The sequence below is a fragment of the Luteimonas sp. AC640a genome (assembly GCF_979256585.1).
On sequence record NZ_CEEDOV010000006.1, the window covers coordinates 1 to 56,755 of the forward strand.

Annotated in this window: 50 protein-coding genes (1 of these 50 cut by a window edge); 22 read left to right on the plus strand and 28 right to left on the minus strand. The window is 68.8% G+C overall.

The window, feature by feature from the left end:
- Positions 1-403: 403 nt before the first annotated feature.
- The 4 genes from ACZ9YD_RS03515 to ACZ9YD_RS03530 are packed head-to-tail and all read right to left on the minus strand — an operon-like array spanning position 404 to position 4,673.
- Complete coding sequence (locus tag ACZ9YD_RS03515) at positions 404-943, minus strand: DUF2231 domain-containing protein (RefSeq protein WP_465073770.1); 540 nt, start codon at positions 941-943, stop codon at positions 404-406.
- Between the two features lie 12 nt (positions 944-955).
- A complete protein-coding gene (locus ACZ9YD_RS03520) occupies positions 956-1,327 on the minus strand; it encodes a hypothetical protein (RefSeq protein ID WP_465073771.1) in 372 nt (123 codons plus the stop codon).
- Positions 1,324-3,864: a cytochrome c oxidase subunit I gene (ctaD, locus tag ACZ9YD_RS03525; RefSeq protein WP_465073772.1), complete on the minus strand. Its 2,541-nt coding sequence runs from the start codon at positions 3,862-3,864 to the stop codon at positions 1,324-1,326. Before ctaD ends, ACZ9YD_RS03520 begins: the two co-directional genes overlap by 4 nt.
- On the minus strand, positions 3,861-4,673 hold the full coding sequence (locus ACZ9YD_RS03530; protein WP_465073773.1) for a cytochrome c oxidase subunit II: 813 nt from the start codon (positions 4,671-4,673) through the stop codon (positions 3,861-3,863). Before ACZ9YD_RS03530 ends, ctaD begins: the two co-directional genes overlap by 4 nt.
- Positions 4,674-4,838: 165 nt before the next feature.
- On the opposite strand from ACZ9YD_RS03530, the gene ACZ9YD_RS03535 reads away from it, so the two are divergent.
- The 3 genes from ACZ9YD_RS03535 to ACZ9YD_RS03545 all read left to right on the plus strand — a co-directional run bounded on the left by ACZ9YD_RS03535 (position 4,839) and on the right by ACZ9YD_RS03545 (position 8,458).
- Complete coding sequence (locus tag ACZ9YD_RS03535; RefSeq protein WP_465073774.1) at positions 4,839-6,119, plus strand: putative DNA modification/repair radical SAM protein; 1,281 nt, start codon at positions 4,839-4,841, stop codon at positions 6,117-6,119.
- A 344-nt stretch (positions 6,120-6,463) separates the two neighbouring features.
- Entirely contained in the window at positions 6,464-7,894 is a 1,431-nt protein-coding gene (locus ACZ9YD_RS03540; RefSeq protein WP_465073775.1) for a UdgX family uracil-DNA binding protein, read from the plus strand.
- A 132-nt stretch (positions 7,895-8,026) separates the two neighbouring features.
- Positions 8,027-8,458, plus strand: a complete 432-nt coding sequence (locus ACZ9YD_RS03545) for a PepSY domain-containing protein (RefSeq protein WP_465073776.1) — start codon at positions 8,027-8,029, stop codon at positions 8,456-8,458.
- Positions 8,459-8,531: 73 nt separating this feature from the next.
- On the opposite strand, the gene ACZ9YD_RS03550 is transcribed toward ACZ9YD_RS03545, so the two are convergent.
- From ACZ9YD_RS03550 to ACZ9YD_RS03565, 4 genes are all read right to left on the minus strand, one after another.
- Positions 8,532-9,035, minus strand: coding sequence for a hypothetical protein (locus tag ACZ9YD_RS03550; RefSeq protein ID WP_465073777.1), 504 nt, complete (start codon positions 9,033-9,035; stop codon positions 8,532-8,534).
- An 86-nt stretch (positions 9,036-9,121) separates the two neighbouring features.
- The gene (locus ACZ9YD_RS03555; protein ID WP_465073778.1) at positions 9,122-9,496 is read right to left on the minus strand and encodes an EF-hand domain-containing protein; all 375 of its coding nucleotides are present in this window, start codon (positions 9,494-9,496) and stop codon (positions 9,122-9,124) included.
- An 80-nt stretch (positions 9,497-9,576) separates the two neighbouring features.
- Positions 9,577-10,311, minus strand: a complete 735-nt coding sequence (locus ACZ9YD_RS03560; RefSeq protein WP_465073779.1) for a hypothetical protein — start codon at positions 10,309-10,311, stop codon at positions 9,577-9,579.
- A gap of 547 nt (positions 10,312-10,858) precedes the next feature.
- Positions 10,859-12,877: a M3 family metallopeptidase gene (locus tag ACZ9YD_RS03565; protein ID WP_465073780.1), complete on the minus strand. Its 2,019-nt coding sequence runs from the start codon at positions 12,875-12,877 to the stop codon at positions 10,859-10,861.
- 123 nt (positions 12,878-13,000) lie between these two features.
- Between ACZ9YD_RS03565 and ACZ9YD_RS03570 the strand changes: the two genes are divergently transcribed.
- A complete protein-coding gene (locus ACZ9YD_RS03570; protein WP_465073781.1) occupies positions 13,001-14,632 on the plus strand; it encodes a Na+/H+ antiporter in 1,632 nt (543 codons plus the stop codon).
- A gap of 178 nt (positions 14,633-14,810) precedes the next feature.
- Here the strand turns inward: ACZ9YD_RS03570 and ACZ9YD_RS03575 are convergent, their stop codons facing one another.
- Positions 14,811-15,110 carry a DUF2218 domain-containing protein gene (locus ACZ9YD_RS03575; protein ID WP_465073782.1) on the minus strand — a complete coding sequence of 100 codons (300 nt, stop codon included), beginning with the start codon at positions 15,108-15,110 and terminating at the stop codon, positions 14,811-14,813.
- 139 nt (positions 15,111-15,249) lie between these two features.
- Here ACZ9YD_RS03575 and ACZ9YD_RS03580 point away from each other — a divergent pair, with 139 nt between their 5' ends.
- Positions 15,250-15,924, plus strand: a complete 675-nt coding sequence (locus ACZ9YD_RS03580; RefSeq protein WP_465073783.1) for a phosphoglycolate phosphatase — start codon at positions 15,250-15,252, stop codon at positions 15,922-15,924.
- Between the two features lie 68 nt (positions 15,925-15,992).
- Here ACZ9YD_RS03580 and ACZ9YD_RS03585 read toward each other — a convergent pair whose 3' ends face one another.
- Positions 15,993-16,970: a mitochondrial fission ELM1 family protein gene (locus tag ACZ9YD_RS03585; RefSeq protein ID WP_465073784.1), complete on the minus strand. Its 978-nt coding sequence runs from the start codon at positions 16,968-16,970 to the stop codon at positions 15,993-15,995.
- A 94-nt stretch (positions 16,971-17,064) separates the two neighbouring features.
- Between ACZ9YD_RS03585 and ACZ9YD_RS03590 the strand changes: the two genes are divergently transcribed.
- The 6 genes from ACZ9YD_RS03590 to ACZ9YD_RS03615 all read left to right on the plus strand — a co-directional run bounded on the left by ACZ9YD_RS03590 (position 17,065) and on the right by ACZ9YD_RS03615 (position 21,917).
- Positions 17,065-17,652 (plus strand): malonic semialdehyde reductase, encoded by a 588-nt coding sequence (locus ACZ9YD_RS03590; RefSeq protein WP_465073785.1) that lies wholly within the window; start codon positions 17,065-17,067, stop codon positions 17,650-17,652.
- 67 nt (positions 17,653-17,719) lie between these two features.
- Entirely contained in the window at positions 17,720-18,439 is a 720-nt protein-coding gene (locus ACZ9YD_RS03595; RefSeq protein ID WP_465073786.1) for a YceI family protein, read from the plus strand.
- A 75-nt stretch (positions 18,440-18,514) separates the two neighbouring features.
- On the plus strand, positions 18,515-19,195 hold the full coding sequence (locus ACZ9YD_RS03600; RefSeq protein WP_465073787.1) for a pirin family protein: 681 nt from the start codon (positions 18,515-18,517) through the stop codon (positions 19,193-19,195).
- 59 nt (positions 19,196-19,254) lie between these two features.
- Entirely contained in the window at positions 19,255-19,446 is a 192-nt protein-coding gene (locus ACZ9YD_RS03605; RefSeq protein ID WP_159682038.1) for a zinc-finger domain-containing protein, read from the plus strand.
- Positions 19,447-19,468: 22 nt separating this feature from the next.
- Entirely contained in the window at positions 19,469-20,587 is a 1,119-nt protein-coding gene (locus tag ACZ9YD_RS03610) for a glycosyltransferase family 4 protein (protein WP_465073788.1), read from the plus strand.
- Complete coding sequence (locus ACZ9YD_RS03615; protein WP_465073789.1) at positions 20,565-21,917, plus strand: O-antigen ligase family protein; 1,353 nt, start codon at positions 20,565-20,567, stop codon at positions 21,915-21,917. Before ACZ9YD_RS03610 ends, ACZ9YD_RS03615 begins: the two co-directional genes overlap by 23 nt.
- 147 nt (positions 21,918-22,064) lie before the next feature.
- Here the strand turns inward: ACZ9YD_RS03615 and lpxL are convergent, their stop codons facing one another.
- Entirely contained in the window at positions 22,065-22,973 is a 909-nt protein-coding gene (lpxL, locus tag ACZ9YD_RS03620) for an LpxL/LpxP family Kdo(2)-lipid IV(A) lauroyl/palmitoleoyl acyltransferase (protein WP_465073790.1), read from the minus strand.
- 50 nt (positions 22,974-23,023) lie between these two features.
- Here lpxL and waaA point away from each other — a divergent pair, with 50 nt between their 5' ends.
- Positions 23,024-24,364, plus strand: a complete 1,341-nt coding sequence (gene waaA / locus ACZ9YD_RS03625) for a lipid IV(A) 3-deoxy-D-manno-octulosonic acid transferase (protein ID WP_465073791.1) — start codon at positions 23,024-23,026, stop codon at positions 24,362-24,364.
- A 9-nt stretch (positions 24,365-24,373) separates the two neighbouring features.
- On the opposite strand, the gene ACZ9YD_RS03630 is transcribed toward waaA, so the two are convergent.
- The 3 genes from ACZ9YD_RS03630 to ACZ9YD_RS03640 form a co-directional block, all read right to left on the minus strand.
- Positions 24,374-25,735 (minus strand): TolC family outer membrane protein, encoded by a 1,362-nt coding sequence (locus tag ACZ9YD_RS03630; RefSeq protein ID WP_465073792.1) that lies wholly within the window; start codon positions 25,733-25,735, stop codon positions 24,374-24,376.
- Between the two features lie 17 nt (positions 25,736-25,752).
- Positions 25,753-26,415, minus strand: coding sequence for a protein-L-isoaspartate O-methyltransferase family protein (locus ACZ9YD_RS03635; protein WP_465073793.1), 663 nt, complete (start codon positions 26,413-26,415; stop codon positions 25,753-25,755).
- A 137-nt stretch (positions 26,416-26,552) separates the two neighbouring features.
- On the minus strand, positions 26,553-27,212 hold the full coding sequence (locus ACZ9YD_RS03640) for a TetR/AcrR family transcriptional regulator (protein WP_465073794.1): 660 nt from the start codon (positions 27,210-27,212) through the stop codon (positions 26,553-26,555).
- A 219-nt stretch (positions 27,213-27,431) separates the two neighbouring features.
- Between ACZ9YD_RS03640 and ACZ9YD_RS03645 the strand changes: the two genes are divergently transcribed.
- The 9 genes from ACZ9YD_RS03645 (at position 27,432) to ACZ9YD_RS03685 (ending at position 38,249) form a co-directional block, all read left to right on the plus strand.
- Positions 27,432-28,457, plus strand: a complete 1,026-nt coding sequence (locus tag ACZ9YD_RS03645; RefSeq protein WP_465073795.1) for an efflux RND transporter periplasmic adaptor subunit — start codon at positions 27,432-27,434, stop codon at positions 28,455-28,457.
- 139 nt (positions 28,458-28,596) lie between these two features.
- On the plus strand, positions 28,597-31,767 hold the full coding sequence (locus ACZ9YD_RS03650; RefSeq protein ID WP_465073796.1) for an efflux RND transporter permease subunit: 3,171 nt from the start codon (positions 28,597-28,599) through the stop codon (positions 31,765-31,767).
- An 86-nt stretch (positions 31,768-31,853) separates the two neighbouring features.
- Positions 31,854-32,519 (plus strand): thermostable hemolysin, encoded by a 666-nt coding sequence (locus tag ACZ9YD_RS03655; RefSeq protein ID WP_465073797.1) that lies wholly within the window; start codon positions 31,854-31,856, stop codon positions 32,517-32,519.
- Positions 32,516-34,003 carry an AMP-binding protein gene (locus ACZ9YD_RS03660; RefSeq protein ID WP_465073798.1) on the plus strand — a complete coding sequence of 496 codons (1,488 nt, stop codon included), beginning with the start codon at positions 32,516-32,518 and terminating at the stop codon, positions 34,001-34,003. The genes ACZ9YD_RS03655 and ACZ9YD_RS03660 overlap by 4 nt, the downstream gene beginning before the upstream one ends.
- Positions 34,000-34,680, plus strand: coding sequence for a TenA family transcriptional regulator (locus tag ACZ9YD_RS03665; protein WP_465073799.1), 681 nt, complete (start codon positions 34,000-34,002; stop codon positions 34,678-34,680). Before ACZ9YD_RS03660 ends, ACZ9YD_RS03665 begins: the two co-directional genes overlap by 4 nt.
- Positions 34,680-35,519 carry an SDR family oxidoreductase gene (locus ACZ9YD_RS03670; protein WP_465073800.1) on the plus strand — a complete coding sequence of 280 codons (840 nt, stop codon included), beginning with the start codon at positions 34,680-34,682 and terminating at the stop codon, positions 35,517-35,519. The genes ACZ9YD_RS03665 and ACZ9YD_RS03670 overlap by 1 nt, the downstream gene beginning before the upstream one ends.
- Positions 35,500-36,165, plus strand: a complete 666-nt coding sequence (locus ACZ9YD_RS03675; RefSeq protein ID WP_465073801.1) for a hypothetical protein — start codon at positions 35,500-35,502, stop codon at positions 36,163-36,165. Before ACZ9YD_RS03670 ends, ACZ9YD_RS03675 begins: the two co-directional genes overlap by 20 nt.
- 21 nt (positions 36,166-36,186) lie before the next feature.
- Positions 36,187-36,861 carry a response regulator transcription factor gene (locus ACZ9YD_RS03680; protein ID WP_394002100.1) on the plus strand — a complete coding sequence of 225 codons (675 nt, stop codon included), beginning with the start codon at positions 36,187-36,189 and terminating at the stop codon, positions 36,859-36,861.
- 17 nt (positions 36,862-36,878) lie between these two features.
- Complete coding sequence (locus tag ACZ9YD_RS03685; RefSeq protein WP_465073885.1) at positions 36,879-38,249, plus strand: ATP-binding protein; 1,371 nt, start codon at positions 36,879-36,881, stop codon at positions 38,247-38,249.
- A gap of 12 nt (positions 38,250-38,261) precedes the next feature.
- On the opposite strand, the gene ilvD is transcribed toward ACZ9YD_RS03685, so the two are convergent.
- From ilvD to ACZ9YD_RS03740, 11 genes are all read right to left on the minus strand, one after another.
- The gene (gene ilvD, locus ACZ9YD_RS03690) at positions 38,262-40,100 is read right to left on the minus strand and encodes a dihydroxy-acid dehydratase (RefSeq protein ID WP_465073802.1); all 1,839 of its coding nucleotides are present in this window, start codon (positions 40,098-40,100) and stop codon (positions 38,262-38,264) included.
- A gap of 102 nt (positions 40,101-40,202) precedes the next feature.
- Entirely contained in the window at positions 40,203-41,282 is a 1,080-nt protein-coding gene (gene leuB, locus ACZ9YD_RS03695) for a 3-isopropylmalate dehydrogenase (protein ID WP_465073803.1), read from the minus strand.
- Positions 41,272-41,865, minus strand: coding sequence for a 3-isopropylmalate dehydratase small subunit (gene leuD / locus ACZ9YD_RS03700; RefSeq protein ID WP_465073804.1), 594 nt, complete (start codon positions 41,863-41,865; stop codon positions 41,272-41,274). The genes leuB and leuD overlap by 11 nt, the downstream gene beginning before the upstream one ends.
- The gene (gene leuC, locus ACZ9YD_RS03705) at positions 41,865-43,292 is read right to left on the minus strand and encodes a 3-isopropylmalate dehydratase large subunit (RefSeq protein ID WP_465073805.1); all 1,428 of its coding nucleotides are present in this window, start codon (positions 43,290-43,292) and stop codon (positions 41,865-41,867) included. Before leuC ends, leuD begins: the two co-directional genes overlap by 1 nt.
- Before the next feature lie 99 nt (positions 43,293-43,391).
- Positions 43,392-44,933, minus strand: coding sequence for a 2-isopropylmalate synthase (locus tag ACZ9YD_RS03710; RefSeq protein WP_465073806.1), 1,542 nt, complete (start codon positions 44,931-44,933; stop codon positions 43,392-43,394).
- Positions 44,930-46,096 carry a threonine dehydratase gene (locus tag ACZ9YD_RS03715; RefSeq protein WP_465073807.1) on the minus strand — a complete coding sequence of 389 codons (1,167 nt, stop codon included), beginning with the start codon at positions 46,094-46,096 and terminating at the stop codon, positions 44,930-44,932. Before ACZ9YD_RS03715 ends, ACZ9YD_RS03710 begins: the two co-directional genes overlap by 4 nt.
- 2 nt (positions 46,097-46,098) lie before the next feature.
- Complete coding sequence (locus tag ACZ9YD_RS03720) at positions 46,099-47,028, minus strand: aminotransferase class IV (protein ID WP_465073808.1); 930 nt, start codon at positions 47,026-47,028, stop codon at positions 46,099-46,101.
- Entirely contained in the window at positions 47,019-47,255 is a 237-nt protein-coding gene (locus tag ACZ9YD_RS03725) for an ACT domain-containing protein (protein ID WP_465073809.1), read from the minus strand. Before ACZ9YD_RS03725 ends, ACZ9YD_RS03720 begins: the two co-directional genes overlap by 10 nt.
- Positions 47,239-49,011: an acetolactate synthase 2 catalytic subunit gene (ilvG, locus tag ACZ9YD_RS03730; protein WP_465073810.1), complete on the minus strand. Its 1,773-nt coding sequence runs from the start codon at positions 49,009-49,011 to the stop codon at positions 47,239-47,241. The genes ACZ9YD_RS03725 and ilvG overlap by 17 nt, the downstream gene beginning before the upstream one ends.
- The gene (gene ilvC, locus ACZ9YD_RS03735; RefSeq protein WP_465073811.1) at positions 49,011-50,006 is read right to left on the minus strand and encodes a ketol-acid reductoisomerase; all 996 of its coding nucleotides are present in this window, start codon (positions 50,004-50,006) and stop codon (positions 49,011-49,013) included. Before ilvC ends, ilvG begins: the two co-directional genes overlap by 1 nt.
- A gap of 546 nt (positions 50,007-50,552) precedes the next feature.
- Positions 50,553-51,629: a DNA topoisomerase IB gene (locus tag ACZ9YD_RS03740; protein ID WP_465073812.1), complete on the minus strand. Its 1,077-nt coding sequence runs from the start codon at positions 51,627-51,629 to the stop codon at positions 50,553-50,555.
- 135 nt (positions 51,630-51,764) lie between these two features.
- On the opposite strand from ACZ9YD_RS03740, the gene ACZ9YD_RS03745 reads away from it, so the two are divergent.
- On the plus strand, positions 51,765-52,121 hold the full coding sequence (locus ACZ9YD_RS03745) for a BON domain-containing protein (protein WP_465073813.1): 357 nt from the start codon (positions 51,765-51,767) through the stop codon (positions 52,119-52,121).
- A 78-nt stretch (positions 52,122-52,199) separates the two neighbouring features.
- Here ACZ9YD_RS03745 and thrC read toward each other — a convergent pair whose 3' ends face one another.
- The 3 genes in view from thrC to thrA are tightly spaced (each overlapping or abutting the next) and all read right to left on the minus strand, a layout consistent with a single transcriptional unit that may run on beyond the window.
- Positions 52,200-53,495, minus strand: a complete 1,296-nt coding sequence (thrC, locus tag ACZ9YD_RS03750) for a threonine synthase (RefSeq protein ID WP_465073814.1) — start codon at positions 53,493-53,495, stop codon at positions 52,200-52,202.
- Positions 53,492-54,457, minus strand: coding sequence for a homoserine kinase (locus ACZ9YD_RS03755; RefSeq protein WP_465073815.1), 966 nt, complete (start codon positions 54,455-54,457; stop codon positions 53,492-53,494). The genes thrC and ACZ9YD_RS03755 overlap by 4 nt, the downstream gene beginning before the upstream one ends.
- Positions 54,454-56,755, minus strand: partial view of a bifunctional aspartate kinase/homoserine dehydrogenase I gene (gene thrA / locus ACZ9YD_RS03760; RefSeq protein WP_465073816.1) — the 3' portion only. It continues 218 nt past the right edge of the window; 2,302 of the gene's 2,520 nt are visible here — the last part of the coding sequence; its start codon lies beyond the right edge, outside the window — the gene reads right to left on this strand; its stop codon occupies positions 54,454-54,456. Before thrA ends, ACZ9YD_RS03755 begins: the two co-directional genes overlap by 4 nt.

Here is a 56,755-nt window from a genome sequence, read left to right on the forward strand (position 1 = left end):
TTTTCTTTGGTTCCGTTTCTTTTGGGCCAGCAAAAGAAATGAACCCGCTCGCCGCAAGGCGAGTGGAAGCGTTTGATCTTGCTTCTCGCCGTGAGCGCGAAGCGGAATAGCAACGTCAGACGCTTTCGTCCGCTGACGCGGCCGAGTTCATTTCTTTTGGTTGACGCCAAAAGAAACAGAACCAAAGAAAAACGTCTCCCCGACACGTCCGAAGCCCGCGGCGTCATGTCCACCGGGATGTTCCGACTCGGCATCCTGCCTCGGTCGGAAAACGCCGCCCATCCATTGGCGGCGCCCTCCGGGTAGGCGGCTGCTGGAAGACGTCACGAGTTCGTAGAAGCAAAAGCGGGTGCAACAGCAGAAGCCACTGCAACAGCGGAGAGCGAACCGCGAACAGCAAACACTATTCCGCCGGCGGCTTCTCCACAGCGTCCCGCCCACTCTCCGCCTCCGTCTCCTCATCCCCATACACACCCACGCCATGCCGGAAGCTCAACGTGCCGCCGAGCCAGCCGGCCACGCCGACCAGCACCGCCATCGTCGCCGAGGACAGCAGACCCCACGGCCACACCGCTTCGGTGTGACCGGGCAGACGCAACCACACACCGAGCGCCGCCATCGCCAGCACCATGACGGCGACGATGAAGTGGTTCCAGGCCGAGACGTGCCGGCGCACGACGCGGATCGACATCATGTCGATCGTGCCGACGATGCCGGCCAGTACGCCGAAGCCGAGGCCGCCGACGTTGAGCCAGAACGAGAGCTCGGCCCAGAACGCGGCACCGAGCCAGAGGTAGAGCACGTCGGTGACCACGACCATCGACAGGAACGCGATCGGAAACGTCACCAGCATCGGGTGGATGGGGTGCTTGGCGATCGCCAGCACGCTCTCCACGGTGTGGCTCTGCGTATCGGGAACGGGTTGGCGTAGATCCTTGCGCATCGGAAATCCGGGTCAGGCGCAGGTCGGCAGCAGCGCGACCGGCAGGGCGGTGAAGACGACGCCGATGGCGGCGATCACGGCGACGAGCGCCGACAGTGCGGTGAAGAAACGCAGGCGGGTGGTCTCGCTGCGGCCGTCGGTCTGCGCGCGCGCGGATCGCCAGGCGCGCAGCGCGTTCGTGCCGAGCAGGACGATGACGGCGAGTGCGAGCGCGGTCAGCGCCCACAGCACCCAGGTCATCATCTCCAGTCCGGCGACCGGCTCGCGCCACAACGCACGTGCGCAGGCCAGGCCCTGCAGGCTGTAGACCACGACGAAGTGCAGCGCCCAGACCACCAGCGGCATGGACATGCGGGTCAGGCCGATCGGCAATGCCGCGCTCATGCGACTCTCGGGAACAGGTGCACCAGCGCCCACACGATCAGCCCTTGCGCGATGACGTAGCGCCAGAAGCCGGTCGCGATACGTGCTTCGAGACTGCGCACGCCATCGACATGGCCGTGATGGATGCGCAGCGCGACGAAGCCGGCGATCAGCACCGCCACCGCGATGTGCAGGGTCTGGAAGCCGGCCAGCGTCCAAACGACCGAGCCGTAGGCATGCCGCTGTGGTGCGCCGACAGCCTCGGCGATCGCCGGCAACTGCAGGGCGAGGCAGGCGATGGCGGACAGGATCGCGAACGCGCTCCAGACCACCGCGGCGCGCGTATGGCCTGCGCACAATGCGATCGGCATGCGCCACGCGCCGACGCCTGTCGCGATCAGCGCGCCGAGCGCGGCGAGCATCGGCGTCGATGCGGTCAGTGCTGCGCCGCCGCCGGGCCAGGCCGGCGCGTTGAGCCACAGATAGAAGTAGGCGAACACCAGCGAGGCGAACAGCGAGCCGACGATCATCAGCGTGCCGACCAGCGCCCACCAGCCGGGTGCATTGCGCGCGGTTGCCTGGGTGGGCAGGCGCAGACCCGGTGCGACCTCGATCTCCAGCGGCGTCTCGCGCCCATTGACGGTCCAGGCCCAGCGCAGGAACAGCCCGATCAGCGGCAGCAGCATCAGGATCGACAACCAGTACTGCGAAGTGATGAAACCGCCGAGCAGCACCGCGATCGTCAACGCCGCGATCAGCGGCAACCAAGTGGAATCCGACAGCCGGATCGCCTGTTCGGGCTGCGCGGACTGGATGCCGGTGCCGAGGATCCAGCGGCGCCCGTCGACGGCCTCGCCGAGCATGCCGTCGGTCCGCCGCGTCGCCTCGACCACGCCCGAGTCGCGCCATAGCGGGTCGCGATCGTCGACCACCGGAATCGACGCGAAGTTGTACTTCGGCGCCGGGTGCGGCAGCGCCCATTCCAGCGTGCCGGCCTGCCAGGGATTCTCGGTGCCGCGGCGTCCGAGGCGGAAGCACAGCGCCACGTCGATCAGGATCGCGACGATGCCGACCGCGAGCACGAAGCCCGCCGCCGTTGACAGCAGGTTAAGCCACTGCACGCCGAGCTCCATCGCGTAGCTGTCGACACGCCGTGGCATGCCGACCAGGCCGGTGATGTGCATCGGCAGGAAGGCCAGATGGAAACCGATGAACACCAGCCAGAAACCACTGCGGCTCAGCGATTCGGACGGCATGCGTCCGCTCGCCAGCGGCAGCCAGTAGTACAGGCCGGCGAACATCGGGAACATCATTCCGCCGATCAACACGTAATGCAGATGCGCGACGACGAAGTGGGTGTCGTGCGCCTGCCAGTCGAACGGCACGAACGCGAGCATGACCCCGGTCAGGCCACCGCAGACGAAGGTGATGAAGAAGCCGATGATGTAGAGCATCGGCACGCGCAACCAGGGTTTGCCGGCCCACAGCGTGGCGATCCACGCGAAGATCTGGATACCGGTCGGGATCGCCACCGCCATGCTCGCCGCACTGAAGAACGCCAGTGCCAGCAGCGGTATGCCGACCGCGAACATGTGGTGCACCCACAGGCCGAAACTCAGGAACCCCGTCGCGACCAGTGCCAGCACGACCCAGGTGTAGCCGACGATCGGACGGCGCGCGAAGGTCGGCACGATCGTCGACACCACACCGGCCGCCGGCAGGAAGATGATGTAAACCTCGGGGTGGCCGAACAGCCAGAACAGGTGCTGCCACAGCAGCGGATCGCCACCGCGCGCGACCTCGAAGAACGCGAAATCGAACGCGCGCTGGATCTCCAGCAACAGGCTGGCGAGGATCAGCGGCGGAAAGCCGAACGCGATCATGAAGGCGGTGACCAGCACGGCCCACGCGAACAGCGGCATGCGGGTGAGGTCCATGCCCGGCGCGCGGGTGATCAGGATCGCGACGATCAGCTCGACGGCCGCGGTCACGGCGGCGATCTCGGCGAAGGTCACGCCGATCAGCCAGAAATCCGCGCCCTTGCCCGGCGAATACGTCGAATCGGTCAGCGGCGTGTACATGAACCAGCCGCCGTCGGGCACGCTGCCGAAGATGAAACTCGAATACAGAAAGATGCCGCCGAACAGGTAGCACCACCATCCGAACGCCGACAGGCGCGGGAACGGCAGATCGCGCGTGCCGAGCATCTTCGGGATGAGATACATCGCGAAGCCTTCCATGATCGGCACCGCGAACAGGAACATCATCGTCGTGCCGTGCATGGTCACGAACTGCGCATAGCGTTCGGGGTCGAGCACGTTGAGACCCGGCCACGACAGCTGCAGACGGATGAACATCGACAGCATGCCGCCGATCAGCAGGAAGACCAGGCCGGTGACGATGAAGCGCAGCGCGATCGTCGTGTGGTTGACCGCGGTCAGCTGACCCACGAGGCCGCGGCCATTGGCCCAGACGCGTTCGAGCAGGGCGATGCGCTCGGCGTGACGCAGCTGGTCGCCGGGCGTGGGAATCGTGTGGTCGGGAGTCAGGGTGCTCACAGCACGTCCTCGGATGCGCCGTGACGCGGGGGCGCGCGGCCGGCGGGATGGCCGGGCGCGGGGGCTTCGATGGCGGGGGCGGGCTCGCGTGCGGCCAGCCAGTCTTCGATCGCGGCGGCGTCCATCACGCGCACCGGAAACACCATGCGCGCATGTTCGAGCCCGCAGAACTCCGCGCACTGGCCGCGCATCGGCGTAGCCTGGTCGGCGCGCAGGCGCAAGGTGTTCACGCGGCCGGGAATCGCATCCATCTTGCCGCCCAGGCGCGGGATCCAGAAGCTGTGGATCACATCACTGCTGGTGATGCGGTACTCGACCATCGCGCCCAGCGGCACGGCCAGTTCGTCGACGCTTTCGCCGATCACCTGTCCATCGGCGTCGCGATACCGGAAATGCCATTGCCACTGCCGCGCGGTGACTTCGACCACCGCATCGGGTTCGATGCCGACGCCGGTCACGCGTGCGCTGGTCAGGCTGCCGTAGACCAGCAAGGCGGCGAGCACGACGGTGGGAAAGGCGAGCCCGCCCCAGACCACCAGGCGCTCGGGCCGGCGCAGCGCGCTGTCGCTGTCGCGACGTCGCAGTGCACTCCACAGCAGCACCAGCACCAACGCCCAGACGCCGGTGAACGTGCCCGCCATCAGCCACCAGCCGCGTGCGATCTCGGCAGCGGCCGGGCCGGCAGGATCCAGCGCGGATTGCGGACCCGCACAGGCGGTGACGAGCGCCACAAATGCGGCGCCGGGCAGAACGCCGGCAGTGCGGCGGAGCCGGTTCTTGATGTCGATTGCTGCAGCCCCGTCGTCCACGTACAAAGCCTGCCGGTCGACAGGCCCGCGGCCACGCTACCGATCGGCGCGGCCACGCTCCGTGAATGCGTTATCACGACGCGGTCTTTGCGAACCACTCACGGCATCAGCCACGGGCACGCCGCAGTCTCATGGATTGAGACACTTTGCAGGCACGGTAGGCGCGTGAACCTGACCGACAAGCTCGCGATCCTCGCCGACGCCGCCAAATACGACGCCTCCTGCGCGTCGAGCGGCGCGAACAAACGCGACTCGTCGAAGACGGGTGGCATCGGCAGTACCGAGGGCATGGGCATCTGCCACTCGTATACGCCGGACGGCCGTTGCGTCTCGTTGCTGAAGATCTTGTTGACGAACTTCTGCGTGTTCGACTGCGCGTACTGCGTCAACCGCGTGTCGAGCAACGTGCGCCGCGCGCGCTTCACGCCCGAAGAGGTCGTGACGCTGACGCTGGATTTCTACAAGCGCAATTACATCGAAGGCCTGTTCCTCTCCAGCGGCATCATCCGCAGCGGCGACTACACGATGGAGCAGATGGTCGAGGTCGCGCGCAGCCTGCGCGAGGATCATCGCTTCGCCGGCTACATCCACCTCAAGACGATTCCCGACGCCGCGCCGGAACTGCTCGCTTCGGCCGGCCGCTACGCCGACCGCCTGAGCATCAACATCGAGCTGCCGACCGAGGCCGGCATGACCGCGCTGGCGCCGGAGAAAACCCATGCCGGCATCCACGGCGCGATGGGCGAACTCAAGTGGCGCATCGACGAGGACAAGGATGCGCGCCGGGTCAAGCGCCAAGGCGTGACCGTGCGCCGCGCGAAAGCGCCCCGCTTCGCACCGGCCGGGCAGAGCACGCAGATGATCGTCGGCGCCGACGACGCCAATGACCGCAGCATTCTGGAAACCAGCAATCGCATGTACGGCACGTACCGGATGCGGCGGGTGTACTACTCGGCTTTCAGTCCGATTCCCGATGCCGCCAAAAATCTGCCGCTGCAGTCGCCGCCGCTGCTGCGCGAGCATCGGCTGTACCAGGCGGACTGGCTGCTGCGTTTCTACGGCTTCGATGTCGAGGAAATCACGCCCGACGCGGCCAATGCCGAAGATGTGGATGCCGAGACGCCAGGCATGCTCGATCTTGACGTCGATCCCAAGCTGGCCTGGGCCTTGCGCAATCCGACACGCTTCCCCGTCGACATCAACCGCGCCCCGCGCGAGATGTTGCTGCGTGTTCCAGGCTTGGGCACGCGCAATGTCGAACGCATCATCGCCGCGCGGCCGCATGGCGCCCTGCGCCTCGATGACCTCGCGCGTCTGCGCGTGCCGCTGAAAAAGATCATGCCGTTCGTGATCACGCCCGGCCATCACCCGCGCCAGCGTCTCGACGACCCCGCACGCCTGCGCAACGAACTCGCCCCGCAGCCGCGGCAGGCGAGTCTGTTCTGATCGATCTTGGTCACGCATTTGGACAGCAGATCGCAGCGCGCGTGCTCTGAAGCCTTCCCCCGCGAGCGGGGGATGAAAGCGATCCGTTTGCGCGGCATGCCCGCGCGGATCGATCGAATGCCCGGCGAGCTCCGCCGGGCTGGACGGGTTGGGTGGGGGCAAACGTTACGGTTGTCGCGACGTGTGGGTTCGCTCCCATCCCAACCTTCTCCCGCGCACGGGGGAAGGAGACAAGCGCGCACCTCCGCGCCCGATCCGGGTCTGGTAGGAGCGGCCCTGGTTGCGCTTCTGGAGGATGGTCTGCTGCAGCTTCGCCATTCCACGCTCGATGCATCCTGCGCGGCATGAGCACGCTCGCGCCCCACATCCGCATCTCCGCCCAAGTCGACCCGCCCTGGGACGCCCACGCTTGGCGTGCCGCCGCGCGCGCTGCCCTGTGCGCAGGCCTGCCCCCCGAACGACTCGACTGGAGCGGCGGCGCCCAGGGCTCACTGCTCGGCGGGCTTGATCTCGCGTCGCTGCCCGCGCAACGCACCGCCCCGCGGGTGCCGTCCGAATTCCTGTCGCTCGCCGGTGCAGTGCTCTGCAACCGGGCCGAGGACCGCCACGGTCTGCTCTATCGCATGCTCTGGCGCATCGCCGAAGGCGAGCGCGCGCTGCTGCAGCGCGCGTCCGATCCCGACGTGCATCGCGCCACCACGATGGCGCAGGCGGTGCGTCGCGACAGCCACAAGATGAAGGCCTTCGTGCGCTTCCGGGAAGTGCCCGGCGACAAGGAGCACTACATCGCCTGGTTCGAGCCCGACCATCACATCGTCGACCGCGTCGCACCGTTTTTCGCGCGGCGCTTCGCCGGCATGCGCTGGGCGATCGTGACGCCGTACCGGACGGCGACGTGGGACGGCGAGTCACTGGCGTTCGCCGATGGCGGCGCGCGCGCCGATGCGCCCACCGAAGATGCGCGCGAGGAACTCTGGCGCACGTACTACGCCAACATCTTCAACCCGGCGCGGCTCAACACCACGATGATGCGCGCCGAGATGCCGCAGAAGTACTGGAAGCATCTGCCGGAAGCTGGGCTGTTGCCCGATCTCGTCCGCGACGCCGGCCTGCGCGTGCGCGAGATGGCCGAGCGCGAATATCAAGCGCCGCGCCGCCGCATTCCCGCGGCGCCAGCGCCTGCACCCGTGGTGGCCGGCACACTCGAGGCACTGCGCGACTCCGCGCGCGATTGCCGTCGCTGCCCGCTGTGGCAGCCGGCGACGCAGACCGTCTTCGGCGAGGGGCCGTCCGGCGCACGCACGATGATCGTGGGTGAGCAGCCCGGCGATGAAGAGGATCTGTCCGGGCGCCCGTTCGTCGGCCCTGCGGGGCGTCTGTTCTCGCGCGCGCTGGATGAACTCGGCATCGACCGCAACACGCTGTACCTGACCAATGCGGTCAAGCATTTCCGTTTCGAGCCGCGTGGCAAACGTCGCCTGCACAAACGGCCGGACGTCGCCCATATCGAGGCCTGCAACGGCTGGCTGCGCGCGGAGATCGCACAGGTCAAACCCGAGCGCATCGTCTGCCTGGGCGTGAGCGCGGCACGTGCGGTGTTCGGTCCCGGCATACGGCTGACCGAGGCGCGTGGCATCTGGCGCACGCGCGAGGACGGCGTGCGCGCGTTCGTCACCGTGCATCCCTCATGGGTGCTGCGCCAGGGCGATCCGCAGGCACAGGCAGACGCCTATGCCGGCTTCGTCGACGATCTGCGCCAGTTGCTCGCGGCCTGATCCTGCGTCGATGCGACGAATCGCGTAGGCGCGGGTTTCGCGCCGCTTCCATGAACGGCAACGTTGTCTGTTCACCTGCACTTCGCGGCGGTCGCCGAACACTCCGCGCATCCCAATCGCAGGAGCGTCACGATGCAGCACACCACCGCCATCCGTGGCCTTGTTCTGGCCCTCTCGCTCGCCGCTGGCGCCGCCGTCGCCCAGGACGCCATGACCAGCACCCAGGTGCGCGCCGCACTGACCGAAGGCGGCTACACCGACATCCACGACGTCGAGTTCAAGGATGGCGTGTGGAAGGCCGACGTCACCGACGCCAAGGGCACCAAGATCGACGTGCGCCTCGACCCGGCCTCCGGCCGCGTCTATCCGGAGACCGCGGGCGCGACCAGCCTCGGTGAAGCCGACATCCGCGCCAAGCTGACCGCCGAGGGGTTCACCCGCATCGAAGACGTCAAGTTCGACGACGGTATGTGGGAGGCCGAGGCCGACAACGCCCAGGGCCAGCGCATCGATCTGAAGCTCGACCCGGAAGACGGCCGCATCGTCAGCCAGTCGCGCGACTGATCATCCGCGTCGCGATACCAGAACGCCCGGCTTCGGCCGGGCGTTCTGCTGTGCGGAATTGGGAGATGAGGCGTCAGTCGCGGGCGTGATCCGGAATCGGCACGTCATGCGGCATCTCGTCGCGCACGCAGTTCGCAGCGTCCTTCGGCGCTTCCGCATTCGTGTCTACGCAGCGCGCGGCGATCATCGCCCAGCGTGACACCGCGTCTTCGCGCGCCGACAGCGCATCCGTCGCGACCATCCAGCGGGCGATATCGACCAGCTGCGCACGTTCGTCGAGCGACGACACTGCATCGATCGCCGCGGTGCTGACGATGAAGCTGTGCGCGAAGGCCGCAGTCGTGCGCTCGGTCGAGATGTCCGGCGCGGCGATGCCGCCCGGCGCCTCGAGCAGCGCGTGCAGGCGGATCGCCTCGCGCGCCTTGAGGTCGCCGGCCGAGCCGATGCTCATGCGCAGCAGCACGGTCGCGCTCAGTGCGCCGATGAAAATGCCGATCATCAGGACGAACACGGCGCCGACCAGGAGCGGACCACGCGGGCGTGGCGCATCGGTGTCGTCTTGGGAATTCTGGTGCACGCGAACACTCCGTCGCCAGCCGGTTGCCGGCGGCGGCATAGGCTAGCGCAGCGCGGTCGCGATGCGGCGGTCGGAGGTGCGACCGATCAGCGCAGCCAGCCCGCCAGTTCCTCGCGGCTCAGGCGGCCGTCGCGGTTGCTGTCGATTGCGCTGAATTCCGCATCGAGCGCCGGATGCGCCTTGGCCTCGGCCCGGCTGATGTAGCCGTCGCCGTCGCCGTCGAGCGCGGTGAAGTCGACGCGATACTGGTCACCCAGCGCCGAACGCGGCTCATAGGAGCGGACGATGATCTGCGGGCCGTCGTCGCGATCCATGGTGACCACGCCGGTCTGGCGGCCGGATTGCGAAGACACCTGGGGTTGCGCATCGACCTGCTGCAGCGGCGAGGTCGTGACTTGGGCGAACGCAGGCGATGCGGCGGCGAGCGTGAGCAGGCCGGCGGCGATGGATGTGCGGATCATGGAGCCCCTTGTGATGTGTCCTGAGACCACAGGGTCGCAACGCGCGCCGGCATGACGCGTGAATGCGCCAGACGGCGGACTCAGCGATGGCGCAAGCGCAGCAGGACGGTCTGGATCGTCAGCACCACGCCAATGCCGAGCGCGACCCAGGCGGATGTCACCGCGCCCGTCAGCGGCCATTCGGTCTGCTTGAACCACACCGCGAACAGGCCCCACAGCGCGATCGCCAGATAGGCGATGTTGCCGCGCATGCGCAGGTTGAGCACCAGCAACACGACGGCCGAGATCGCCCACAGTGCGAGACTCCAGCCGAGCATGCGGCTGGTCGACAGCAGTTCGTAGGCGACGATCGTCTGTGCCACGTTGAGGAAGGCCGCCAGCGACAGCCAACCGGCATGGATCGACAGTGCCAGCCACGCCAGCCGGTAGCGCTTCGCATTGCCCGGGCGCGAGAGCTGTACTGCGCACCAGGCGAGGCTCATCAGCGCGCCGAAAATCACCACCACGCACGCCCAGAACAGGCCAGCGGAAAATAGCGGCATCCAGATCGCGGTGAGGAAGAAGCCGAGTGCGGCAACCGGCGCGATGCGGCCGAGCAGCTGGTCCGTTCGACGGGTGCCGGTTGTCTGCCAGATCGCGTAGAGCAGATCTAGCAGGAAGATCAGGCCCCAGACCGAGAACGCGTAACCCGCGGCGACCAGCAGTGTTGGATAGCGGTCGGAGATCGTGCCCTGGTCGGGCCCGAAGACACCGGTCTGCGACAGCCAGGCGATGACCGGCATCGCGATCGAGCACAGCAGGACGAGCAAGCGCATGGCGGCGTTTTTCCGGCGGGAATCGGCGCGGATGCTCGCACCGGGGGCGTGAGGGTGTCGTGGGATCGTGCATGTGAGCCCCTCTCCCTTTGGGGTGAGGAGGCACGCTTGCGAGCCAATGGCTCGCGTGTCTACGAACGCCCTCGCGCTGGCGCAAGGGCCGGGGCGCGGGGGTTGGGGTGCGGTTGCTGTTCGCGAGGGCCAACACGCGTGCGCGGATGCGCACGCGTCATTCGTGAGGTCGTGCGCGAGGATGGAAAAGCGATGTTTCGCCGAAGCTTGCCGCGAGCGTCGTTCCCTCACCCCACCACCTGCGTCGCAGGTGGTCCCTCTTTACCCCGGCGGGCACGTAGTCCCTGAGAACCTGTTCAATGTCCTGCTGCGCTTGCCAGCTGGCGCGTGTGCGGTGCTCGGAATGCTCACGTACCACCCGTACGCTGCGCTTCCTGCGCTCCACCACGCGCCATCTGGCGGCGCTCGCGACGGACCTTGAACAGGTTCCGAGGGAGCGGGACGCCGGTGCATTCCGCCTTCGGCGGAAAGGGCATCACATTCCGCTATGCCGCAGCAACGCCGCGATATCCGGATCGCGCCCGCGGAACGCACGGAAGTTCTCGATCGCGTCGCGGCTGCCGCCACGCGACAGCACTTCGTCGCGGAAGCGCTGGCCGGTTTCCGACAACTGATCGGTCGACTCTTCGAACGCCGCATACGCATCCGCGCTCAGCACCTCGGCCCACTTGTAGCTGTAGTAACCCGCCGCGTAGCCACCCGCGAAGATGTGGCTGAACTGGTTCGGGAATCGGTGCCAGCCGGGAATGCGGGTGACCGCGATCTCGTCGCGTACGCGTTCGAGCAACGCCTGCACGTCGTCGCGGCCGGCGTCGAAATCGGCGTGCAGCAGCATGTCGAACAGCGAGAACTCAATCTGCCGCAGCGTCTGCAGACCACTCTGGAAATTACGCGCTGCGAGCATGCGGTCGAAGAGGTCACGCGGCAGCGGTTCGCCGGTGTCGACGTGCGCGGTCATCGCCTGCACGCGGTCCCACTCCCAGCAGAAGTTCTCCATGAACTGGCTCGGCAGTTCCACCGCGTCCCATTCCACGCCGTTGATGCCGGCGATCGGCAGCGTGTCCACCTGGGTGAGCAACTGGTGCAGGCCGTGGCCCATCTCGTGGAACAGGGTGGTGACTTCGCCGTGGGTGAACGTCGCCGGGCGGCCGCCGGTACCGCGACCGAAGTTGCAGACCAGGTAGACCAGCGGCGTCTGCACGCCATCAGTGGTGGCGCGGCGGTTGCGGCAGTCGTCCATCCACGCGCCGCCGCGTTTGCCTTCGCGGGCGTAGAGGTCGAGATAGAACTGCCCGACCAGCGCGCCGTCGGCGTCCGTCAGACGGTAGAACCGCGCGTCCTCGTGCCAGACCGGGGCCTCGTCGCGTTCAACGCGCAGGCCGTACAGCGACTGGATGACGTCGAACAGCCCCGCCAGCGCGCGATCCTCGGTGAAATAGCGTTTCACCGTCTGCGCCGAGTAGTCGTAGCGCGCCTGACGCAGGCGGTCGCTGGCGAACGACATGTCCCAGGGTTCCAGCGACGGGATGTCGAGCTGCTCGCGGGCGAATGCGGCCAGTTGTTCGCGGTCCTCTTCGGCATGCGGGCGGGCGCGCGTGGCGAGATCGCGCAGGAAGGCCAGCACCGCGTCGGGCGCGGTCGCCATCTTGGTCGCGAGCGACAGTTCCGCATAGTTCGCGTGGCCGAGCAGGCGCGCTTTCTCCTCGCGCAACGCGAGGATGCGGGCGATCAGTGGTCCGTTGTCGAGCGCTTCGGGGCCGGACTCGGATGCGCGCAGGCCATAGGCGCGATAGAAACGCTCGCGCAGCGCGCGATTGGTCGCATACGTCTGGATCGGCAGATAGGACGGCATCTGCAGCGTCAGCTTCCAGCCGTCGCGTCCGTCGCGTTCGGCCGCGGCGCGCGCGGCGGCCAGGGTCTCCTCGGGCAGGCCATCGAGTTCGGCGAGATCCTCCACGTACACCGCGAACGCATCGGTCGCATCGAGAACGTGTTCGGAGAACTCGGACGACAGCTTCGCCAGCGCCTGCTGGATGTCGGAGAAGCGCGCGCGCTCGGCGTCATCGAGCGCAGCGCCGCCGAGCCGGAAATCGCGCAGTGCGTGCGCGAGGACGCGTCGCTGCAGCACATCCAGACCCAGCGCGTCGGCCTGGTCGGACAGTGCCTGGTAGGCCGAGAACAGGGCCTGGTCCTGCCCGAGCGCGCTGAAGAAACGCGTCACCTTCGGCAGCGCGGCGTTGTAGGCCTCGCGCATCACCGGCGTGTTGACCACCGCGTTGAGATGACCGACCTGGTTCCACGCGCGTCCCAGCCGCTCGGTCGCATCCTCCAGGGGCGCGACCACGCTGTCCCAGGCGACCGGCTGCGCGCGACCGGCGAGGGCCAGTGCGGCCTCGGCCTCGGCGACCAGCGCGTCGATCGCGGGCTGTACATGGGCCGGCTCGATCTCGTCGAAGCGCGGCAGGCCGGTCTGATCCAGCAGCGGGTTGTCCATCATGCGGGCCAAGGTGTGGAGAAGGCGGCGATTCTAGGCGCGGGTGGATGTAGGGATCGTGTGGGCGCGTGGCGCGACGGCTTGGGCGTATCGTGGCGGCCTCGCCCCCGCGCCGCGTCCGCAATGCATTCGATCGAAGTCGTCCTGGTGATGCTGCTGGCCGTGGTCGCCAGCGGTTACCTGACCCGCGTGCTGCCGCGCTGGCTGCCGCTGCCGCTCCCGGTGATGCAGATCGCGCTGGGCGCGACGATTGCCGGCGTGTTCGGCCAGGGGGTGACCCTCGATCCGCATCTGTTCTTCGTGCTGTTCCTGCCACCGTTGTTGTTCCTCGACGGGTGGCGTATTCCCAAGGCCGGTCTGTTCCGTGATCGCGGGGTGATCCTGCAGCTGGCGCTTGGCCTGGTGGTGTTCACGGTCATCGGCGCGGGTCTGCTGATCCACTGGATGATCCCGGTGATGCCGCTGCCGGTCGCGTTCGCACTGGCGGCGATCCTGTCGCCGACCGATCCGGTGGCGGTGTCGTCGATCGCTGCGCGCGCACCGATTCCCAAGCGCGTGATGCACATCCTCGAAGGCGAATCGCTGCTCAACGACGCGTCCGGCCTGGTGTGTTTCCGCTTCGCCGTGGCCGCAGCGTTGACCGGCACGTTCTCGCTGATGTCGGCATCGCTGACCTTTCTGTGGCTGGCGCTGGCCGGCGTCGCGGTCGGCGTGTTGCTGACCATCGGCATCAACCGCGGCCACGCGATGGTCTCGCGCGTGTTCGGCGAGGAAGCGGGCACGCCGATCCTGATCAGCCTGCTGACGCCGTTCGGCGCGTATCTGCTGGCCGAACAGATCGGCGCCTCGGGCATCCTCGCCGCGGTCGCCGCCGGCGTGACGATGAGCTACGTCGAACTCAGCGGCCGCGCGCTGGCGACCACGCGGGTACAGCGCGCAGCGGTCTGGGACACGGTGCAGTTCTCGCTCAACGGCATCATCTTCGTGCTGCTGGGCGAGCAGTTGCCGTGGATCGTCGAACGCGCGGTGCGTTCGGTGCGCGAAGCCGGCCACGTCGATCCCTGGTGGCTCGCGGTTTACGTCTTCGCAATCTACGGTGGCCTGTTCGCACTGCGCTTCGCGTGGGTGTGGGTGTCGCTGCGGATCGGGCTGTACCGCAGCGGTCGCCACGACACGCGGCCGCGCGTGCGCCTGGTCGCGGCGATGTCGCTGGCCGGCGTGCGCGGCGCGATCACCCTGGCCGGTGTGCTGACCCTACCGCTGCTGCTCGACGACGGCACGCCGTTCCCGACCCGCGATCTGGCGATCTTCCTCGCCGCCGCGGTGATTATCCTGTCGCTGCTGCTCGGCAGTTTCGCGCTGCCGCGCCTGCTGCGCGGACTGGAAGTGCCGGAAGCGGACGAGGATGACCGCGAACTCGACCGCGCCCGCCACGAGGCCGCCGTGGCGGCGGTGGCCGCGGTTGAACGGGCGCAGCATGCGCTGCCGGCCGCGCAGGCCAACCCCGATCTCTACGCCAGCGCCGCTGTGCGGGTCATGGCCCTGTACGAAGAGCGCCTGCGCCGCGACGGCGCGCTGGGGGTGGACGCCGCCGAACTGCGCCGCGCCGACGAGGCCGAGCGCGCGCTGCGCCTGGCGGGCGTGCACGCGGAACGCGAACGCATCTACGCACTCGCGCGGCACCGTGAAATCTCGGAAGAAGTCGCCCGCAAGCTGGTGCGCGATCTGGATCTGATGGAAGCGCGGTACCGGTAGGGCGGTGTCATCTGGGCGACGCGTCGCGGAACGGGACGTTGCGCTCGAATCGCCCTCCACCGTTGTCCAAGCGGTTTTGAACTGAAGCACGTCTTGTCCAGCTGGGGTCCATTTTGACGGGGGACTTCAACGCGAAAATGGATCCCAGCTGCCGCTGGGATGACGAGCTAGCAGCAGCTCAACCCGGTTGCCAGTCGAACGCCAGCGTCTCGTCGCGCGCGAAGCGCTGCAGGTGGTTCTCGATGACCTGCTGGTAGCGCTCGCTGTCCTCGGCGGTGGGCTGGGTCAGCACGATGCGCAGCGTGTCGTCTTCGACGAAGAAATCGGCGCCGTTGTCCTCGCCCTGGAACGGGATGAAGGCGTGCCCTTCTTCATCGTCGCGGGTGATCTCGAACTTGTGCCGCCAGTGGTTGCACAACGTGCGCAGTAGGCGCGGCGCGTCGTTGGACGCGGTGGTCGCGGTGGTGGTGATCGACATCGTGGACTCCTGCGAGCGGCGCGTCGCCGCGGCCGCGAGCATAGGCGGCCGCGCCGGCGTCGTGAACCCCGGCGCGCCAACGCAGTGTTGCAGGGGCAATGCCGCACACTGTGCGGCCCTCGTTCGAAGCAGGTGTTCCATGGCTGATGCCGCCGCGCCGCATGCGTTTCCCTGGCCGGTCGTGCTGTTCGATCTCGACGGCACCCTCGTCGACAGTGCGTCCGACATTGCCGCGGCGGTCAACCGCCTGCTGGCCGAACTCGGTCATCCGCAGGTCGACGAGGCCACGGTGCGCAGCTGGATCGGCGACGGCGCGCGCCAGCTGATCACCTCGGCGCTGCAGCACGCGGGCGAGACGCAGACGGTGGATGCAGTGATGCCGCGTTTCATGCGCCACTACGCAGATTGTCTGCTGCTCGAGCCGCGTCTGTATCCGGGCGTCGAATCGACCCTGCAAGCGCTGCAGTCCGGCGGCGTGCGCATGGCCGTCTGCACCAACAAGCCATCGCAGTTCGTACCGCCGCTGCTCGAAGCGCTGGGCATCGATGGCTATTTCGACGCGGTGCTCGGCGCCGGCGATCTGCCGGAGCGCAAGCCGCATCCGTTGCCGCTGCTGCATCTGGCCGAAGGTTTCGGCGTCGATATCACGCAGTGCCTGATGGTCGGTGATTCGGCGGCCGATGCCGGCGCGGCGATCGCGGCCGGCGCACCGCTGGTGCTGGTCGGCTACGGGTACCGCCGCGACTTCGATCTGCATGGCTGCGGCGCGCTTGCGGTGATCGATCGGTTCGAGCAGCTGCTCGAGCTGCACTGACGCGGTCTGGTATGCGATGGGTTTCGCTGCGCTCGACCCATCCTACGAAGCGCTGCACGCGCGAGCACTCAACGCATCGCGAACAGCCGCGCCCGCACCTCGGACGCGATCCGCGCGGTCTCGCGCAACGGCGTGACATCGAACGGCGGCAGCGCGCCTTCGAGCGGTCGCGCGCGGCAATCGGCGATCAGGCCATCGACAAAGCGCTGCGGCGCACCATCGAGCGGGCCCGGTGCGAACACGAACACCGGTGCGCGCGTCGCGCAGGCCTCCGACAGCATGTTGACCGAGTCGGACGAGCACACGATGCGGTCGGCCCAACCGAGCAGGCCGGCATACGGATTCGCGCCGTCGCGGTCGTCCGTCCAGACGCAGCCAGCGCGTCCGGCATAGCGCGCACGCAGCGCATCGCGCACGGCCGGCGACGTGCGCCGCGAACCGGTCAGCAGCAGGCTGCCGCCAACGCGCGCGACGCTCGCATCGAGCGTATCGGCGAGCGCATTGAACGCGGCGACATCGAAACGCCCGTGCCGCGAATCGCCGCCGAGCAGCACCGCGATCCGCGGGCCGGGCAGGGCGCCCAGCGCGGGATGGGCATCGCGCGCGGCGGCCAACCATGCGTCGTCGACCGGATGCAGGCTGCCGCGCGCCACCAGCACGTTGTCACCGCGCAACGCGTCGTGCTCGGGCACAACGACGAGATCCCAATGCCGCGCGTCGATGCGGGGATCGAGAATCTGCACCGTACGCGCGCCGCGCTGCCCGGCCAGGCGTGTCGCGAGTGCGGCCTGACGGCCACAGCCGATCGCGATGTCCGGTGCTGCTTCAAGACGTGCCGCGTAATCGCTGCCGAAGGCGTGCAGTGCAAACGGCAGTCGTCGTGGCGACGCCCAGCGCCAGGGCGCGCGCGGATCGAGATGCAGGGCCTCGTGCTGCGGCGACAGCGCGGCAGCCAGCGCTTCCGCTTGGCGCGCGTTGCCGGCGCGCCCATCGCTGAGCGCCCAGATCCGTCCGTAATCCCGCTCTTCGCCTGGTCGACGTTCCACGTATGTGATCATCCGTTCCGGCCGGCGCACGCGTCGCGCCGCCGCAGGACTCTACACTGCGGCCCTGCCTGGCCCCATCCGACGAGGTTGCCTGATGACCGATGTTCTGCCCGATGCCGCGCTCGACCAGCTGTTCCGTACCGCCCGTACCTACAACGGGTTCAGCGGTGACATCAGTGACGACACGCTGCGCCAGCTCTACGATCTGCTGAAGTTCGCGCCGACGTCGGCCAATTCATCGCCCGCGCGCTTCGTGTTCGTGAAGTCGGCCGAGGGCAAGGCGAAGCTCGGCCCGGCATTGAGCGAAGGCAACTTTGATAAGACGATGTCCGCGCCGGTCATCGTGATCGTGGCCCACGACGAAGACTTCCACGAGAAGCTGCCGTTCCTGTTTCCGCATACCGACGCCAAGAGCTGGTTCGATGGCCCGCGTGCGGACCGCGAGGTGCCGGCGTTCCGCAACGGCAGTCTGCAGGGCGCATATCTGATCCTGGCCGCGCGCGCGCTGGGTCTGGATGCCGGCCCGATGTCGGGCTTCGACAATGCCAAGGTCGACGAAGCGTTCTTCGCCGGCACCGCGATCAAGTCGAACTTCCTGGTCAATCTGGGCACCGGCGATCCGTCGACGATCTTCCCGCGGTCGCCGCGCCTGCCCTTCGACGAAGCCGCGCGCATCGTCTGACGTTTTTCCCGCGCGCCGGCGATCCGGCCGCGCGGTTTCTGCCCACCACCTGTTCGAGGACCCGCCCATGCGTACCGCCCACCTGCTGCTCCCGCTTGCCGCCGCCCTTGCCCTCGCCGCCTGCGCCCAGCAGGACCCGGCGCCGGCGGATGCCACACCGCCAGCCGCTTCCGCGCCTGCGCAGCCGTCGACCGAAGCACCGGCCGACGCCGCCGCGCCGACGGCCGAAGCCATCACCGGCGTCTCGGGCACCTACGTGCTCGATCCCAAGCACACCGACGTGATCGCGCAGTGGAGCCACTTCGGCTTCTCCAATCCGGTCGCGCATTTCGGCGAAGTCTCCGGCCAGATCGTCTACAACGCCGAGAACGTCGGCGCGTCGTCGGTCGAAGTCACGCTGCCGCTGTCGGGCCTGAACTCGCACGTCGGCGATTTCGACGATCACCTGCGCAGCGCCGATTTCTTCGACGCGGCCAAGTTCCCGAACGCCACGTTCAAGAGCACCGCCGTCGAAAGCGCCGGCACCAACCAGCTCAAAGTCACCGGTGATCTGACGATCAAGGACATCACCAAGCCGGTGGTGCTGGACGTGACGATCAACAAGTTCGGCGAGCAGCCGATGGCCAAGCGCGCTGCCGCCGGTTTCGATGCCGTGGCGACGATCAAGCGCAGCGATTTCGGCGTCGGTGCGTACGCGCCGAACGTCAGCGACGAAGTCGAACTGCGCATCACCACCGAGGCCGTCGTCGCCGAAGGCACCGCCCCGGCCGCGCCTGCCGCACAGTAAGATTCCGCGTCACGACGCCGGCGCATGGGTCTCCCTGCGCCGGCGTTTTCGTTTCCGCGTTCCGGAACTGCCGTCATGAAAGTCCTTCGTCCCGCCGACCAGCGCGGCCGCACCACGCACGGCGCCCGCACGCGCCTGTGCGCGTTCTCCAGCGGCGATTTTTACGATCCCGACTGGACGGGCTTCGGCGCGCTGCGCCAGCTCAACGAGGAGCACCTGCCACCCGGCGCGACCGTGCAGTCGCAGCGCGTGGCGAACATGGAGCTACTGGTGTTTGTGCTGGACGACACACTCGTCCGCGATGGCGTATCGCTCGACGCCGGTGCGTTGGCGTGGACCGGCGCCGGCCATGCCAGCGACACGCCGGTCGAAACCGCGGGCGCCGAGGGTGCGCGCGTGTTGCGCATCGCGATCCAGCCGGACCGCGTCAATCTGCCGCCTGCCACCGGCATCACGCGTGTTGCCAGCGAAGCGGGATGGACGCTGCTGGCCGCGCCTGACGTTGATGAGAACAGCCTGCCGATTCGTCAGCAGGCCTGGCTGCGCCATGCGCGACTGGCGCCCGGCGCACGTCTGGACGTGACGCTCGAGGCCACGCACCGGCACTGGCTGCAGATCCTGCGCGGTGGCGTGGCCGTCGACGGCCACGCGCTGGTCGCCGGCGACGCGCTCGGCCTGTACGACGAAGCCATCACCACCGATCTCGTCGCCACGACCGGTGGCACCGAACTCCTGCTGATCACGCTGCCGGGCTGAGCCCGTCTGCATGGCCGCGCGGTAGAATGGCTGCCTCCACGCCGATGAAACCCGCCGCCATGACCGCAGCCCCGACGCAAGCCAACGCCGCCCAGCGCTATGAAGTGCGCCGCGCCGATCTGCCGCTGAGCTGCCCGCTGCCGTCGATGGCGCTGTGGAATTCGCATCCGCGCGTCTACCTGCCGATCGAAGCCGAGAACGGCGAGTCCGACTGCCCGTACTGCGGCGCGCACTTCGTTCTCGTCGACTGACCCCGGCGCGTTCCGCGCCCGTATGCGTCGACCGCTGACCGTCATCCAGTTGCTGCCCGCGTTGTCGTCGGGCGGCGTCGAGCGTTCCACGATCGAAATCGCGCAGGCGCTGGTCGATGCCGGCCATCGCGCGATCGTCGTCTCCGCGGGCGGACGTCTCGTGCCCGCGCTGGAGGCCACCGGCGCGACCCACGTGACGCTCGACATCGGTGCGAAATCGTTCCGGGTACTGCGCCATGTGCGCACGCTGCGACGTCTGTTCGACGAAGCCGGTGCCGACATCGTGCACGTCCGCTCGCGCCTGCCGGCGTGGATCGGCTGGTGGGCCTTGCGCGGCCTGCCCGAGGCGCGCCGACCGCATTTCGTCACCACCATGCACGGGCTCAATTCCCCGTCGCGCTACAGCGCGATCATGGCCCGCGGCGAACGCGTGATCTGTGTGTCGGACACCGTGCGCGACTATCTGCTGCAGCACTATCCGGCGACGCCACGCGCGCGCCTGCGGGTGATCCCGCGCGGCATCGATCCCACCAGGTTTCCCGCCACGCCGCATCCAAACGCAGAGGCGCGTGCCGATGTCGCAGCGCGCTGGCCGACGCTCGGCGGCGACGGCCCGCTGCTGCTGTTGCCGGGACGCGGCACGCGGCTGAAGGGCCATCACGATGCGATCGCGTTGCTCGCCAACCTGCGCGCCGGCGGTCTCGATGCGCGCCTGTGGATGCCGGGCGCGCGCGAGGCGGGACGCGAGGCCTACCTCGACGAACTCACGCGCGCGGCGCAGGCCGCGGGCTGTGGCGACGCGCTGGCGATGACCGCGCCGACCGATGCGATTGCGCACGCCTACGCCGCCAGTGATCTCGTGCTGCAGCTGTCGCGCAAACCCGAGGCCTTCGGTCGCACCGTGCTCGAAGCGCTGTCGTGCGCGCGGCCGGTGGTGGGGTGGGCGCATGGCGGCGTCGGCGAACTGCTCACGCAGCTGCAGCCCGAAGGTGCGGTCGCACCGTTCGATCGCGATGCGTTGGCACACGCTGCGCGCGTGCTGGTTACGCGAGCGCCGGCGCGAGCCGGTACGATGCCCGACACGCTGCGTGCGATGCAGGAGGCGACCCTCGCGGTCTATGACGAGTTCGACGACAACTGAGCCGATGACCGGCGCACGCGCACCGCGGCCTGTCGGCTGGCGCTGGGCGCCGCACTGGGTGCTGGCCTTCGTGATCCTGTGGCCCGCGCCCGGTTACGCCGAAGGCGTGATGGTGCTGGGCGCGCTCGCCGCGATCATCCATCTGGTCGGCGCGCGCTTCCGCGGTGGCGCTGCATTGCTCAGCGCGCCGGCATGGGCGCTGACCAGTGTGCTGTTCTTCGCCTACTGGTTGCCGCAGCTGATCTCGGCGGTGGATTCGGTCGACGTCGGGCGTGCGCTGCGCGAAGCGCTGGTCGATCTGCGTTATCTGCCGTTCCTGTGGCTGGTCGCGTCCGCGGTCGCCACGCGTCGCGGCCGACGCATCACGCTGGGTGGTCTGGCGGTGATCGTCGCGGTGTGGACGATCGATGGGCTGTGCGAGGTGGTGTTCGGCACCAGTCCGCTGTTCTTCGGCATCGACCAGCTCAAGCAGCTGATCAGCAGCCGGCCGATGTGCACCGTGGAAGAGATCGCACTCGCCGACCGGCTCGGTGGCGTGCTCGGGCCCTGCAATCTCAAGCTCGGCGTGGTGCTGGCGAGTCTGTCGCCGTTCGGGCTGTACTGGGCCGGGCGCCGTTTCCGTGCCAGCGGCTGGGTGATCGCGAGTGCGGCGATCGGCATCGTGCTGCTGTTCGCCGGTTCACGCGCGTCGTGGCTGACCTACGCGCTGGTGCTGCTGTTCTCGGGCTGGCGCCTGCTTGGCTGGCGCCGTCTGCTGGCGGTGTTCGCCGCCGGCCTCGCCATTGCGGTGGTCGCGGCCGTGAGTTCGCCACAGGTCCGCGATCGCATCGAGCGTACGGCGATGGGCCTGTCGGCCGACGAGGCCGGCGTCGACAGCGCGCTGTCGGGACGCGCCCGCATCTGGGATGCGGCGGTGTGCATGATTCGCGAGAACCCGATCAATGGCGTCGGTGCGCGCGGCTTCCGCGAAGCCTTCCCCGGCTGTGATGCGCGATCGGGCGAGCTGGCGGCCTGGGGCGATGGCCCTGCGTTCCATGCCCACCAGATCGTGCTCGAGATCGGCAGCGAGACCGGGCTCATCGGCCTGCTGATGTGGCTGGCCGGTGTTGCGATGGCCTGGCGCGCCTGGCGTTTCGCCTCACCCGACGCGCGCGAGCAGGCACGGCCGGCGATGCTCGCGCTCGCGGTCACGGTGTTCCCGCTCAACACGCATCTCGCGTTCTATTCGACGTTCTGGGGCGGCTTCACGCTGCTGCTGTCAGCCCTGTATGCCGGTAGCCTGCTGGCGCGCGTGGAACCGGTGCAGCCGGAAGATGGCGTGCTGCGCTGAGCGAAACCCATCGTTGTTCTGAACGGCCGAGTCGTGCATCTGTCCAGATCGGCGGCGCTGTTTCGATGACTGCCATCGCGAGTACGCGCATGGCGACGCTACGTGTCGCTGCGCTCTACCCATCCTAGCCAGTGCCCGAGCCTCGCCTCAGTACAGCGATCCACTATCGGGCTGGCGCTTGAACCGCCGGTGGATCCACAGGTACTGGTCGGGCGCCGCGCGCGCCATGTCTTCGATGCCGGCCATCACGGTCGCGGTGTCGGCGGTCGCATCGGTCGTCGGATAGGGTTCGGGCGCCGGAGACAGCGTCAGCGTGTAGCCGCCATCGTCGCGTCGCACATGCCGGTAGAACATCACCGCCGCGCCGGACAGGCGTGCGAGCGAATGGGTCGAGGTCAGGCTGTGCGCGGGGCGGCCGAAGAACGGCACGTAGACCGCGTCGCCGCCGCTGGGATCCTGGTCGGGCGCGTACCACAGCAGGCCGCCGCGCTTGAGATGCCGCACCACGCCGCGCACGTCGCGCTTGGGGAACATCGCCGCGGCATAACGCGCGCGGCCGCGGCGCACCGCCCATTCCATCGCCGGTTCCGAATGCGGGCGATACATGCCGGCCAGCGGCACGTAATCGCACATCAGGCGGCCGCAGACTTCGAGTGTGGTGAAGTGCCCGGACACGACGATCACGCCGCGCCCCGCAGCGCGCGCGGCTTCGACATGCTCGACGCCTTCGACGATCAGCCCGCGCTGCAGCGGTGCGATCGAGCCCCACCAGGCGCGTGCGAATTCGAACAGGCCGATGCCCAGCGCATGGAAATGCCGGCGCAGCAGCGCGTCACGCGCGGCAGCATCGAGGTCCGGGAAACACAGCTCGAGATTGCGCGCGGCCACCTTGCGACGGCTGGGCAGCGCGAGGCGCAACGTGTTGCCGAGCCCGCGACCGAGCGCACGCTGCAGCGGCCACGGAATCCGCGCCGCGAGTGCCATCAGGCCGATGCCGATCCACGCCGGCCAGTGGCGGGGCGCGAGCGGCGGGCGGGGCGGGGGCGTCGTCGACATCGGTCCATTGTAGAAGGTGGCGCCGTGCAGGCATCCGCTATCCTGTGCGCATGCGGGCCGACACCACAGAACGACTGCTGCGCGGCCTCTATTCGGCCCTGCTCGTCGTGCTTGCGCCGATCACGGTCTATCACCTGATCTGGCGCGGCTTCCGGCAGTCGGCGTATCTGCTGCGGTGGGACGAGCGTTACGGCATCTATCGCACGCCGCCACTGACGGCGCCGGTGTGGGTGCATGCCGTGTCGGTCGGCGAGGTCAACGCGGCCGCGCCGCTGATCAATGCGCTGCTCGCGCGCGATCCGGCGCGTCGTTTGCTGGTGACGACGATCACGCCGACCGGTTCGGAGCGCGTGCGTGCGCTGTGGGGTGATCGCGTCGAGCACGTGTATCTGCCTTATGACCTGTCGGGCGCGGTCCGACGTTTCCTGCGGCATTTTCGTCCGCGGATCGGTTTGATCGTCGAGACCGAACTGTGGCCGAACCTGCTGTTCTGCTGCCGCGATGCCGGCGTGCCGACGGTAGTCGTCAACGCGCGGCTGTCGGCGCGTTCGCTGCGCGGTTATCGCGTGCTGCGACCGCTGGTCGGGCGCGCGCTGCGCACCGTGCGCCGCGTCGCGACGCAATCGGCCGATGACGGCAAGCGCTTCGTGAAACTCGGCGCATTGCGCGACGCGGTCATCGACACCGGCAATCTGAAATTCGACATCACCCTCGACGACGCGAAGATCGCGACGCTGGTCGCGGATTTCCGCGGCCGCGCCGGCGCGCGGCCGGTGTGGATCGCGGCCAGCACGCATCCCGACGAGGAAGCGGCGGTGATCGACATCCACCGCCGCCTGCGCACGCGCTGGCCCGATCTGCTGCTGATCTGGGCGCCGCGCCATCCCGAACGTTTCCGCAGCGCGATGCAGCTGGGCGTCGACGCCGGCTGGCGCGTGGCCACACGCGCGCTGACCACCTGGCCCGATGCCGGCGACGACGTCTTCGTGCTCGACACGCTCGGCGAACTCGGACTGTTCTTCGCCTGCGCCGATGTCGCCTTCGTCGGCGGCAGCCTGCAGGACATCGGCGGCCACAATTTGCTCGAGCCGGCCGCGGTCGGTACGCCAGTCGTCACCGGGCCGCACCTGCAGAACTTCGCCGATATCGCCAAGCAGCTGGGGCGTGCGGATGCGCTGCGCATCGGCGCGGATGCGGATGCGGTGCACGACCACATCGCCGCGTTGCTCGATGATGCGGCCGCGCGCGACGCGATGGCCGAAGCCGGCCGTGCGCTTGTCGCCAATGGCCGTGGCGCACTCGCGCGCACGCTGGCGCTGATCGAACCTGATCTGCCGGTACCGGACACGAAAACGGCGCGGATCCTGCGATCCGCGCCGTCGTCGATCTGACCGGACCGCTTACTGCGGCGCCGGTGTCGCCGCGCCGGCGCCGGTGGACGCGCCGACGCTGTTGACGTCGACGGTCAGCTGGCGGTTCACGTCCTGCAGGTTGCCGATGTCCAGCGTGCCCGCGGCCTGCTCGAGCAGCAGACGGCTCTGCAGGAAGTTGTACTTGGCGAAGGCATAGGCCTGACGCGCCGAGAACAGGTTCTGCTGGTTGATCAACACGTCGATGACCGTACGCGTACCGACTTCCAGGCCGACCTGGGAGGCCTCGTAGGCGCTGTTGGCCGAAACCAGTGCGAGACGGCGGGCCTCGACCTCGGTGATGCCGGCGACCAGGTTCTGGTAGGCGCTGCGGGTGTTGCGTTCGATCGCGCGACGCTGCGCCTCGTACTGGTCGCCTGCGATGTCGCGCTGGGCGATCGACTGGCGCACGCGCGACTGGGTGATGCCGCCGCTGAAGATCGGCACGGTCAGCGTCAGGCCGATGCTGTTGGTCTCTCCACGGCGGGCCAGTGCGTCCGGATCGTCCCGACCCCAGGTATCGCTGTTGCCATAGCTGGCGCCGAGATCGAGGGTCGGCAGATGTGCCGACTTCGCGGCAGTCACGCTGTACTCGGATGCCGTCACCTGGTAGCGCAGCGCCTGCAACTGCGGGTTCTGGTCGATCGCGGTGGCAACCCACGCTTCCGCATCGCGGCCTTCCGGCAGCTGCGGGGTGAAATCGTCGGGCAGGCCACGCAGGTCGCGGATTTCCGAGCCGGTGATCTCGGCCAGCGCCTGGTAGGCATCCTGCAGCGCATTGCGCTGGACGATCGTGTTGGCGCGGGCGCTGTCGTACTGGGCGCGCGCTTCGTGCACGTCGGTGATCGGCGCCAGGCCCACTTCGAGGCGCTTGTCGGCGAAATCGAACTGGCGCTTGAACGCGGTCTCGGCGGCTTCGGCGGCAGCCAGCGTTTCGGTCGCGACCAGCACGTCGAAGTACGCCGCGGCGGTACGCGTGATCAACGAGTCGTTGTCGGCGTCGAGCTGGAAGTCGGCCGCCGTGCTCAGCGCGCGCTGCGAACGCAGCGTCGAGATCTGGCCCCAGTCGAACAGCACCTGGCCGGCGTTGACGCCGACGCTGCGCGTGCGTGCCTTGCCGGACACGCCGGCGAAGCGGCTGTCGGTCAGCGAGGCGCTGCCATTGATCTGCGGCAGCAGGGCGCCCCGGGCCTGGACCGCGCCTTCCTTGGTCGACAGGCGCTGCGATTCGGCGATCGACAGCGTCGGGTCATTGGTACGGGCCAGCTCGTAGGTCTGGACGAGATCGGCGGCCAGCAGCGGGCTGGACGTCAGCGCGAGTGCGAGCGACAGGAACAGGGGGCGGCGGAACATGGAGGATCCTTGAACGATCAGAGAGAGAACTGCGGCACCGGCGCGGCGCCTGCGAGATAGGTGAGTCCGGTCTCGAACAACGATTCGATGCGCGTCGCGTTGACAGCGTCGCCTTCGCGGTGGACCAGCACGGCTTCCATCGCGGGCGCGCGGCCGCGGACGATGAACATGCGGCCGCCGGGACGCAGCCACTGCACGAAACGCTCCGGGATCACATCAACGGCACCACAGACGCAGATCGCGTCGAAGCGGCGGTCGGTGTTCCACGCGAACGCATCGACGGTGATCACCTCGACGTTCGCGATGCCCTGCGCCTGCAGCCGGCCGCGGGCGGCGTCGGCAAGGTCGTCGTGGCGCTCGAGGCTGACGACGTCACGCGCCAGATAGCCCATGCACGCTGCGAGATAACCACTGCCGGTGCCGACCTGCAGCACTTCGTCGCCCTGTTCGAGCTTCAGCGCCTGCAGCGCACGGCCTTCGACCACGGGCTTGAGCATCAGCTCGCCGTGACCGAGCGGGAGCTCGAGGTCGGCATAGGCCAGCGCGCGGCGCGACTCGGCCACGAACGCCTCGCGCGGGAGCCGCGAAATCGTCTCCAGTACGCGCGCATCGAGCACGTCCCAGGGCCGGACCTGTTGTTCCACCATCGCCACACGGGCCTTGGCGTAATCGATCGTCATTGTTGCGGGTTCCTTCGTTCGCCAGCGCGCAATTCTAGCGGTGCGGGGGCGGGTTCATCATCGCGGGGGTACAGCAGTCGACGCAGTGCCGGAAGTCACCGGCCCAGACGGCACGCGGGGGGCGCATGTGACCGGGTTCAGCGACGCCCGTAGGCGCGCAGAAACATGTCCACCGAGGCTTCCAGGTGTGCGCGCCGTTGACCGGCGCAATTGCCGGCGTCGTCGCAGTCGAACACCATCCGCTGGTGCAGGTCGCCCTTGAGCAAGACGAAGAACTGGGCTGCCGCGGTCGCAATGAGCGCCTCGTCGATGTCGAGGTCGCCGGTCTCGATCCGGCGCCGCAGCATCGCCGCGAACGACGACTGTACGCGCTCGGGACCGCCCTTCCAGAACCGCTGCGGCAGGCGCTTTTCGACCATTTGCGGCGTGCACAGCAGACGGTGGCCGGCGACGGCCTCGGGCGAGGACACCATCGCGAAGAATGCCTCGGCGACTTCCAGCAGGCGCTGGCGCAGCGGCAACGCCGGCGCGGGCTCGAACACCGAATCGGGCATCTGCTGCTCGCAATAGCGCGCCGCGGCCTCGGTGAACAACGTGTCCTTGTCGCCGAAGTGGCTGTAGACGGTCAGCTTGGAGACGCCGGCCTCGGCCGCAATCTGATCCATGCTGACGCCTTCATAGCCCTGCTGCAGGAACATGCGCTCCGCGGCTTCGAGGATCGCCGCGCGCTTGGCCAGATCCTTCGGACGACCAGGGCCCGCCGATGCCTTTTCGGGCGCCGGAGCAGGGGACAGCATGGACGGACGCGTCGACATGGCGGGTAATACTATACCAATGAGTTCTGAAAATATACGATACGGCTCCGTATCTCATTGCCCTGGACGGTCGCCGTGCGCCGCCTGATTCCCGCTTTTCACCCACGTAGCTGCATTGCGCTCCTGCTCGCTGCCTGCGCCCTGGGGCTGGCCGCCTGCGGCGATCGCAGCGCGCCCGAGCCGGTCGCCCGTCCAGTCCTCGTGGTCACCCCTGCCGCTGCAAGCGACAGCGGCGCGTCCGCGTTCGCGGGTGAGATCCGCGCCCGCCAGGAAAGTGCGCTGGCGTTCCAGGTCGGTGGTCAGCTGCTGCGGCGCGACGTGGATGCCGGCGCGCACGTGCGCCAGGGACAGGTGCTGGCCGAGATCGACCCCGGCGACCTGCGGCTGCAACAGCGGTCGGCGCAGGCGCAGGTCGCATCGGCCGAAGCGGAATACGCACGCACCCGCACCGACCGTGCGCGTTACGCCGCGCTCGTCGAACAGCAACTGATCAGCCGCTCGCAGATGGACGCGCAGGACGCGGCCTTCAGCGCGGCGCAGGCGCAGCTGCGCGCCGCACGCGCGCAGGCCGATGTCGCCGGCAACCAGGCGGGCTACACGCAACTGCGCGCGCCGCGCGACGGCGTGATCGCCAGCCGCGAGGCCGAGGCCGGGCAGGTGGTCGCCGCGGGCCAGACGATCTTCGTGCTGGCCGGCGATGCCGGCCGCGAAGTCGCGATCGCGTTGCCCGAATCGCGCATTGCCGCTTTCGCGATCGGCCAGCCGGCACAGATCGAACTGTGGAACCGGCCGGGCGTGCGCATACCCGGCACGATCCGCGAGATTGCCGCGGCGGCTGATCCGCAGGCGCGCACCTATGCCGCGCGCGTGGCCATCGCCGACGCTGCGGTGGCGGGCCTCGAGCTCGGCCAGAGCGCACGCGTGTATCTCGCTGCCGCAGCATCGACGTCGGACCTGCAGGTGCCGCTGACCGCGATCCAGCCGGGTGCGGACGGCGGCAAGGCCGTCTGGGTTGTCGACCGGGCGGAGGGCGTGGTGCGCTCGGTGCCTGTCCAGATCGGCGCCTTCGGTGCACGCAGCGTGCCGGTGTTGTCGGGTCTCGCGCCCGATGCGCTGGTCGTCGCGGCCGGCGGCCATCTGCTGCGCGAAGGCCAACGGGTGACGCCGGTCGACCGCGAGAATCGGCCCATACAACCGGACGTAGCGAAGTCGGCAGCAGTGAAATGACGAATATCGTCATCGCAATCCAGTCCCGTTCCGGGTGCCCGTCGTCGCCGCAGTCTTCCTGTGGGAGCGCGCTTGCACGCGATGACGCTGGACAGGCGAAGCCGTCGCGCGCACGCACCCTGCCGCGGGATTGCGGTCGATGAGCCGTTTCAATCTCTCCGAATGGGCGCTCGGCAACCGCACGCTGGTGCTCTACATGATGCTGGTGGTCGCGGTGGCCGGCATCTTCTCCTACGGCCGGCTCGGCCAGTCCGAGGATCCGCCCTTCACGTTCAAGGCGATGGTCATCCAGACCCAGTGGCCGGGCGCGACCGCCGAGCAGGTCTCGCGCCAGGTCACCGAGCGCATCGAGCGCAAGCTGATGGAGACCGGCGACTACGAATTCGTGAGTTCGTATTCGCGCCCGGGTGAATCGCAGATCGTGTTCCACGCGCGCGACGACATGCGCTCGGCGCAGATTCCCGATCTCTGGTACCAGGTGCGCAAGAAGGTCGACGACCTGCGGCCGCAGTTGCCGCAGGACATCGTGGGCCCGTTCTTCAACGACGAGTTCGGCGACACCTTCGGCAACATCTACGCGCTGACCGGCACGGGCTTCGACTACGCGATCAAGAAGGACTACGCCGACCGCATCCAGCGCGAGCTGCAGCTGGTCGACGATGTCGGCAAGGTCGAGCTGGTCGGGCTGCAGGACGAGAAGGTCTGGATCGAGGTCAGCAATACGCGGCTGGCGACGCTGGGCATTCCGATGGCCGCCGTGCAGCAGGCGCTGGCGGAGCAGAACGCGCTGGCGTCCGCGGGCTTCTTCGAAACCGGCAGCGCGCGCGTACAATTGCGCGTCGATGGCCCCTTCGACTCGGTCGATGCGATCCGTGATTTTCCGATCCGTGCCGGCGACCGTACCGTACGCCTGGGCGACATCGCGACGGTCGAGCGTGGCTTCGCCGATCCGGCCGCGCCGCGCATGCGCTTCATGGGCGAGGACGCGATCGGCATCGCGGTGGCGATGCACGAAGGCGGCGATATCCTTGAACTCGGCACGCGGCTGGAAACCGAGTTCGCGCAGCTGCAGGAGACGCTGCCGGCCGGCATGGAATTGCGCAAGGTGTCCGACCAGCCGCGAGCGGTGCGCGATTCGGTCGGCGAGTTCGTCAAGGTGCTCGCCGAGGCGGTGATCATCGTGCTGCTGGTGAGCTTCATCTCGCTCGGTTTCCGCACCGGCCTGGTGGTCGCGGTCTCGATCCCGCTGGTGCTGGCGATGACCTTCATCGCGATGGACCAGTTCGACATCGGCCTGCACAAGATCTCCCTCGGCGCATTGGTGCTCGCGCTGGGATTGATGGTCGACGACGCGATCATCGCGGTGGAAATGATGGCCGTGCGCATGGAGCAGGGCGACAGCCGGCTCGCGGCGGCGAGCTACGCCTGGACGCATACCGCGTTCCCGATGCTGACCGGCACCCTGATCACCGCGGCCGGCTTCCTGCCGATCGCGACCGCCGCGTCGAGCACTGGCGAGTACACACGCTCGCTGTTCGAGGTGGTGACGATCGCGCTGGTCGTGTCGTGGATCGCCGCGGTGCTGTTCATTCCGCTGCTCGGCGAGAAGATGCTGCCGGATCTCGCGAACCCGCAGCCGCCGCGCCCGGGTTCCTTGCCGGCACGCTGGCGCGATGCGCGCGCACGCGCTGCGGACCGCTGGCCGGCCTTCGCCTTCGCGTTGGCGCCGAGCGCGCCGCACGCCCACGACCAGGATCCCTACCAGCGTCCGTTCTACCGGCGCTTCCGCACGTGGCTGCACTGGTCGTTGACCCATCGCTGGCTGGTGATCGGCGCGACCGCGGGGATGCTGGTCGCGTCGCTGCTGCTGTTCCGGTTCGTGCCGCAGCAGTTCTTCCCCGATTCGACGCGACTGGAACTGATGGTCGACGTCGAACTGGCCGAAGGCAGTTCGCTGCGCGCGACCGAAGCCGCGGCCGCGCGTCTGGACGCGCTGCTCGACGGGCGCGCGGGCATCGATTCGCGCGTGTCCTATGTCGGCAGCGGCTCGCCGCGCTTCTATCTGCCACTGGACCAGAAACTGCCGCAGGCGAACTTCGCCCAGTTCGTCGTGACCACGACCGATGTGGAGGCGCGCGAGCGCATCCGTGTGTGGCTGATCGACGAGGTCGCGCCGACATTCCCCGAACTGCAGTTGCGCGTGACGCGGCTCGAGACCGGGCCGCCGGTCGGCTATCCGGTGCAGCTGCGTGTCTCGGGCGAACACGTCGAACGTGTGCGCGCGATCGCCGATGCGATCGCCGAGCAGGTGCGCGCCAATCCCGGCGTCGCCAACGTCAATCTCGACTGGGACGAGCCCAGCCGCGTCGTGCGCCTACTGGTCGACCAGGAACGCGCCCGGGTGCTCGGCGTGAGCTCCCAGACCCTCGCGCAGTTCCTGTCGAGTTCGCTGTCGGGTCTGCAGGTCAGCACCTACCGCGAAGGCAACGAACTGATCGGGATCGTCATGCGCGGTGCCGACGACGAACGCGGCGAGCTCGACATGCTCGAGAGCCTCGCCATTCCGACCTCCAGCGGCGCGTCGGTGCCGCTGGGCCAGATTGCCCGGCTCGACCCGACGTTCGAGGACGGCATCATCTGGCATCGCGACCGGCTGCCGACGATCACCGTGCGCGCCGACATCCGCGGCGATGCGACGCCGCCGACCGTGGTCGCGCAGATCCTGCCGACGCTCGAAGGCATCCGCGAGTCGATGCCTGACGGGTACCGGCTCGAGACCGGCGGCACGGTCGAGGATTCCGGCAAGGGCCAGGACTCGATCAAGGCCGGCCTGCCGCTGTTCCTGTTCGTCGTGGTGTCGCTGCTGATGCTGCAGCTGCGCAGCTTCTCGCGGACCGCACTGGTCCTGCTGACCGCGCCGCTGGGCATGATCGGCGTGACCCTGTTCCTGCTGGTGTTCCGCGTACCGTTCGGCTTCGTGGCGATGCTCGGCACGATCGCGCTGGCCGGCATGATCATGCGCAACTCGATCATCCTGGTGGACCAGATCGAACAGGACATCGCCGCCGGCCACGCGCGCTGGGATGCGGTGATCGACGCGACCGCGCGCCGATTTCGCCCGATCGTGCTGACCGCGCTCGCCGCGATTCTGGCGATGATCCCGCTGTCGCGCAGCGTGTTCTTCGGCCCGATGGCAGTCGCGATCATGGGCGGCCTCACGGTGGCCACGCTGCTGACGCTGACCTTCCTGCCAGCGCTGTACGCCGCGTGGTTCAAAGTGCGCAAGGACGAGTCACCGCGCGCGGGCTGAACGATTCCCAGCGCGTGACGCGGCGCAACGGAGTCCTAACAACGGGCTAATCCACGCTTAATTGGGCGGCCACAGCATGCCGCGTCATGGATACCGCTTCCGCCGTCACCACTTCCCGCCACGCGCGGCCCTGGGCGCAGTGCCGCGTCGTCGACGCCGACGCCGCGGATCGCACCGAGGTCGAGGCGTTCATCGCCCACGTCTATCTCGCGCGCTACGGCGCCCGCCTGCGCAGCTTCCTGCCGCATCTGCTCGCGTTCCGTGATGCGGACGGCCGGCTCGTGGCGGCGGTGGGCCTGCGCACCGGCGGCGACGGACCGCTGTTCGTCGAGCAGTACCTCGATGCGGCGGCGGAGACAGTGGTCTCGGCGTCGATCGGGCGCGGCGTGCTGCGCACCGAACTCGTCGAAGTCGGCAATCTCGCCGCGCTGTCGGCCGGCGATGCGCGCGCGCTGATCGTCCACCTGACCGGCGCGCTGCATGCGGCCGGTCTGCGCTGGGTGCTGTTCACCGCCACGCGCCAGCTGCGCAATGCCTTCGACCGCCTGCATCTGGCGACCGTGGTGGTGGCCGACGCCGACCGTGCCCGCGTGCACGATGACGGCACCGACTGGGGTCGCTACTACGAGGTGCAGCCGCAGGTGCTGTTCGGCGATCTCGCCGCTGGCCATGCGTTCCTGCAGGCGCGGGCTGCGCCGGACGTGGCGCCCTGGCACGGCGTGGTCGCGACCTGCGCGGGGCTGCCCGCATGAGCGGATTCGCCGACCTGCTCGACGCGCTGGCGCACGCGCCGACACGTGTGCTGTCGGCCGATGGCGCATGCGACGCGCCGGCGTTGCGCGCACGCGCGCTGGCCATCGCCGATGCGCTGCAGGCGCGCGGCGCGCGCTGTGTCGCCAGTCGACTCGACAACGGCCCCGACTGGCTGGCACTGGATCTCGCGTTGCGCGCACGCGGCCTGGTGCACGTGCCACTGCCCACGTTCTTCAGTCCGGCGCAGACCGCACATGCGCTCGCGCGCAGCGGCGCCGATCTGCTGGTGTTGGCCGATGCCGCATCGTCGCCTGCCGACACGCTGCCGCTGCTGTCGGGCCTGCGCGTCCGCCTTCTCGATGGCCCGCGTGTGTCGATGCCCGCGGGCACTGCGTGCATCACCTTCACGTCCGGCACCACCGGTCAGCCCAAGGGCGTGTGCATCGGCGACGATGCGCTGCTGACCGTGGCCGGCGCGCTCGTGGACGCGTCACGTCCGCTCGCACCGTCGCGGCATCTGTGCCTGATGCCGCTGTCGACATTGCTGGAGAACATCTCCGGTCTGTACGGCGCGCTGCTGTCCGGCGCCGACATCGCGGTGCCGCCATTGGCCGAGATCGGCTACAGCGGCGCCGCCGGGCTGGATGTCGCGCGCCTGGTCGCCTGCCTGCACCGCTATGCGCCGCACAGCATGATCGTGTTCCCGCAGCTGCTGCTGGCGCTGGTCACTGCAGCCGAGCAGGGCGTCGCGCTGCCGCCGTCGCTGCGCTTCGTCGCGGTGGGCGGTGGCCGCGTCGGCCCGGCACTGCTGATGCGCGCCGCTGCCTTGGGACTGCCTGTCTTCGAAGGCTACGGCCTGAGCGAGTGCGTGTCGGTGGTGGCACTCAACCGGCCCGGCGCGGTGCGTGCCGGCAGCGTCGGACGTCCGTTGCCGCATGCGCGTGTGTCGGTCATCGATGGCGAGCTGCATGTCGCGGGCGTGCGCTGCCTGTCCTACCTCGGCGAGGACGCGCCACTTCCGGGTGCCATCGCCACCGGTGATCTGGGCCATGTCGACGCCGATGGTTTCGTCCACGTCACCGGCCGCCGCAAGCACATGTTCATCACCGCGTTCGGTCGCAACGTCTCGCCCGAGTGGGTCGAGAGCGAACTGCTGCAGCACCCGCTGTTCGCGCAGGCGATCGTGCTCGGCGAGTCGCGGCCGTTCAACGTCGCGGTCGCCTGGCTGCGACGGCAGGACCTGGATGCGGCAACGCTGCAAGACGCACTCGATGCGGTCAACGCCGGCCTACCGGATTACGCGCAGGTCACCCGTGTGATCCGTGCCGACCGTCCCTTCTCTGCCGCCGACGGTCTGCTCACCGAGAACGGCCGGCCGCGGCGTGATGCGATCGCGCACGCCTACGCCGATGCCATCGCACGCGCCTACGACGACACCCCTGTTTCCCCGTCTTCCTCTCCCGCACAGGAACTGCCTGCATGAGCTTCCACGACCGGCTGCTGGCCGAAACCGCCGACGCACGCGCCACCCTCGTCACCGTGCCGATCATCCAGCGCGCGCTGGCGGGCGACATCCCGCGCGAGACCTATGTCGATTTTCTGACCCAGGCCTACCACCACGTGCGTCACACCGTGCCGCTGCTGATGGCCTGCGGCGCGCGTCTTCCGGCGCGACTGGAGTGGCTGCGCACCGCGATCGGCGAATACATCGAAGAGGAGATGGGGCACCAGGAATGGGTGCTCGACGACATCGCGGCCTGCGAGTCCGACCGCGCGGCCGCGGCGGCGTCCGAGCCCTCGCTGGCGACGGAGCTGATGGTCGCGTATGCCTACGACACCATCGCCCGCAGCAATCCGGTCGGGTTCTTCGGCATGGTGCTGGTGCTCGAAGGCACGAGCGTCGCGCTGGCGACACGCGCGGCGACCAGTATCGAGACCGCGCTGGGCCTGCCCCGCACGGCTTTCAGCTATCTGCTGTCGCACGGCGATCTGGATATCGAGCACGCCGGCTTTTTCGAGGGTCTGATGAACCGCCTCGATGATCCCGACGATCAGGCCGCGGTGATTCGCGCGGCGCAGCGGTTCTACGTGCTCTACGGCGATGTGTTCCGCAGCCTGCACGTGCCCGCACGCGACGCGCGCCACGCGGAGGCCGCGTGATGGACCTGCATGGCAGGACCGTGTTGCTGACCGGCGCCACCGGCGGCATCGGCGCGGCGATGGCGGCGACGCTGGTCGCACGCGGCGCGCACGTGCTTGCGGTGGCGCGGCACGGCGATCGCCTGACCACACTGGCACGCAGTCATCCGGCGGGCGCGGTCACGCCGTTCGCCGCCGATCTGACCGAAGCCGCCGATCGCGCGGCACTGATTTCGCATGCACGCACGTTGCTGCCCTCGCCATCGGTGCTGGTGCTCGCGCACGCGCGGCCGTCGTTCGGTCTGTTCGCAGCGCAGGCGGATGCCGAGTTCGAGGCCCTGGTGCGCACCAACCTCGTCGCACCGATGCAGTTGATCCGGGGTCTGCTGCCGGTGCTGCAGGCGCATCCGCAAGGCGCCGTGGTCGCGGTGGGTTCGACGTTCGGCAGCCTCGCGTTTCCCGGATTCTCGGCCTACAGCGCGAGTAAGTTCGGTCTGCGCGGTCTGGTCGAAGGCCTCGGACGCGAGCATGCCGATGGTTCAGTCCGTTTCCAGTATCTCGCGCCGCGCGCAACCAGGACACCGTTCAACGCAGCCGCCGTCGACGCCCTGAACCAGGCGCTCGGCACGCACGTCGATGCACCGGCGCAGGTCGCCGAAGCGCTGGTGCGCGGGATCGAACGCGGCACCCGACGTCGTCAGCTCGGCTGGCCCGAAGCCCTGTTCGCGCGCCTCAACGGGCTGCTGCCCGCACTGGTCGACCGCAGCCTCGCGAAACAACTGCCGCTGATCCGCCACCACGCCGGTGGCGCTACCTCCACTGCACCTCAGGAGCACCGCCATGATCCACTTCCGCTCTGACCGCCTCGCCGCCGCACTGCTCGCCGCCTGCCTGGCGTTGCCGGCACTCGCATCCGCCGCCGAACCCGCTGCGCCCGTCGTCGCCGTGCGCGACCAATGGGCACAGGCCGCCTACGTCACCCCGAAGGCCCAGCGGGGCGCGGCGTTGACCGCACTCGCCGATCGTTCCCAAGCCCTGGTCGCGGCGCGTCCGCGCGATCCCGACGCGCTGATCTGGGACGGCATCGTGCGCTCCAGCCTCGCCGGTGAGCGCGGTGGACTCGGCGCGCTGTCGCTGGTGAAGCAGGCGCGACATGATTTCGAAGCTGCGATCGCGCTCGACGACACCGCGCTCGGCGGCGCCGCGCACACCAGCCTCGGTGCGCTGTACTACCAGGTGCCCGGCTGGCCTGTCGGTTTCGGCGACGATGCCAAGGCCCGCGAGCACCTGCAGCGCGGACTCGCGATCGACGCCGGCGACATCGACGCCAATTACTTCTACGGCGACTTTCTGCGCGACCAGGGCGACTGGGCCGGCGCCGCGGCGGCGTTCGAGAAGGCCATCGCCGCGCCGGCGCGCCCCGGACGCGATGTCGCCGACCGCGGCCGCCGCGCCGAGGCGACACGCAAACTCGCGGAGGTGCGCCAGCACCTTGCCAGCCGCTGAGCGCCGCCACAGACTGCGGCGATGCGCATCTTGCTGGTCGAAGACGATCCATCGCTGGGTGAAGGGCTGCGTACCGCGCTGCGTCGCGCCGCCTATGCCGTCGACTGGCTGCAGGACGGGGCAAGCGCGCTCGCGGCGATCCGCGCCGGCGGCATCGACCTGGTCGTGCTCGACCTGGGCCTGCCGCGCAAGGACGGCCTCGAGGTGATCCGCGAGGCCCGCCGCGCCGGCGCCACCGTACCGATCTTGGTCCTGAGCGCGCGCGAGCGCGCGGCCGACCGGATGCTGGGGCTGGACCTCGGCGCCGACGATTACGTCGGCAAGCCCTTCGACAACGGTGAACTGCTCGCCCGCGTGCGTGCGCTGCTCCGCCGCAGCAGCGGCCAGGCCAGTCCCACGCTAGCCTTCGCCGGGCTTGCGCTCGATCCCGCCTCGCTGACGGTCACCTGGCAGGGCCGGGTGGTCGATCTGCCGCGCCGCGAGGTCGCGTTGCTGCGCCTGCTGATGGAACACCCCGGCCGTATCGTCTCGCGCGAGACCGCGCAGCAGCGGCTCTACGGCTGGGACGAGGACGTCGCCAGCAATGCCGTCGACGTGCACGTGCACCACCTGCGCAAGCGCCTGCATCCGGCCTTGATCCGCACCGTGCGCGGCGTGGGCTACGCGCTCGACGATCCCGCGGGCGACGCCGCATGAGATCGATCCGCCGCCTGCTGCTGGTCGGACTGATCGGCGTGATGTCGCTGGTGATGATCGTCGCCGCGGCCTTCAGCTATCGCGCCGGTCTGCAGGAAGCCGGCGAGATGTTCGACGCCAAGCTCGCGCATTCCTCGCGCGTGCTGATGAGCCTGGTCGACGAACCACTGGGCGACGTGGCCGTGCACGCCGGTGGCGCGCCGATCGTCGTGGCCGTCTGGCAGGGCAGCGCCGACGGCGTGGGCGACGCGCTGGCGTTTCCCACCGGCCACGCCTACGAGACCAAGCTCGCGTTCCAGGCGCGCGATGCCGACGGCCGCCTGCTGCTGCGCTCCGACAGCGGCCCCGACATCCCGCTGGCGCCGCTGGTGGCCGGCTATGCGGACGTCGTCATCGACGGCGCGCACTGGCGTACGTTCACCCTGCGCTCGCCGCGTGGGCGCTGGTACCAGTCCGGCGAGCTGTCGGACATCCGCATGGAGCTGGCCGAGGACATCGCCGAGGGCACGCTGCTGCCGCTGCTGCTCGCGATTCCGTTGATGGCGGTGTTCGTGTGGCTGCTGGTCGGCTGGAGCCTGCGCGGGCTTGCGCGCGTGTCGGGCGAGGTCGAGGCGCGCACCGCCGACCGTCTCGCGCCGCTGCAGCCGGGCCGTGTGCCGCTCGAAGTGCAGGGCCTGGTCGTGGCGATCAACGCGCTGCTCGCGCGACTCGACGCCGCCTTCCAGCGCGAGCGCCGCTTCACTGCCGATGCCGCGCACGAGCTGCGCACGCCGATCGCCGCGCTCAAGGTGCATGCCGACAACCAGCGCACCGCGCGCGATGCCGACGAACGCGGCGCCGCGCAAACGCTGCTCGACGCCGGTGTGCAGCGCATCGAACGCCTGGTCGAACAGCTGCTCGCGCTCAGCCGCGTGGAACCGGGCGTCGCGATCACCACGCTCCGGCGCGTGGATCTGCATGCACTCGCCGACAGCCACGTCGCCGAACGGCGCGCGCTGGATGCCGCCCGCGGGCTGACGATCACGCTGGACGGCGACGCGCAACAGGTCGTCGGCGACGAGGCCGCGCTCGATGCACTGGTCGGCAACCTCGTCGACAACGCGTGCCGCTATGCGCCCGACGGTGGACGCGTGCTTGTATCGGTCACGCGTGCGGACGCACACGTGCAGCTGGTGGTCGAGGACGATGGCCCGGGCATTCCCGAAGCGGCCCGCGAGCGGGTCTTCGACCGCTTCCATCGAGAGCTGGGCACCGGCGTCGTCGGCAGTGGCCTGGGCCTGTCGATCGTGCGCCAGGTGCTGGACCTGCATGCCGGCACGATCGCGCTGGACGCCTCGCCGACGCTCGGCGGCCTGCGCGCGACGGTCCGGTTGCCCGCACCGGGCTGAGCCGTTGGCGCGTCAGTCGCCGAGCATCGCCAGATTGCGCACTGCGCCCTTGTCGGCGCTGGTCGCGAGCAGGGCGTACGCCTTCAGCGCTGCGGTGACCTTGCGCGGGCGTGCCTGCGCCGGCTTCCAGCCGAGCGCGTCCTGCGCGTTGCGGCGCGCGGCCAGTTCGGCATCGTCGAGCAGCAGTTCGATGCGCCGTTGCGGAATGTCGATCCGGATGCGGTCGCCATCGCGCACCAGGCCGATCGTGCCGCCGGCGGCGGCTTCGGGCGATGCGTGGCCGATCGACAGGCCCGAGGTGCCGCCGGAGAAGCGCCCGTCGGTCAGCAGCGCGCATTGCTTGCCGAGGCCTTTCGACTTCAGGTAGCTGGTCGGATACAGCATCTCCTGCATACCCGGGCCGCCTTTCGGGCCTTCGTAGCGGATCACCACCACATCGCCGGCCTGCACTTCGTCGGCGAGGATGCCCTTTACTGCGGCGTCCTGGCTTTCGAACACCTTCGCGGTGCCTTCGAACACGTGGATCGATGCGTCCACGCCCGCGGTCTTGACCACGCAGCCATCGGGCGCGAGGTTGCCGCGCAGCACGGCGAGACCGCCTTCCTGCGAGTACGCGTGCGCGACATCGCGGATGCAGCCGCCGGCGCGATCGTCGTCGAGCGTGTCCCAGCGCGTGGCCTGGCTGAAGGCGGTCTGGGTCGGAATGCCGGCCGGGCCGGCCTTGAAGAACGTGCGTACGGCGTCATCGTCAGTGACGGTAATGTCCCAGCGTGCGATGGCATCGCGTAGTGTGCGGCTGTGCACCGTCGGCTGGTCGACGTGCAACAGCCCGCCACGCGCGAGTTCGCCGAGGATCGAGACGATGCCGCCGGCGCGATGCACGTCTTCCATGTGATAGGTCTGGATGTTCGGCGCGACCTTGCACAGCTGCGGCACGCGACGCGACAGGCGGTCGATGTCGTGCAGGTCGAAGTCGACTTCGGCCTCCTGCGCGGCGGCGAGCAGATGCAGGATGGTATTGGTCGAGCCGCCCATCGCGATGTCGAGCGTCATCGCGTTCTCGAATGCCTCGAAGGTCGCGATGCCGCGTGGCAATGCCGTCGGATCCTCCGCGCCGTACCAGCGATGGCAGAGCTCGACGACCGTGCGCGCGGCCTGCAGGAACAGCTGCTCGCGATCGGCGTGCGTCGCCAGCATCGAGCCGTTACCGGGCAGCGCGAGGCCGAGCGCTTCGGTCAGGCAGTTCATCGAGTTGGCGGTGAACATGCCGCTGCAGGAACCGCAGGTCGGACACGCGCTGCGCTCGTAGGCAGCGACCTTCTCATCCGAAGCCTCCGGGTCGGCGGCGACGACCATCGCATCGACGAGATCGAGGCCGTGTTCCGACAGCTTCGTCTTGCCGGCCTCCATCGGTCCGCCGGACACAAACACCACCGGAATGTTCAAGCGCAGCGCGGCCATCAGCATGCCGGGCGTGATCTTGTCGCAGTTGGAGATGCACACCAGCGCGTCGGCGCAGTGTGCGTTGACCATGTACTCGACGGAGTCGGCGATGATCTCGCGGCTCGGCAGCGAATACAGCATGCCGTCGTGGCCCATCGCGATGCCGTCGTCGACGGCGATGGTGTTGAACTCCTTCGCCACGCCGCCGACGCGTTCGATCTCGCGCGCGACCAGCTGGCCGATGTCCTTGAGATGCACGTGGCCCGGCACGAACTGGGTGAACGAGTTCGCGACCGCGACGATCGGCTTGTGGAAATCGTCGTCCTGCATGCCGGTCGCGCGCCACAGCGCGCGGGCGCCGGCCATGTTGCGACCGTGGGTGGAGGTTCTGGAACGGTACTCGGGCATCGATGACTCGCAGGTGCGGCGGGCGCGGGGCTGGCGGCGTGTGGGGTGGTTGTACGCGATCGACCGCGGTGGCGTGTTGCCACGCCGCGTCGATCCGGCGCGCTATCCGGCGATCCGTGCGGGCGCCGCGATGCGTGCGAGCACTGCGGCGGCGGCCTCGCGCGTCGACACCGCGGTGCCATCGGATGCCAGGTCGGCGGTGAACACGCCGGCGTCCAGCGCGTCGTCGACCGCCTGCTCGATGCACGCCGCTTCCTGCGACAGGCCCAGCGAATAGCGCAGCAGCAACGCGGCGCTCAGGATCGTGCCGTAGGGATTGGCGATGCCCTTGCCCGCGATGTCCGGCGCCGAACCGTGGATCGGCTCGTACATGCCGACGCAGCCTTCGCCCAGCGACGCCGACGGTAGCAGGCCGAGCGAGCCGGCCAGCATCGAGGCCTCGTCGGTCAGGATGTCGCCGAACATGTTCTCGGTCACGATCACGTCGTAGGCGCGCGGCTTCGACAGCAGGTGCATCGCCATCGAATCGACCAGCTGGTGTTCGATCGTGATGTCGGGAAATTCATCGCGCGCGATGCGGCTGGCGACATCGCGCCACAGCCGCGAGGTCTCGAGCACGTTGGCCTTGTCGACGGACGTCACGTGACCGCGGCGGCCGCGCGCCAGCAGACACGCACGGCGCACGACGCGTTCGATCTCGCTCACGGTGTAGGTGCACAGATCGCTGGCGGATTCGGCAGTGCGCGTGCGCTCACCGAAATAGATGCCGCCGGTCAGTTCGCGCACCACCAGCAGATCCACACCGGCCAGCAGATGCGGCTTGATGGGCGAGGCGCCCATCGCGGCCGGGTGCGGTTTGGTGGGACGCAGGTTCGCGTACAGGCCCAGCGCCTTGCGGATCGCCAGCAGACCCTGTTCGGGGCGCACGCTCGCGTTGGGATCGGACCACTTCGGACCGCCGACCGCGCCCAGCAGTACCGCATCGGCGTCGCGCGCGGCGGCCAGCGTCTCGTCGGGCAGCGGCTTGCCGGTGGCGTCGATCGCGGCGCCACCGATCAGATGTTCGTGCAGCGAGAAGCGATGGCCGAAACGCTGTGCGACGGCCTGCAACACGTCGACCGCGGCCGCGGTCACTTCGGGGCCGATGCCGTCTCCGGGCAGAACGACGATGTCAGCGTGCATGGTGCGTGTCCTCGTAAGTCTGGATGTCGGCGCCGCGCGCCAGCAGAAAGCCCATTTCGTCGACGCCTTCGAGCAGGCAGGTGCGTGCGAACGCCTCGAGCGGGAAGGCATGGACGGTGCCGTCCGGTGTGCGCAGTTCGCGCGCGACGATGTCGAACGTCAGCACGTCGTCGGGACGCGTCATCAGATCCTGCACCACGGCCTCGGGCAGCACGACCGGCAGCACGCCGTTCTTCAACGCGTTGTTGCGGAAGATGTCGGCGATCTCGCTGCTGACCACGACCTGCAGGCCGAGATCGCGCAGCGCCCACGGCGCGTGTTCGCGCGAGGATCCGCAGCCGAAGTTGCGCCCGGCCAGCAGCACCGCGCGCCCATTGTTGTGCGCCTGGTTGAAGGCGAAATCCGGATTTGCACTGCCGTCGCCCTGCCAGCGCCAGTCGTTGAACGCGAACCGGCCGAGACCCTTGCGCTCGGTCGTCGACAGGAAGCGCGCGGGAATGATCTGGTCGGTGTCGATATTGCTCTGGGCCAGCACCACGCTGGCCGAGCGCACCGGGAACTCGGGAACGTGAGCGGCGGACATCAGGCCACCTCCCGACGGTCGCCGAACAGTTCGCGTGGATCCGCCACGACGCCGCGCACCGCAGCCCAGGCCGCCGTCGTCGGCGAGGCCAGCAGCGTGCGCGCACCCGGGCCCTGACGGCCTTCGAAATTGCGGTTGCTGGTGCTCACGGCTAGCTGGCCCGGCGCGACCAGATCGCCGTTCATCGCGATGCACATCGAACACCCCGGCTCGCGCCATTCGGCGCCGGCCTCACGGACGATCACGTCGATGCCTTCGGCCTCGGCCTCGCGCTTGACGATCTCGGAACCCGGCACGACCAGCATGCGTACACCCGCCGACACGTGGCGGCCGCGTAGGACCCCGGCGACCTCGCGCATGTCGCGCAGGCGGCCGTTGGTGCACGAGCCGACGAACACCACGTCGACCGGCATGCCGGCCAGCGACTGGCCGGCGACGACGCGCATGTAGTCCTGTCCCTTCTGCTCTGCCGCATCGGTCGCGGCCGGCACCGGCACGTCGACGCCGATCGCGGTGCCCGGGTGCGTGCCCCAGGTCAGCGTGGGGCGAATGTCGGCGGCATCGATGCGCACTTCGGTGTCGAAACGCGCGCCGTCGTCGCTGCGCAGCTCGCGCCAGCGCGCGACCGCGGCATCGAACTCGGCGCCCTTGGGACCGCGCGGCGTGCGCGCGACCCACTCGAACGTAGTGTCGTCGGGCGCAACCATGCCGGCGCGCGCGCCGGCCTCGATCGACATGTTGCACAGGGTCATGCGCTGCTCCATGTCCATCGCCTCGATGGTGGAGCCGCGGTATTCGATGACGTGGCCGGTGCCGCCGTTGACGCCGATGACGCCGATCGCATGCAGGGTCACGTCCTTGGCGCCGACGCCGGGCGCGAGCGGGCCGTCGACGGTGATCGACATCGTCTTCGGACGTCGCTGCAGCAGGCACTGCGTTGCCAGCACGTTGCCGACTTCGCTGGTGCCGATGCCGAACGCCAACGCGCCGAACGCGCCGTGCGTGGAGGTGTGGCTGTCGCCGCAGACGATGGTCATGCCGGGCAGGGTGAAGCCTTGTTCGGGTGCGATGACGTGGACGATGCCGCGTTGGTCGGAACTCATGTCGAACAGCTCGATGCCGAACTGCGCGCAGTTGCGCGCCAGGGTGTCGACCTGCTTTTCCGACGCCTCGCTGGCATAGGGCAGGCGGCCGTCGGGGCCGGCCGGCAGCGTCGGCGTGGAGTGGTCCATCGTCGCCTTGGTGCGGTCCGGGCGGCGCGGGACGAGGCCACGCGCGCGCAGTTCGGTGAAGGCCTGCGGCGAGGTGACTTCGTGGATCAGGTGCAGGTCGATGTACAGCACGGCGGGCGCGGCGTCGGATTCGGGGGTCACGATGTGCGCGTCCCACAGCTTGTCGAACAGGGTGCGTGGCGGTCTGGCAGTCATTGCGGGCTCTTGATTCCGGTAGGAGCGCGCTGGCGCGCGATGGAGCGTTTCCTGTGGAGCTTCATCGCACGCGGGCGCGCGCCACAGGAAAAAGAATGGTCAGGCGTGCGCGGCCTGCGGCGCCGGCGCGGCGCGTGCGCTACGCAGGATACGGTTGGCGACATCCAGCCAGGCGAGCGCGCTGGCTTCGATGATGTCGCGGCTGGTGCCAGTGCCTTCGTGGATGTCCTCGCCGTGACGCACGCTGACGCTGGCTTCGCCGCGCGCATCGCGGCCCATGCCGACGCTGTGGACCTGGTAGCTCTCCAGCGCCAGCTCGACGCCAGTCGCGGTAGCCAGCGCAGCGAACAGCGCGTCGACCGGGCCATCGCCTAGCGCGCTCTCACTGATCTTGCCGCCATCGGGATCGGAGAGCTCGACCTGCGCGCTCGCGCGCTGGCCACGATCGCTGACGGTCATCGAGGCCAGACGCCAACCCTGGCCGTCGACGTCGCCGTGCATCAGCGCTTCCAGATCGTCGTCCTCGACCACGCGCTGACGCTCGCACAGATCCTTGAACGCGGCGAAGATCTGTTCCAGCTGCGCTTCTTCCAGCGTGTAACCCAGCGCGCGCAGACGATGGCCGACCGCGGCGCGACCGCTGTGACGGCCCAGCACCAGCTTCGAATCGGGCCAGCCGACGTCGGACGGATTCATGATTTCGTAGGTGCCGCGATGGCGCAGCATGCCGTGCTGGTGGATGCCGGATTCGTGCGCGAATGCGTTCTCGCCGACGATGGCCTTGTTGCGCTGCACGGCCATGCCGGTCAGGCGACGCAGCAGCTGCGAGGTCGGGACCAGGCGGCGCGTGTCGATCTGCGTGTCCAGGTTGTAGAACGCGTTGCGCACCTTCAGCGCCATCGCCAGTTCTTCGACCGCGCAGTTGCCGGCGCGCTCACCGATGCCGTTGATGGTGCACTCGACCTGGCGTGCGCCGCCTTCGATCGCGGCCAGCGAGTTGGCCACCGCCAGTCCGAGATCGTTGTGGCAGTGCGCGCTGAAGATCACGTCGCGCGCGCCGGGAATCGTCTCGATCAGGCGCTGGAACAGCGCGCGGGTTTCCTCCGGTGTCGCGTAGCCCAGCGTGTCGGGCACGTTGATCGTGGTCGCGCCGTTGGCGATCGCGACGGCGATCACCTCGCTCAGGAAATCGTCTTCGGTGCGGGTCGCATCCTCGGCCGAGAATTCGACATCGCCGATCAGCCGGCGCGCGTGGGCGACGCTGGTCGCAGTCATGTCCAGCACCTGCTGCCGGCTCATGCGCAGCTTGTGTTCGCGGTGCAGCGGGCTGGTCGAGATGAAGACGTGCAGGCGCGGATTCGCGGTGCCGTCCAAGGCGCGCGCCGAGGCTTCGATGTCGGCGGGCAGGCAGCGCGACAGCACCGCCAGCGTCGGCCGGCGGACCTCGCGCGCGATCAGCCGTGCGGCCTCGCGGTCGGATTCGGAGCTGGCCGGAAAGCCGGTCTCGATGATGTCGACGCCCAGCGCGTCGAGCGCGCGCGCCATCACCACCTTCTGCTGCGGGGTCATGCTGCAACCGGGCGACTGTTCGCCGTCGCGCAGGGTGGTGTCGAAAATTCGGATGGTGTCGGAGGCGGTCATGCGGGGAGTTCCTCGGTGATTCGGTGTGGCGTGCGTTCGGTGCGGGGACACGGCGCGCGTCGAAGTCGCGGTTCGCCGCCTCCGGACGGCGCGGATGCAGCGAGGTCGTTGCGGCGACGCGGCGTCGCCATGTGCGCGGCAGGTGCGGCGGCCGCAATGGCCGGCACCTCGGTCGCGGTTTCGCGTAACCGACGTCGCGGCTTGCGCGGTGCGCGCGGACGCACGTCCGACAGCAGCTGCGCCAGTACGCCGGCATCGACGTTACCGCCCGACACCACGGCGACCTTGCGCTTGCCGGCGACGCGGCGGCCGGCGGCCAGTGCCAGCGCGCCGGCGCCTTCGGCGATCACGTGTTCTTCCAGCGCCAGACGCACCAGCGTCTCGCGCAGTTCTGCCTCGCGCACGATGACCACGTCGTCGAGCAGATCGGCCAGCAGCGCGCGCGTCAGCAGCCCCGGCTCCTTGACCCGCACGCCGTCGGCCAGCGTCGCCACGGGCGAAAACGGCGAGTGATCGCCGCGTAGCACGCGCGCCATCGCATCCACGCCTTCGACCTGCGCGCCGACGATGCGCACGCCCTGCGACTTCAGTGCCAGCGCGACGCCCGAAGCCAGGCCACCACCGCCGATCGGCACGATGACCACATCCGGCATCAGCACCGATGCGATTTCCAGCCCGACCGTGCCCTGGCCGGCGATCACGTCGACATCGTCGAACGCCGACAGCAGGCGGAAGCCGTTCTGCGCGGCCAGTTCGGTGGCGAAGGCCTTGGCCTCGTCGTAGGTCTCGCCATGCAGGCGCACGGTCGCGCCCCAGTGGGCGACGCCGGCGACCTTGGTTGCAGGTGCGTTCTTCGGCATCACCGTGATCGCCGGAACGCCCAGGCGATACGCCGCCCACGCCATGCCCTGCGCGTGGTTGCCGGCCGAGGCGGTGATCACCGTGCGGTCGTCGCCGCGCTCGCGCGCAGCCATCAATGCGTTCAAGGCGCCGCGCACCTTGTAGGAACCGGTGCGTTGCAGGTTTTCGAGCTTCAGCCAGCAGCCGAAGCGTTCGGCGTAATGCATCGGCGTCACGTCGAGATGCCGACGCAGCCGCGCCTGCGCCGCCAGCACATCACTGGCGGTCGCTCGCGGGGCGCGGCCTACGTCGGGTTCGGACATGCTCAGACTGCCGTCAGCCAGCCGCGCTGGCGCTCGGCATCGCCGCGCACAACACGCGCGTACAGCGCGGCCAGTTCGCGGGTGACCGGGTTGTCGCCATAGTTGCGGTCTTCGACGCCGTGCACCGGCGCCACTTCGGCCGCGGTGCCGCAGGCGAAGACTTCGTCGGCGTCGTATAGCTCCTCCACGGTGACGGCGCGCGAGTCCGCGCCGCTCAGCGTGACCAGCGTGTCGCGGGTGATGCCCGGCAGCGCGTCGCGATGCTGGACCGCGGTGACGCGACCGGCCTTGACGATGAAGACGTTGGCGCCGGTGCATTCGACGACGTAGCCGTCGGCATCGGTGAACAGCGCTTCGTCGAAACCGCGCGACTTGCTCTCGCGCTTGGCCAGGATCGAATTGACGTAGGCGCCGCACAGCTTCAGCGGCGGCAGCGAATCCGCGGGATTGCGCCGCCACTTGCTGATGCCCAGTCGCGCGCGGGTGCCGTTGAGGTGCACTTGGGTCGCAGTGGTCGCGACCATCAGATGTTCGGCGTGGCCTTCGACATCCAGGCCGAAACCGCCTTCGCCGAACCACGCCAGCGGGCGGATGTACGCATCGCGATGGCCATTCGCGCGCAACGTCGCCAGCACGGCTTCGGTGGCCTGCGCGGGATCGAAATGCATGCCCAGCAGCGCGGCACCTTCGCGCATGCGCGCCATGTGTTCGGGCAGACGGAACACCGCGGCGCCATCGGCAGTCGCGTAGCTGCGGATGCCTTCGAACACGCCACTGCCGTAATGCATCGCATGCGTGGTCAGGCCGGCCTGCAGTGCATCGATATCGCACAGTGCGCCGTCGAACCAGGCCTGCGGACGATTGGGTGCTGCGGTCTCCGCGATCGACGGCGCCTGCGCCGGTGAGGCCTCGGCGGTGACGTTCAACGACACGGCGACACCTCCACCGACAGGCAGTCGTAGAGCTTCGCCAGCTGGCCCTGCAGCGCGATTGCGGTGCGGTCACTCTCGACGATCATGCGCAGGTTCCAATGGTCGCTGTCGTCATGCGCGTCGCCTTCGAACGACACCGGGCGAAAGCCGCGGCGTTCGGTCGTGCCCAGCACGCGCACCAGCGCGCCTTCGGCGCGGCGCAGGGTCATCTCAAACTGGTAACGCATGGCTCGATTCCTTGGCGGACGTGGCGGCAGCGGGTTCGGTGGCAGGCACGACGGAGTCGCCGATATCGAGCGAGGTGGCTTCGTCGGCATCGAGCATCTGCGCGTTGTTGTGGTTGGGCGGCACCAGCGGCCAGACGTTGGCGGCCGTGTCGATGGCGACGTGCAGCAGCGCGGGGCCGTCGACGGCCAGCAGCGCAGCCAGTGCGGATTCGACATCGGCGGCCTTGTCGACCGACAGCGCCTGGATGCCGAACGCGCGCGCGACCTCGGCAAAGTCCGGGTTGTCGGACAGGTCGATCTCGGAATAGCGGCGCTCGAAGAACAGTTCCTGCCACTGGCGCACCATGCCCAGCGCCTGGTTGTCGAGCAGGATGATCTTCACCGGCACGCGGTAGCGCTTCAGCGTCGCCAGCTCCTGCACGTTCATCAGGAACGAGCCGTCGCCGCTGACGCAGACCACGCGCCGCGACGGGTCTTCCATCTGCGCGCCGATCGCAGCCGGCAGGCCGAAACCCATCGCGCCCAGCGCGCCGCTGGTCAGGTGCTTGCGCGGATGGTCGAAGCGCCAGTGCTGCGCGACCCACATCTGGTGCTGGCCGACATCGCAGGCGACGGTCGCATCGGGCGCCAGTTCGCTCATGCGCTTGAGCAGCGCGGGCGCGAAGACCTTGTCGCCAGGTGCGTCGTAGCGGGCGGCGAATCGCTCGCGTCGCTGTGCGCACAACTCACGCCACGCAGTGCGTGCGGCGGCGTGCCGGCCCTGCATCTGCGCCGCGCACGGCGCGCCCAGACGCGACAGACTGGTGGCGACATCGCCGCACACCGACACGTCCGCCGCGCGCAGCTTGCCGATCTCGCAGCTGTCGCCGTCCAGGTGCACGATGCGCGCCAGCGGCGCGAACTCGGCCAGCTTGCCGGTCGCGCGATCGTCGAAACGCGCACCGACGACGATCAGCAGATCCGATTCCTGCACCGCCAGATTCGCCGCGCGCGAGCCGTGCATACCGATCATGCCGAGGTTGGCCGGATGCGTCGGCGGCAGCGCGCCCAGCGCACGCAGTGTCAGCACGGTCGGGATCTGGGTCAGATCGGCGAACTCGCGGAATGCGTCCAGCGCGTCGCCCAGGATGATGCCGCCGCCGCCGTAGACCACCGGCCGCTCGGCCTGCGAAATCAGCGCCGCCGCTTCGTGCAGCGCGTGGTCGGCGCAGGCCGGCATGACGTCGGCGGTCGAGGGGATGTGCGCGCCCAGATGCGCGGCATCGCCGATCTGCACGTCCTTCGGCAGATCGATCAGCACCGGGCCGGGACGGCCGGAACGCGCGATGCGGAAGGCCTCGGTGACGACGTTGGGCAGGTCGTCGACGCTGCGCAGCAGGAAGCTGTGCTTGACGATCGGCAGGGTCATGCCGAACACGTCCAGCTCCTGGAACGCGTCGGTGCCCATCAGCGGCGTCGCCACCTGGCCGGTGATCACCACCATCGGCACCGAATCCAGCATCGCGTCGGCGATGCCGGTCACCAGGTTCGAGGCGCCCGGGCCGGAGGTCGCGACGCATACACCGACGCGCCCGCTGGCTCGCGCGAACCCGTTCGCGGCGAACGCCGCGCCCTGTTCGTGGCGGACCAGCACGTGCTTCAACGATGCGCCGTGCAGCGCGTCGTAGAACGGCATGATCGCGCCGCCCGGATAGCCGAAGATCGTGTCGACACCTTCGGCTTCCAGCGCCTGCACCAGCCAGCGGGCGCCGTTCATCAGGCGGCCTCGCTCTGCGGTTGTGCCGGCGCGCCGGTCTGCTCGCCCAGCCAGGTCATCTTGGCGCGCAGTTCGCGGCCGACCTTTTCGATCGGGTGGTCCTTGTCGGCCTGCTGGAACTTCTTGTAGTTCGGCAGGCCGGCGTCGTATTCGGCCTGCCAGTTGCGGGTGAACGTGCCGTTCTGGATGTCGGTCAGCACATCCTTCATGCGCGCTTTGACACTCGCATCGATGACGCGCGGGCCGCTGACGAAGTCGCCGTACTGCGCGGTCTCTGAGATGAACTCCAGCATCCGGGTGATGCCGCCCTCGTAGAACAGGTCGACGATCAGCTTCAGCTCGTGCAGCACTTCGTAGTACGCGATCTCGGGCTGGTAACCGGCTTCGACCAGCGTCTCGAAACCGGCCTGCACCAGCGACGACGCGCCGCCGCAAAGCACGGCCTGCTCGCCGAACAGATCGGTCTCGGTCTCTTCCTTGAACGTCGTCTTGATGATGTTCGCGCGCGCACCGCCCAGACCCGCGGCGTAGGTCAGTGCCAGCTGCTCGCCCTTGCCGGTGGGATCCTGGTGCACGGCGTAGATGCACGGCACGCCGCGGCCGATCTCGTACTCGCGGCGCACCAGCGCGCCCGGGCCCTTGGGCGCGACCAGCACCACGTCCAGATCCGCGCGCGGCGCGATCATGTCGAAATGCACGTTGAGGCCGTGCGCGAACAGCAGGCAGGCGCCCTGCCTCATGTGCGGCGCCAGCACGTCGGCATACAGCTGCTTCTGCACCATGTCGGGCGTCAGCACGGCGACCAGGTCGGCATCGGCGACTGCGTCGGCAGGCGTCTTGACGGTGAAGCCGTCGGCCTTTGCCTTCTGCTCGGTCGGGCCGCCGGGACGCAGGCCGACGACGACGTCGAAGCCGGAATCACGCAGGTTCAGCGCGTGCGCGCGGCCCTGGCTGCCGTAGCCGACGATCGCGATGGTGGGATTGGCGTTGCTCATGGGTGGTGGTGTCCGATCTGCGGGTGGAAAGGGGAGGGCGGGCGGCTCACGCGGTGACGCGTGAGGCCCGGATGTGGAAACGGCCGGCGGTCGAGGGCGTTGCCCCGTCCCGACCGGCCGTCCGAAACACCGCGTCGGCGGTGGAGGAGGCGGTGTCTCCGCATGCATCCGGACACGCGGCCGACGCACGCGCTGCGCCTTGCGGCGTCGCGGGCTGGGTCGTGAAGGCGTTGGCGGGATGGCTGTGCATGGCAGGTGGCTCTAGGACTGGAGGTTTTGTGGGGGCCAAACAAAAACCCCGCGCCTTTCGGCGCGGGGTTCAGGTTCTTTCGACCTTCTGGAGTTTCGTCTTGCTACACGAACCCCATCCCCGCGCCATTCCGGACGGCAATAAGGAGTACGAGTACGAGGAGAATGGCCGAGGTGAGCGCGACCGGCAGACGCATGTCGCGCACGCGGAGGCGTGCGGCGATGGCGGTCTGGCGGTGGTTGTTGCGCTGCGTCATGGAGCCGAGAAAAACACGCCCGTGTCGGACATGTCAACAGTTACTTCGACAACGGTTTGCCCGCCGGACGCTTGCGGTGCCGCTGCCGCAACAGCTTCAACGCGGCGGCTTCCCACTGGCGCTCACCACGTGCGTCGCCCGCTGCACGTTGCAGTCCGCCATCCCGCCAGGCCGCGTAGAGCACCGGGTCGATGTACGCCTTGCGGCACACCGCGACGGTGTTGCCGAGCGCATCGGCGACATCGGCGATGACGATTTTCTCCTGCGTCGCCAGTGCACGCTCGCTGGGATCGCCACCTTTCCTGCCTTCGGGCAAGGGCATCGCCGCGAACCGGCGGAACGCCATCAGCGTGCCGCCCCAAGTGCGAAAATCCTTGGCGGTGAACGCGCCGCCCATCGCCTCGCGCAAATAGTCGTTGACCATGCCGGAGTCGACGCCGTGGCGTTCGCCCTCGTCGTCGACGTACTGGAACAACGCTTGTCCCGGCAGCTGCTGCACCTTGCGCACCAGTGCGGTCAGCTTCGCGTCGTCGAGCTCGATTTCCTGTTCCTGTCCGCTCTTGCCGCGGAATTTCAGACGCGCGCGACCGCCACGCACGAGTTCGAAATGACGGTTGCGCAGCGTCGTCAGACCGAACGAGCCGTTGCTGCGCGTGTAGCTGTCGTTGCCGACGCGCACGAAGGTCTGCGCCATCAGCGAGACGACGATCGCCAGCACCTTGTCGCGCTGCATGCCCGGCAGTTTGAGATCGCGCCCCAGTGCACGGCGCAGACGTGGTAGCGCGGTGGCGAACGCGACGATGCGATCGAACTTACCGTGGCCGCGCACCTCGCTCCAGTCGGGGTGATAGCGGTACTGCTTGCGTCCGCGCGCATCGCGGCCGGTGGCCTGCAGATGTCCGTTCTCGAGTGCGCAGATCCACACGTTGCGATACGCAGGCGGGATCGCGAGCATCCGCACGCGGTCGAGCGTCGCGCGATCGCGCACGGCCTTGCCATCGGGATCGCGATAGCTGAACCCCTTGCCCGCGCGGCGCCGGCTCAGGCCAGGCAGGTCGTCACTGACCCAGCGCAGGCCCGCGAGGCGCGCAGCGCGCACGTTGTCTTCATCGTTCACGGATTTGCCTGTCAGCTTCATGAGCGGCTGATAACAAGCGCGGGATCAGTGCCTCGTGAACAGGATCCGCTTCACTCTCCCGGCACGCAGCCGTTCGCACACTCGCCCCACACAAATTGCACCAGGAACACCGCCATGAAGACGATGCACAAGACCCTGATGGGCGCCGCAATTGCCGGCACGATGCTGATCTCGGGCACGGCTGTTGCGCAGCAGATGCAGGAACGTGGCGAGCAGACTGTCGCTGCGAAGTCCGACTCGGAGCAGCCGGTCTCCGATACGTGGATCACCACCAAGGTCAAGGCCGATCTGCTCGCGTCGAGCGACGTCGCCGGCCTCGACATCGGCGTCGAGACCACCAACGGCATCGTAAGCCTGTCGGGCGATGTCGAATCGCAGGCGCAGATTGATCGCGCCAAGGCGATCGCTGGCGAGATCGAAGGCGTCAAGCGCGTCGACAGCGCCCAGCTGAAGGTTGGTCCGGCGAACTGACGCCGAAGCGATCCGCGTGACCTCGAGGCCTCCCGCATCTGCGGGAGGCCTTTTCGTTTGCGGTGTCCGCAGATTTTCTCAGCGTTGTGCTGAGAGCAGCACCTGTTCCAGCGCACCACTGTCGTTGTGCATCGACGCGCCTGTCGCGGGACGCGACAGGCAATCGGCCAGTGACGCCGGCAACGCCACTGTGTGACCGACCAGCGGTTCGACGATGGTGTCGAATTTCGCAGGGTGCGCAGTCGCCACCACCGCCCAGTCGCGGGTATCACCATCCGAGCGCAGGGTTTCGAGCAGATGCAGGCCCGTCGCGGTATGCGGGCAGGGCACGATGCCGTGACGCGCGGGCGCGGTCTGGATCGTCGTGCGGATGGTCGCGTCGTCCACCGAGCGCGCGACGAACGCGGCGCGCAATGCAGCGTCGTCTGTATGCCAGTGGCGCAGACGTTCGAAGTTGCTCGGTGCGCCGACATCCATCGCGTTCGCGAGTGTGGCGCGCGTGGGCTGCACGTCGTAATCCGTTCCATCGAAGAAACGCGGCAACGTGTCGTTCGCGTTGCAGGCCAGGTGTACTTTGCCCAGCGGCGCACCCATGGCCCGTGCCACGAACGCAGCGGATGCATTGCCCAGATTGCCGGTCGGCACGATGAGATTGAGCACGTGTCCGGTCGCGGCGTGGTGGTGCGCAGCGGCGTGCGCGTAGTACGCGGCTTGCGGCAACAGGCGGCCGAGACTGATGCTGTTGGCGGTGCCCAAAGAGATGCGCGCGCGCAGCGCCGGATCCGACAGCGCATGCTTCGCGAGTCGCTGGCAGTCGTCGAAACTGCCGTCGACGCGGTATGCATGCACGTTGTCGCCCCAGCATTCCAGGCCATGCGCCTGGCGCGGTGACACGCGTCCGTCCGGATACAGGATCACGACCGAGAAGCCGGATCGGCGATGGAATGCGGAGGCGACGGCGGCGCCGGTATCGCCCGAGGTCGCCACAAGGATCGTGGTGTCCGGCGCGGCGGGATCGCGCAGTTCACCGAGCGCGCCGGCGAGGAAGCGGGCGGCGTAATCCTTGAACGCCGCGGTCGGGCCGTGAAACAGCTCGAGCAGATGGTCACCCGGACCTGCGAGCGGACGCAGTGGCGCGTCGAATGCGAAGGCCTTTGCGCAGAGATCGGCGAGTTGCGATTCGATACGCGAACCGGCGAACCACGGCGCGAGCGTGGCGATGGCGGTGTCGACGAGCGTCTCGCGCGGGGTGACGAGATCGATCGTCGGAATCGACTCGGGTACGTACAGGCCACCATCCGGTGCGAGACCGGCGACGAGCGCATCGTCGATGCCGACTGCGGGTGCGTCGCCGCGGCTGCTGACGAACTTCATGCGGCGTCTCCATCGAGCAGATCTGCGCGTGGACCTGCGACCGGCGAAACATAGGCCTGCGCTTCGATGCCGGCATCGGTGAAGCCTGCGCGCATTGCAGGTGCGGCTTGCTCCGCCGCCTCGCGCGAATCGAACCACGCGAACACGCTGGGTCCGCCACCGGAAATGCTTGCGCCCAGCGCGCCGTTCGCCAGCGCCGCGGCCTTGACCGCATCGAAACCGGGAATCAGCGGCGCGCGGCGTGGTTCGACCAGCACGTCGTGCAAGCCGGCGCGAATCAGTTCGCGATCGCCGCGCTGCAGGCCGGTCAGGAACAAGGCCAGATGCGTGCTGTGCGTCACGACGTCGTGCAGCGCGTACGGATCCGACAGCACGGCGCGCGAGCGGCGCGTTTCCAGCACCTGATCGGGATGCACGACGACCGCGTGCAGCCAGTCGGGCACATCGAGTGCGATGAGTCGATCCGCTGTCGAAAGCGTCACGCCGCCGAGCAGCATCGGCGCGACGTTATCGCCGTGGCGCGCGCCGGACGCGACCGATTCGCCGTCGAGCGCGAAGGGGTACAACGCCTCGCGCGACAGCGGCTCGTCGAGCAGTGCGTTCGCCGCGACCAGCGCCGCGACGCAGGACGCTGCGGAACCACCAAGCCCAGAACCGAGCGGAATGCCTTTTTCCAGCGTCAGCGCGAAGCCGAACGGCAGCGACAACGCCGCGCACAGCGACTGCAACGCGCGGCCGGCCGTATTGTCGGCGGCATGCAGCGGCAGGCGGTGTGCGCCTTCGACCGCGCCACCGATGGACTCGATGCGCACTTCCGGCCTGTCGATGCGGCGGACCTGGGCAATGTCGCGGGGTCCATCGATCACATGACCGAGCACATCGAATCCCACGCCGATGTTGCCCACACTGGCGGGCGCGAACGCGCGCACGGTCATGCCTCTGGAATCGGGCGTGTTGCTCATGCGTGGCGCCAGCCGGTGCGCGCGCCGAGTGCGTGCGCGATCGCGAGCACGTCACCGAACACGCCGGCGGCGGTGACCTGCGGGCCGGCGCCCGGGCCCTGCACGACCAGCGGATTCTCGGCGTAACGGGCCGTGGTGAACTGGACGAGGTTGTCGGTCAGGCGGGTATGCATGCACGCATGATCGGCGGGAAGTGCGCGCACGCCAACACTCGCGTCGCTGCCGGCACCGAGCCGGGCGATGTGGCGCAGCCCGCGACCGTCGGCACGCGCGGCGTCCAGACGCGTCTGCATCGGTGCGTCGAGTTCGGACAGGCGCTCGAGGAACACGTCGAGCGGCACGTCGCGCAGCGCTTCGGGCACCAGGCTTTCGACGTCGACATCCTCCAGCGACAGCGGCCGGCCGGCTTCGCGCGCGAGAATTACCAGCTTGCGGGCGACATCCAGACCGGACAGATCGTCGCGCGGGTCGGGCTCGGTGTAGCCGAGCGCACGTGCTTCGCGCACGAGATCGGAGAACGGTCGGCTGCCGTCGAAGCTGTTGAACAGCCACGCCAGCGTGCCCGACAGCATGCCGTCGATCGCATGCAGCGTGTCGCCTGTATCAAGCAGATTGCGTAGCGTCACGATCACCGGCAGACCGGCGCCGACCGTGGCTTCGTACAGAAAGCGGCTGTGACCGGCGACGCGTGCGTCGGCGATTCGTGTGTAGCGCTGCCAGTCGCCGCTGCCGGCGTGCTTGTTCGGGGTCACGACGTGGATGCCCGCGGCCAGCCAGTCCGCGTACTTCGCCGCGACGACGTCGCTGGCACTACAGTCGACGATCATCGCGTGCGGCAGATGGTCGGCGCGGACGTGTGCGGCGAAGGCATCGAGATCGCAGGCGTCGGCCTGGTCATCGAGCAACGCGCCTGCGGCGTCCGGATCGAGTGCGACATCGCTGAGATGCATGCGCCGGCTGCCGGCCACCGCGCGCAGGCGCAGGTCGACACCGGCGCGCGCACGCAGCGCCGGGATCACCTCGGCCAGTTGCGCCAGCAGCGCACGTCCGACGTTGCCGGGGCCGATCACGCCGACCGAGACCGTTTGCGGCGACAGCCAGAACGCGGCGTGCGCGGCGCGCAAGGCGCGTGTGGCGTCGTCCTGCGCGATCGCGACCGAGATGTTGCGTTCGCTCGCGCCCTGGGCGATGGCGCGGATGTTGACGCGGGCCTGCGCCAACCCGTCGAACAGGCGTGCCGCAACGCCCTGGCTGCCGACCATGCCGTCGCCGACTGCCGCAAGTACGCACAGATCGGTCGTCACCGTGACGCCCTGCGCCTGGCCTTCGGCGATCGCCTCAGCGAAAGCTGCGTTGATCGCGTCGTGGCCGCGCGTCGCCTGCTCGGCGCGCACCACGCAGCAGATCGAATGTTCGGACGAGCCCTGCGAGATCATCGTCACCGACACGTCGGCGCCGTGCAGTGCGGCGAACATGCGCTCGGCCATACCCGGCACGCCGACCAGACCGTTGCCGACGAGCTCGAGTACCGCGACATCGCGCACCAGGCTCAGGCCCTTGACCGGCGACGCCGCGGGCGCCGCGTTCAGCGCGATCAGGGTGCCGGGTGCGGCCGGGTTGCGGCTGTTGCGGATGCGCACCGGCGTGCCGCGCGACTGCACCGGCGCCAGCGTCTGCGGGTGCAGCACCGTGGCGCCGAAGTAGGCGAGTTCGCAGGCCTCCGCATACGACATCGACTCGAGGCAGACAGCGTCGGGCACGAGCCTCGGATCAGCGGACAGCACACCGTCGACATCGGTCCAGATCGTCAGCGCGTCGGCATCGAAGAGGTTGGCGAAGATCGCCGCGGAGTAGTCGCTGCCGTTGCGACCCAGCGTCGTGTCGCGGCCGTCGGCATCGCGCGCAACGAAGCCGGTGATCACGACATCTCGTGCGCCGTGCGCAAGACGCCACGTCGCGAGTCGGGCGCGGCTGGCATCCCAGTCGACAACGGCGCCCATCTCGGCGGCGTGGACGACCAGGACCTCGCGCGCATCGAGCCGGTGCCAGTCCGGACCAAGTGCGGCTTGTGCGAGCCGCGAGGCCAGTTGCTCGCCGCAGCCGTGGATGCGCGCGAGGCGCGCGTCCCGCGATTGCGGATCGACACCGGATTCGTGGTCCTGCAGATCGTGCGCCAGCGCAGAGAACTCCGCCTCGAGCGCGACGTGCAGCGGACCGCCCGCTTCGGATTCGAACGCATCCGCCGTGTCGAGATGGCGCTGGCGCAGTGCCTCCCAGCCCGGCTTCCAGTCTTCGCCG

Bases quoted from the DNA above. Each gene is read 5' to 3' on its own strand.
- ACZ9YD_RS03650 (WP_465073796.1), top strand. From the start codon at position 28,597: ATGAGCCGTTTCAATCTCTCCGAATGGGCGCTCGGCAACCGCACGCTG.
- waaA (WP_465073791.1), top strand. From the start codon at position 23,024: ATGCGGGCCGACACCACAGAACGACTGCTGCGCGGCCTCTATTCGGCC.
- ilvG (WP_465073810.1), bottom strand. From the start codon at position 49,011: ATGAACGGCGCCCGCTGGCTGGTGCAGGCGCTGGAAGCCGAAGGTGTC.
- ACZ9YD_RS03595 (WP_465073786.1), top strand. From the start codon at position 17,720: ATGCGTACCGCCCACCTGCTGCTCCCGCTTGCCGCCGCCCTTGCCCTC.
- ACZ9YD_RS03520 (WP_465073771.1), bottom strand. From the start codon at position 1,327: ATGAGCGCGGCATTGCCGATCGGCCTGACCCGCATGTCCATGCCGCTG.
- thrC (WP_465073814.1), bottom strand. From the start codon at position 53,495: ATGAAGTTCGTCAGCAGCCGCGGCGACGCACCCGCAGTCGGCATCGAC.
- ACZ9YD_RS03605 (WP_159682038.1), top strand. From the start codon at position 19,255: ATGACCGCAGCCCCGACGCAAGCCAACGCCGCCCAGCGCTATGAAGTG.
- ACZ9YD_RS03665 (WP_465073799.1), top strand. From the start codon at position 34,000: ATGAGCTTCCACGACCGGCTGCTGGCCGAAACCGCCGACGCACGCGCC.
- ACZ9YD_RS03615 (WP_465073789.1), top strand. From the start codon at position 20,565: ATGACGAGTTCGACGACAACTGAGCCGATGACCGGCGCACGCGCACCG.
- ACZ9YD_RS03610 (WP_465073788.1), top strand. From the start codon at position 19,469: ATGCGTCGACCGCTGACCGTCATCCAGTTGCTGCCCGCGTTGTCGTCG.
- ACZ9YD_RS03580 (WP_465073783.1), top strand. From the start codon at position 15,250: ATGGCTGATGCCGCCGCGCCGCATGCGTTTCCCTGGCCGGTCGTGCTG.
- leuC (WP_465073805.1), bottom strand. From the start codon at position 43,292: ATGACTGCCAGACCGCCACGCACCCTGTTCGACAAGCTGTGGGACGCG.
- ACZ9YD_RS03710 (WP_465073806.1), bottom strand. From the start codon at position 44,933: ATGACCGCCTCCGACACCATCCGAATTTTCGACACCACCCTGCGCGAC.
- ACZ9YD_RS03745 (WP_465073813.1), top strand. From the start codon at position 51,765: ATGAAGACGATGCACAAGACCCTGATGGGCGCCGCAATTGCCGGCACG.
- ACZ9YD_RS03540 (WP_465073775.1), top strand. From the start codon at position 6,464: ATGAGCACGCTCGCGCCCCACATCCGCATCTCCGCCCAAGTCGACCCG.
- ACZ9YD_RS03565 (WP_465073780.1), bottom strand. From the start codon at position 12,877: ATGGACAACCCGCTGCTGGATCAGACCGGCCTGCCGCGCTTCGACGAG.
- ACZ9YD_RS03675 (WP_465073801.1), top strand. From the start codon at position 35,500: ATGATCCACTTCCGCTCTGACCGCCTCGCCGCCGCACTGCTCGCCGCC.
- leuD (WP_465073804.1), bottom strand. From the start codon at position 41,865: ATGTCCGCCGCTCACGTTCCCGAGTTCCCGGTGCGCTCGGCCAGCGTG.
- lpxL (WP_465073790.1), bottom strand. From the start codon at position 22,973: ATGTCGACGACGCCCCCGCCCCGCCCGCCGCTCGCGCCCCGCCACTGG.
- ACZ9YD_RS03655 (WP_465073797.1), top strand. From the start codon at position 31,854: ATGGATACCGCTTCCGCCGTCACCACTTCCCGCCACGCGCGGCCCTGG.
- ACZ9YD_RS03545 (WP_465073776.1), top strand. From the start codon at position 8,027: ATGCAGCACACCACCGCCATCCGTGGCCTTGTTCTGGCCCTCTCGCTC.
- ACZ9YD_RS03590 (WP_465073785.1), top strand. From the start codon at position 17,065: ATGACCGATGTTCTGCCCGATGCCGCGCTCGACCAGCTGTTCCGTACC.
- ACZ9YD_RS03680 (WP_394002100.1), top strand. From the start codon at position 36,187: ATGCGCATCTTGCTGGTCGAAGACGATCCATCGCTGGGTGAAGGGCTG.
- ACZ9YD_RS03555 (WP_465073778.1), bottom strand. From the start codon at position 9,496: ATGATCCGCACATCCATCGCCGCCGGCCTGCTCACGCTCGCCGCCGCA.
- ilvD (WP_465073802.1), bottom strand. From the start codon at position 40,100: ATGCCCGAGTACCGTTCCAGAACCTCCACCCACGGTCGCAACATGGCC.
- ACZ9YD_RS03725 (WP_465073809.1), bottom strand. From the start codon at position 47,255: ATGCGTTACCAGTTTGAGATGACCCTGCGCCGCGCCGAAGGCGCGCTG.
- ACZ9YD_RS03560 (WP_465073779.1), bottom strand. From the start codon at position 10,311: ATGCGCTTGCTCGTCCTGCTGTGCTCGATCGCGATGCCGGTCATCGCC.
- ilvC (WP_465073811.1), bottom strand. From the start codon at position 50,006: ATGAGCAACGCCAATCCCACCATCGCGATCGTCGGCTACGGCAGCCAG.
- ACZ9YD_RS03635 (WP_465073793.1), bottom strand. From the start codon at position 26,415: ATGACGATCGATTACGCCAAGGCCCGTGTGGCGATGGTGGAACAACAG.
- ACZ9YD_RS03640 (WP_465073794.1), bottom strand. From the start codon at position 27,212: ATGCTGTCCCCTGCTCCGGCGCCCGAAAAGGCATCGGCGGGCCCTGGT.
- ACZ9YD_RS03755 (WP_465073815.1), bottom strand. From the start codon at position 54,457: ATGAGCAACACGCCCGATTCCAGAGGCATGACCGTGCGCGCGTTCGCG.
- ACZ9YD_RS03660 (WP_465073798.1), top strand. From the start codon at position 32,516: ATGAGCGGATTCGCCGACCTGCTCGACGCGCTGGCGCACGCGCCGACA.
- ACZ9YD_RS03670 (WP_465073800.1), top strand. From the start codon at position 34,680: ATGGACCTGCATGGCAGGACCGTGTTGCTGACCGGCGCCACCGGCGGC.
- ACZ9YD_RS03575 (WP_465073782.1), bottom strand. From the start codon at position 15,110: ATGTCGATCACCACCACCGCGACCACCGCGTCCAACGACGCGCCGCGC.
- ACZ9YD_RS03515 (WP_465073770.1), bottom strand. From the start codon at position 943: ATGCGCAAGGATCTACGCCAACCCGTTCCCGATACGCAGAGCCACACC.
- ACZ9YD_RS03600 (WP_465073787.1), top strand. From the start codon at position 18,515: ATGAAAGTCCTTCGTCCCGCCGACCAGCGCGGCCGCACCACGCACGGC.
- ACZ9YD_RS03570 (WP_465073781.1), top strand. From the start codon at position 13,001: ATGCATTCGATCGAAGTCGTCCTGGTGATGCTGCTGGCCGTGGTCGCC.
- ACZ9YD_RS03715 (WP_465073807.1), bottom strand. From the start codon at position 46,096: ATGTCCGAACCCGACGTAGGCCGCGCCCCGCGAGCGACCGCCAGTGAT.
- ACZ9YD_RS03630 (WP_465073792.1), bottom strand. From the start codon at position 25,735: ATGTTCCGCCGCCCCCTGTTCCTGTCGCTCGCACTCGCGCTGACGTCC.
- leuB (WP_465073803.1), bottom strand. From the start codon at position 41,282: ATGCACGCTGACATCGTCGTTCTGCCCGGAGACGGCATCGGCCCCGAA.